The organism is Pseudarthrobacter humi (assembly GCF_024294965.1).
Taxonomy (GTDB): domain Bacteria; phylum Actinomycetota; class Actinomycetes; order Actinomycetales; family Micrococcaceae; genus Arthrobacter; species Arthrobacter humi.
Genome location: NZ_JANCLV010000015.1, coordinates 1 through 57,030, shown reverse-complemented (window position 1 = coordinate 57,030; position 57,030 = coordinate 1). Strand labels below are relative to the sequence as shown.

Below are 57,030 nucleotides of genomic sequence, written 5' to 3'. Positions count from 1 at the left end.
TGTGTCCTGGCGGACGGCGGAACACCTGTGGTGGGCAAGGCGTTCCACTTCCGCTCGGACGTCAAGAACGTAGAGAGCCTGAGGTCCGCGGCGATCGATGTGGTGTCGCTGGCCAACAACCATGTGCTGGATTACGGGATTGACGCGCTTCGGGAGATGTTGCCGGCCCTCGATCAGCAAGGGATCCTCAGGGCCGGGGCTGGGATGGACGCTGAAGCTGCCCGGCGGCCGGCGGTCCGGCGGGTGGGCCCAACTGCGGTCGGCTTCATTGCCTTTACCGACAACGAGCCGGGCTGGGAGGCGACCGCCCGGTCACCCGGGATCTACTACGTACCTGTGGATGCTGGTGACCATCGGGTGACGGATCTGCTGGAACTGGTCCGGCGGACGAAGGGGCGCGTCCAGCTGCTGATCGTTTCGGCACACTGGGGCCCCAACTGGGGGGCCGCTGTCCCGACCGCGCATCAGAGTCTGGCGCGGGCGCTGATAAATGCAGGGGCCGACGTCGTGTTCGGGCATTCGGCCCATATTTTCCGCGGCGTCGAAATCTACAGGGACCGGCCCATTATCTATAGCGCCGGCGACTTCGTGGATGACTACGCCGTGGATCCGACAGAACGCAACGATCAGTCATTCATCTTCCTCTTGGAAACCCGCAAGCTACGCCTGCATCCGACGACAATCACCGATTTCCAGACCCGGCTGGCACGTCGGAGCGCGCGGAAAATTGCCGAGCGGATGCAGCGGCTGAGCGAGCAGCTCGGCACGCGGAGCGTCTGGATCGAGGGCGAGAACGTGCTGGAAATCCCGATCGACTCGATCCGAGAAGGCTCAACGGGCGCGAGGACACGGAGGTAGATGCACTCTAAGAAGCCGCAGCACCGTCGAGCGGACGACGGCGGGACCTCCCGCCGTCGTCCGCTCGGTGGTTGAGCTTATCGAAACCTGCCGCTCGCCTACGCCGCGGCGGAGGCGGGAACCTTCAGCGGCTCCACCTTGCCCAGGACGAACAGGTAGTTCGCCGCTCCGGCCAGCGACACCAGTCCGATGACCGCGAGCGGCGCCACGTAGGATCCCGTCTGGTCCACCAGGACACCGATCAGGACCGGCGTGAAGATGCCTGCCAGGTTGGAGGCGAAGTTCTGGAGCCCGCCGATGGATCCGACGTGGCGGGAGCTCGGGGCAACGTCCGCGGGGAGCGACCAGATGCCGGTGGCGGCGACGGTGAGGCTGGAGTAGGCCACCGACAGGAGGGCAAGTGCCATCCATGCCTCGGGGACCACGGCGGCGAACATGATGATCGAACCGCCGATCAGACCGCCGGCGATGGCGGTCTTGCGGACCCGTGTGACCGAGACCCCGCGCTGGACGGCCCGGTCGGCAACGTAGCCGGCCAGCCAGCCGAATGCCACCGCGCAGATGCCCGGGATGGCACCGAAGAGGCCGAGCTTGAGCAGGTCGAAGCCGCGTTCCTTCACGAGGTAACTCGGGAAGAACGTGATGAAGAAATAGATGGCGCTGTTCAGGCAGAAGAAGCCGAACATCATGCTGAGGATGGTGCGGTATTTGAAGAGTGAGCGCCAGGGGAGCTTGGCGGCGTCGGCGTCGTCGTTCGCTTCGCTCCGGGCACCGCCTCCCCGGATGTAGGCCCGCTCCTCGTCATTGGCCGTCGGGTGATCCTCCGGGCTGCGGTAGACCTTCCACCACACAACAGCCCAGATCAGGCCGGCCACACCGATGATGATAAAGACCGCGTGCCAGGACGTGAAGGCGACGATCAACGTGACGATCGGCAGGGCGATGACCGCACCTACACGGGAGCCTGAATCCCAGATGCTGGTGGCAAAGGCCCGTTCGCGGACCGGGAACCAGGTGGCCACCACCTTGGCGGCGGTGCTGGGGGCCGGACTTTCGCCCACACCGAGCAGGAACCGTGCGGCGAACAGCGACCAGAAATTCTGCGCAAAGGCGGTGACCATGGTGAAGACGGACCACCAAACCGCTGCCAGCGTGAAGGACTTCCGCGGCCCAACCTTGTCCACGTACCACCCGGCGGCCAGCTGGCAGAAGTCGTACGCCCAGAAGAAGGCGGCGAAAATGAGGCCCTGCTGGGTGGCCGAGAGCTCAAAATCCTTACCCATGAACGGCAGGGCAACGCTGAGGCTGGAGCGGTCAAGGTAGTTAATGCTGAGCCCCACGAACGCGAGCCAGATGATCACCCAGCGCTTGCGGGTCATGGTGCGGGGAGCCTTGGAGGAAAGATCGGGGGAAGAACTGGGGGCGAGCCTGCTGCCTAGGACAGTCATACCGTCTCCTTTGACGTAAACGTGGCTTTCGGGTGCCTGGACACCGGGGAAGACGCCGAGGATTCCGGCGCAAGATCATGTAGGAATCTGAATAATCATATGGTTAATGTGATCCAGAGCAACTTCTGGACGAAAACGCCCCACCCCGCCCGCCCCCGCCCGTGGAATATGATTCCCACAGCGACTCCACCAACCAGCACAAAGAGGTAACCGCGTGCCCCCACGTCAATCATCCGATGCATCCAAAGGCAAGGCAGCCGTCAGTGACGTCTACGGCGCCATGCGGGCCTCCATCCTCAAGGGCGATATTGAACCCGGCGCACGGATCAATATTGATGCGGTCTCCCGCAGCCTGGGAGTTTCACAGACCCCGGTCCGCGAAGTGCTGCAACGGCTGGAGGGCGACAACCTGGTGGTCTACAGCCCCGGCCGAGGATACAGCACCACACCCCTGCTGGACCTGCCCGCGCTGCGGTCGCTCTTTGAGTTCCGGCTGCTGGTGGAACCGTGGGCCGCGCGGTCCGCGGCCGTGGACCGCCTCGCCAACCCGGCTGCGGCCCTGGAGAAGGAACTGTCAGCCATCCGCAACTCCCTGAAGACCACCAGCGGCGACGCCCGCCAGGACCTTGTGGCCCATGACACCCGCTTCCATGACACCATCCTGCTGGCAGCGGGGAACCCGGTAGTCCAGCACGCCTTCGCCCAAACCCATTGCCACCTGCACACCTTCCGCCTCTACCCGGCAGACATCGACGGCGCCATCACCATCGCCGAGCACGCCACCGTGCGGGAGGCCATCGCGGCCTGCCAGCCCGACCGCGCCGAGGAGGCCATGGCCGAGCACATCAGGAATTCCTTCGCCCGGTTCGCCCAGGCCTTCGAAGGCAAGGCGGACCTCGCACCACTGGAGAGCGACGGGCCACCAAAACGGCATATCGTCACCTGAAATCGAAGCTCCGGCCTGCTGGCCGGGGCTTCTTTTTTCTCCGGCACTTGATCTGGTTCGCCATTCCTATATGATTATGAGAATTCATATAGGAATCGTGTCCACGAAGTGAATTGACCAGAGAGAAGAAACCCATGACCTCCATCATTTCCATCCACACCCAGGACGTGCGGTTCCCCACGTCCCTGGAGCTCGACGGTTCCGACGCGGTCAATGTTGACCCTGACTACTCCGCCGCGTACGTCGTCATCCGCACCGACGCGGGCGACGAAGGCCACGGCTTTGTGTTCACGTGCGGCCGCGGCAACGAAATCCTCACGCACGCCATTGACGCCTACGCCGGCCTGCTCCTGGGCCGGGACATCGATGAACTGATCTACGACCTCGGTGGCGCATCGAAGCGGCTCATCCACGATTCCCAGCTGCGCTGGCTCGGCCCGGAGAAGGGCGTCACGCAGATGGCGGCCGGCGCCCTCGTCAGCGCACTCTGGGACATCCGGGCACGGCGCGAGAACAAGCCGCTGTGGCTCCTGCTCAGCGAGATGCCCGCCGAGGAAATCGTCGACGTCGTCGATTTCACCCACATCCGCGACGCGCTCAGTCCCCAGCAGGCAGTGGACATCCTGCGCGCCGGCGAAGACGGCAAGGCCGCCCGGATCGCCGCCCTGAAGGTGGACGGCTACCCCGCCTACACCACCTCGCCGGGCTGGCTGGGCTACAGCGACGAGAAGCTCGTCCGCCTGAGCAAGGAAGCCGCCGCGGACGGCTTCTCCATGATCAAGCTGAAGGTGGGCGGCGACATCAATGACGACCGCCGCCGCATGGCGCTGGCCCGAAAGGCCGTGGGCGACCTCCCCATCGCCATCGACGCCAACCAGCGCTGGGAAGTCTCCGAGGCCATCGAGTGGGTCAACCAGCTCTCCGAGTTCAACCCCTACTGGATCGAAGAACCCACCAGCACGGACGACATCCTGGGCCACGCGGAGATCCGGAAGGGCGTTGCCCCTGTCCGTGTCGCCACGGGCGAGGCCGTCGCCAGCCGCATCGTGTTCAAGCAGCTGCTCCAGGCCGGTTCCATCGACGTCCTCCAGCTGGATGCCACCCGCGTGGGCGGCGTCAACGAGAACATCGCCAACCTCCTGCTCGCTGCCCGCTTCAACGTACCGGTCTGCCCGCACGCCGGCGGCGTGGGGCTGTGCGAACTCGTCCAGCACTTCTCGTTCTTCGACTACGCGGCCATCACCGGCAGCCAGGACGGCCGGATGATCGAGTACGTTGACCACCTGCACGAGCACTTCGCCGAGCCGGTCCGCATCGTCAACGGCCGCTACGCCGCCCCGGAACTCCCGGGCACCGGCGCCGAAATGCTCAGCGCCGCGCGGGCCCGCTGGGAGTTCCCCGCCGGGGCCGGATGGCTCGAAGTGGGCGACCGCGCCGCGGTGACAGGCGGCTCGGTGACGGGCGCCTCCGTGACCGGAGCCGGTGCGCACCGATGACCACCACTGTTGATGACCTCAACGCGAGTGTTGACGCCGCCCACGCCGCCTTCGAAAAGGGCCGCGCCGCGGACCCCGGCACCCGCGCGGCCTGGCTGGAGGCGATAGCAGCAGCACTGGAAAACGACGCCGATGCGCTGGTGGAGACCGCTGTCCAGGAAACCCACCTGGGCGAGCCGCGGCTCCGGGGCGAGCTCAAGCGCACGGTCTTCCAGCTCAGGCTCTTCGCCACGGAGGTCCGCGACGGCGAGCACTTCGACGCCACCATCGATCATGCGAACGCGGACTGGGGCATGGGCCCGCGGCCGGACCTGCGCCGGCTCAACGTGCCCATCGGCGTCGTGGGCGTCTTCGGGGCCTCCAACTTCCCCTTCGCCTTCAGCGTGATGGGCGGCGACAGCGCCTCGGCACTGGCCGCCGGGTGCGCGGTGGTACACAAGGCGCATGACGGGCACCGGAACCTCGCGCTCCGCACCGCCGAGATTGTCATCGCTGCGCTGGATGCCGCCGGAGCACCTTCCGGGCTGTTCTCCCTCGTCACGGGACGGGCCGCTGCGGAGGCCCTGGTGGACCATCCTGCAGTGAAGGCCATCGGGTTCACGGGGTCGACGGCGGGTGGCCGGGCACTGTTCAACCGTGCCGCCGCCCGGCCCGAACCGATTCCCTTCTTCGGCGAACTGGGCGGCATCAACGCCGTGTTCGTCACCGAGAACGCCTGGGCGGTGCGGCGCGACGAAATCCTCAGCGGATACGCCGCTTCATTCACGATGGGAATGGGCCAGTTCTGCACCAAGCCGGGGCTGCTGTTTGTACCGGTCGGAGAGGCCGACGGCGTCCGGCAGGTTCTGAACGCCGCACTGGCGGACTTTGCGGCAGCACGGCTGCTGAGCCCGCGGTTGCACGAGGGCTACCGGCAGTCCGTGCAGGATCTGCGGGGCACTACCGGCGTGGAGGTTCTTGTGGAAGGAGACTTCGACGAGGCACCGGCGCCAACCGTGCTCCACACGACGTCCGCGGCTGTCCACAGTGATCCGTCAATCCTGCGGCAGGAAATGTTCGGGCCCGCCAGCCTGGTGGTGGAGTACGGCGACGAATCGGAACTCCTGGAACTCACCGGACTGCTGGAGGGACAGCTGACCACCACGCTCCAGGCGGAGCCGGAGGATGACGTGTCAGAACTGGCCGCGCGGCTGTCGGACATCAGCGGCCGGGTCCTCTGGAACGGCTGGCCCACGGGGGTCACGGTCAGCTACGCCCAGCACCACGGCGGACCGTACCCCGCCACAACATCGGCCACCACCTCCGTGGGAACGGCCGCGATCCGGCGCTTCCTCCGGCCTGTGGCCTACCAGTCGTTCCCGGAGGGTCGCCTGCCCGAACCTCTGCAGGACGCCAATCCCTGGCGCGTCCCGCAGCGGGTGGATGGGGCGTGGCAGCGGCCCACCCTTCAGGGACAGACCGCAGTCCAGACTGCAGGAAACGAGGTCCGGCCATGAGCGCGGCACTGGACCTCGGCGGGGCCTCGGTACTCCCGGACGACGCGGCGCGGGCACTCCTGATCGGCCGGGTCTGGGACGTCGAAACCGGCGGACCACGCGTGGTCGCCGTCCAGGAGCAGGACGTCTTCGACCTCCAGCATCTGGCCGAAACCGTCTCCGAGCTCCTGGAACGGCCGGATCTCGTGGCGGCCGTCCGCGCCGCCATGACGCTGCCCCGGTGGAAGACCAGCGAGATCATCCACGCGTCGCTGACGCAGGACGCGGCCCGTCCGCATTTCCTGGCGCCCGTGGATCTCCAGGTCATCAAGGCCTGCGGCGTGACGTTTGTGGACAGCATGATCGAACGGGTCATCGAGGAGCGCTGCGGCGGCGACGCCAGCCGCGCGGCCGAGATGCGGGAACTGGTGGGCCGTGCCCTCGGCGGCAGCATCAGCTCCATCCGGCCCGGCTCCCCCGCGGCTGCCGAAGCCAAGAAGGTGCTTATCGCCGAAGGGCTCTGGTCGCAGTACCTGGAGGTGGGGATCGGGCCTGACCCGGAGGTCTTCACGAAGGCCCCGGTGCTCTCCTCGGTGGGGCTGGGCGCGGGGGTCGGAATCCCTGCGTTCTCCTCCTGGAACAACCCGGAACCGGAACTGGTGCTCATTGCCACCTCGGCCGGCACAGTGGTGGGCGCAACCCTGGGCAACGACGTGAACCTCCGCGACGTGGAGGGCAGGAGTGCCCTGCTGCTGGGGAAGGCGAAGGACAACAACGCCTCCAGCGCCCTGGGTCCATTGATCCGGTTGTTCGACGACGGTTTCACCCTGGAGACGCTGCGCCAGGAGGAAATCCTGCTCCGCGTCGAAGGCGAGGACGGCTACTCGCTGGAGGGACGCAATTCCGTGTCCCGGATCAGCCGTCCGTTCGAGGAGCTCGTCGCCGCGACGGTTGGGAAGCACCACCAGTACCCGGACGGCTTTGCCCTGTTCACCGGCACGCTGTTCGCGCCGACACAGGACAGGGACCATCCGGGACAGGGGTTCACCCACCACCTGGGCGACACCGTGACCATCCGCAGCCGCCACCTCGGCGCCCTCGTGAACGTCGTCGGGGCGGCGGAGGAGCTGCCGGCATGGTCGTTTGGCCTGCGGCAGCTGTTCGGCTACCTTCAGGCCCAACGCGAAGTCCGCGCATCAAGCCGTAAGGAATATGCCTCATGAAGTTCGCCCAGATTGGCGCCCCGGGCGCCGAACAGCCCGTCCTGCTCCACGGGGACCGGCACTACTCGCTCCAGAGCATCACACCGGCCATCAACGGTGACTTTCTGTCCAACGGTGGCCCCGCGGCTGCCGCCGCCGCACTGGCCGCAGGCACACTGCCGGAGGTCACCTCCGACGTCGTACGCTACGGCGCCCCCGTGGTGCGCCCGTCCGCCGTCGTCTGCGTTGGCCTGAACTATGCCGCCCATGCAGCGGAATCGGGCGCCCGGCCGCCTGAGCATCCGGTCATCTTCCTCAAGACACCGAATACGGTGAGCGGGCCGGACGATGCCGTGGCGATCCCCCGGGGATCGACCAAGACTGACTGGGAGGTGGAGCTCGGGATCATCATCGGCACACGCGCCTCCTACCTGGACTCTCCCGAAGCCGCCCGGGACCACATCGGCGGGTTTGTGGTGGTGGACGATCTCTCCGAGCGCGACTTCCAGCTGAACGTTTCCGGCGGCCAGTGGTCCAAGGGCAAGAGCTCACCGGGGTTCTGCCCCACGGGTCCCTACCTGGTCACCCCCGACGAGGTCGACGCCGGCAATCTGCGGCTGCGCAGCTGGGTCAACGGCGAAATCCGCCAGGATTCCTCCACGGCGGACATGATTTTCGACGCCGAGACCATCGTCTGGAACCTGAGCCAGTACATGGTCCTCGAGCCCGGCGACCTCATCTGCACCGGCACCCCCGAGGGAGTCGCGCTGTCCGGGCGGTTCCCGTACCTGAAGGCCGGCGACGTTGTGGAAATCGAAATTGACGGGCTGGGGCGGCAGCGCCATGAATTCATCGCATGAACGGAGACCCGGCCATGGAGTTTGAAGGCATCCGTGCCATCGTCACCGGCGGGGCATCCGGCATCGGAGCCGCCGTCACGGCGCATCTGACCCGGCGCGGGGCGAAGGTGGCGGTGCTGGATCTGAATCCCGAGGCAGCATCCGAAGCGGCGCTGTCGATCCGATGCGACGTGGCCGATGACGCTTCGGTGCGTGCCGCCGTCGAACGCGTTGCCCGCGAATTCGGCGGGATCGACGTTGTGGTCAACAACGCAGGCATTGGAGCCCAGGGCACCGTTGCGGACAACGACGACGCCGAGTGGCAGCGCGTTCTGGACGTCAACGTGATCGGCGCGGTGCGGGTGAGCCGTGCCGCCTTGCCCCATCTCCGGCAGTCCCCCGCCGCCGCGATCGTCAACACGTCCTCCATCGCCGCCACGGCCGGGCTGCCCGCCCGCGCACTCTACGCGGCCACCAAGGGCGCCATCCGGGCGCTGACGCTCAGCATGGCGGCCGATCACGTCCGTGAAGGCATCCGGGTCAACTGCGTCAATCCGGGCACGGCTGACACGCCCTGGATCAACCGGCTGCTGAGCCAGGCGGATGACCCGGTCGCGGAACGCGCGGCGCTGGAGGCCCGGCAGCCGCACGGCCGGCTGGTCACGCCGGAGGAGGTTGCAGCGGCGGTGGCGTACCTGGCCAGTCCGCTGGCCGGTTCGACGACGGGCACTGAACTGGCGGTCGACGGCGGCATGCAGGCCGTGCGCCTGCGTCCCGTGGAGTAACGTCCCGCCGGGGTAGCGTCCCGGCGAAGCAAGAAGCTGCGAGGCGCCGTCGTGTCCTGATGTATCGGGGCACGGCGGCGCCTTTGGCGTTTCAGGAGGGAGGCCCGGTCCCCTTCCGGCGAGCGCACGCAAGCGGTTTTCAGGAGGGTCTTGACCTGCGTCACATCCCCTATATGATAGTGCGTATTCCTATATGATCTTCGACGGCGAACGACCGGGCTCCCCCGGACTCCGTCACCCCCGCATTCGATCCGCATCCGATCCGCATCAACAATCTCCAGGAGAGCACCATGTTCAAAGCAACACCGAAGTTGCTTCTTGTTCCGGCTATCGCGTTGGCCCTCACGCTGGGAGGCTGCTCCTCCGGCGGCGCCTCAGCCGGTGCTGGGAGCACAGCAGGAGCCGTGGCGGACAGCCACCTCACACAGATCCTCAAGACAAAGACCATCAAGATCGCCGTCAGTGCCGACTCTCCGGGGTACGGCGTGATGACGTCATCCGGTGAGCACGAGGGTTTCGACATTGATGTCGCGAACGCGCTCGGCGCCTCGCTGGGAGCAAAGATTGAGTTCGTCACGGCCACGAACGAAAGCCGCATCCCGCTGCTGCAGACCGACAAGGCGGACGCCGTCATTGCCACCTTCACGGCATCGGATGCGCGCGCCCAGGTGGTGGATATGTCCGAGCCGTACGCCGCCAGCTCCACGGTCTTTATGGTGCCCGTGGGAAGCCCGATCGCCAGCTACGCGGATCTCGACGGGAAATCCGTGGCCACGTCGCGCGGAAGTGTGGGCGAGCAGATCCTCAAGGCCACCTTCCCGAACGCCAAGATCGCCGGCTTCAACACCACGGCCGATTCCATCCAGGCCCTCAAGAGCGGCAAGGTGGACGCGCTGATTGAAAACAACGCCATCATCGGCGGGCTCGTGAAGAGCGAGCCGTCCGCATTCCAGGTGCTCAAGGGCGACCCGATCAAGCCGGCGCTGTTCTCCATCGGCGTCAAGCAGGGCGACCAGACGTGGGTTAACTACATCAACAACTTCATCCGGAACTACACCATCTCCGGACAGAACGAGGCCTCCCTGCAGAAGTGGTTCGGGCTGGAACTTCCGCCCTTCCTCGCCCACTAACAGTATTCGGACGCACTCTCCGGTGTGGGTGGAGGACAGGCAGTCATTCACCCACACCGCCGTTCACGGATAGGACCCTTTGCTCATGGCTTTATATTTCGGAGACCTTCTCCCGTTCAGCTCGCTATTGCTTGAGGGGCTCTGGACAGCTCTGTACATCACGCTCGTGGCCATGGTGGCGGGAAGCGCACTCGGCGTCTTCCTGTACCTGGGGAAGGTCGGGCCCGGAAAAGCAGTCAGCATCTTCTGCACGTGCTACATCGAGGCCATCCGCAACACGCCTCTGCTGGTGCAGCTGTACCTGATCTACTTTGCCCTTCCCGCGCTGGGCATCAACCTCGAGCCCATCTGGGCCGCCGTCATTGGCCTGACCCTTAACAACGCGGCATACACGGCGGAAATTTACCGGGCCGGCTTCGAATCGGTGCCCCACGGCCTGCGTGAGGCCGGCAAGGCGCTGGGCATGAAGAACGCCCAGATCGTGCGCTACATCGTCCTGCTGCCGGCCACCCGGAACGTTTTCCCTGCACTGACCAACCAGCTGATTCTGCTGTTCCTGGCTTCGTCGATTGGATCCATCATCTCGCTTCCTGAACTGACCAACGCGATCATGAGCGTCAGCAACACCACGTACCGGACCATCGAGGTGCTCGCAGTGGGCGGGCTGCTCTACCTCGGCGTATCCGCCCTGCTGTCCCTGGCCTCGAAACGGGCCGAAACGACGCTGTTCCGGTGGGCGGTGGGCGCACGTGTTTAGGGCCTTTGATTGGCAGGACCTCATTCCGCTGGCCAAGGGGGCCTGGCTGACCATTCAGCTCTGCGCCATGTCCGGCATCCTCGGAATCATCTTCGGACTGATCCTCGGCATTGCCAGAACGTCCCCCAGCAGGATCGCCCGTTGGATCAGCACCATCTACATCAGCTGCGTCCGCGGCATCCCGATCCTGGTCATCATCTTCTTCATCTTCTTCGGGATCCCGCTGCTGTTTCCCGGCCTGGAACTGGACAAGTTCGCCTCGGCCGTCATCGCGCTGACCTGCTTCGCCGCCGCCTATGTGGCAGAAATCGTGCGGGGCAGCATCGAAGCCGTGCCCCGGGGACAAAGTGAGGCTGCAGATGCCCTCGGGCTCAACTACTGGGCGAAGCTCCGGTATGTGGTCATGCCGCAGGCCAGGAAGATCATGGTGCCGCCCGGCGTCGGCTTCATCATTGGCCTGGTGAAGGATTCCTCCCTGGTGACGGTGACCGGGCTGGTGGAGCTGACGCACGCGGGCAACATCGTCACTAACCTCACCGGCGACCCCATCATGACGTTCCTGACCGTCGCCGCCATGTACTTCGTCATTTGCTACAGCATCTCCCTACTGGGGCGCCTGTACGAGAAACGGACCGGCATCCAGGTGGACCCCCTCAAACTTCCCGAGCCCGCGAGCGTTTAGATCGGAATATGACTGTGATTTTTGTTGAGAATTTGAATAAGAAGTTCGGCCCCAACCATGTCCTCAAAGGCGTTGACTGCCACATCCGTGAGCGTGAGGTGGTGTGCGTCATCGGCCCCTCGGGTTCAGGCAAGAGCACGTTCCTGAGGTGCATGAACGGCCTGGAATCGATCACGTCCGGCAGCATCGTGATCAACAAGCACCGGTTGGACGATTCGAAGACGAACATCAACCTGGTCCGGCAGGAAGCGGGAATGGTCTTCCAGCATTTCAACCTGTTCCCGCACCTGAAGGTCATCGACAACGTGATGCTGGCCCCGCTCAAGGTGGCCAAGGTCAACAGGGACGAAGCCCGCGCCAAGGCCGAAATGCTGCTGGCAAAGGTAGGTCTGGCCGAAAAGACGGAGGCCTTCCCCGGGAGCCTGTCCGGCGGTCAGATGCAGCGCGTGGCCATAGCCCGCGCGCTGGCCATGGATCCAAAAATCATGCTCTTTGACGAGCCCACCTCAGCCCTGGACCCGGAAATTGTCGGCGAGGTGCTGACCGTCATGAAGGACCTGGCCCATGAGGGCATGACCATGGTGGTGGTCACGCACGAAATGGGCTTCGCCCGGGAAGTCGCTGACCGCGTGCTTTTTATGGACCAGGGACTGATCGTCGAGGAAGGCTCCCCCGATGAGATCTTCTCCTCGCCGCGGAACGCCAGGACTCAGGGGTTCCTCAGCAAGGTTCTGTAACCGGAGCACGCAGTGAGCGGACGACGGCGGGAGGTCCCGCCGTCGTCCGTTCGCGCACGGACGCCCACCCGTAGAACGGGACACCGGATGCCCGATCGAATGTCGCAGAAGTCGTAAAGATCGGCCATACTGGCGCCATGAGCGGCGCAGCCAGAAAACCCGACCGGATCCTTATCGTTCTCATCTGCGCCGTAGGACTACTGGTGGTCGTCGCGCTCGCCGTCGTCTTCTCACGAGGCGAGCCCAAACCCCTGGACGAGAACAGCCCGGCGGGAGTTGTCCAGCGGTACAGCACAGCGGTAATCGACGGCGACACCCCCACCGCCGGTTCTTACCTGACCGAAGCGGCCCGGGCGAAGTGCGGCGGTTACTTTGAAGGTGGGCCCCGGCCCGCCAGGGTCATCCTGATCTCTACCACTGAGCGTGGTGCATCAGCCACGGTGAAAGTCTCCATCGTGCACTCAACCCAAGGAGGCCTGTTCGGCCCGTCTGAGTATGAGATGGAGGAGACTTTCTCGTTGGTGAAGGTCGACGGCAGATGGATGCTGGACCAGGTGCCTTTCCCGCTGATGTCCTGCGCTGGAATGCCGGCGAAACCATGACTTCCCAGGTAGGGGCACCAGTCCAGACGCCGGGCCTGGCCCAGGTGGCCCTGCGACGCCTGATCCTGTACGCACTGCTGTTCGCCCTCGTGGTGATCGCGGCGTCCGGCCTGAGCGGGTTGCTGGAGCGCCTTTTTACGTCCGGGGCAGTGCTGGCACCCACCGACGTAGCCGGGCTCGCCCTCGCCCTCGCCTTCACCCTGATCGGGGGACCGCTCGCCTTGCTCCTGTGGTGGTTTGTATGGAGAAGGCTCGATGACGAGGCGGAGCGCACCGCGGTCGGATGGGGCCTTTACATCACCGGCATGTACGCGGTTTCGCTCATTGTCTCGACCACGGCGCTGCTGGGGCTGGCGGCGTCTTTGATCGGCGGACCCGAACGTCAGTGGGCTTCGCCGCTTTCCAACGGCCTGGTCTGGGCCGTCATTTGGGTATGGCATCGCTGGATGTGGAAGCACCCGGTCAAGCCTTCAACTCATCTGGAAGACATCCGGAACCTCATCGGGACCGTATTTGGCCTGCTGGTGGGCGCCATCGCAGGCATCTTGGCCCTGGGCGGCTTGCTCGACGTCGCAATCCGGGGCACCACACTGCTTACCGTGGCCGTTGAACCGTGGTGGCATTCCGTGCTCCGGGCACTGGTGTGGGCAGTCGGCGGAAGCATCGTGTGGTGGTGGCACTGGTTCCGCGAGGGCGGGCAACGCCTTCAGACACGCCTTGCCGACGTGACCATAATCGGCGTCGGAATCTTCGCGGCGGGGATCACGGCGCTGGGCGGAAGCGGAGTGGTCCTGTTTGTGCTCCTGAGGGTGGCCTTCGACAGGGAAAGTCCAATGGGCGAGTTGCTGGACCCCATGGCCTCCGCCATCGCGGCGGCATTCATTGGTTCGGTGGTGTGGCGCTATCACCGCACCGTTTCGGTCCATCGCTCCGGTGCGACCAGGAGGGCAAGTCTCCTGGTGACGTCAGCAGTGGCCCTCGCAACGGGTGCCTCCGGCATAGGCGTAGTTGTCAATTCATTGTTGGCCGCGGCAGTATCACCGCTGGCAGGAGGTTCCGCGCGGACCGTTCTCCTGGGCGGCGTCAGTTCCCTGCTGGTGGGTGGTCCGGCCTGGTGGCTGGCGTGGAAGCCGACGAGGCAACCGCAGACCGCCGAGGCCATCCCGCACGGAAGGCGCGTCTACCTCATTGCATTTTTCGGGATCAGCGCGGTGGTGGCGCTTATTGCGCTCCTCGTCATTGGATACCGTCTTTTCGAGTTTCTTCTCGGAGATGTATCGGGGGGCAGCCTTATTGACCGCATCCGCGCACCTCTTGGGCTTCTGGTGGCGGCGGGCCTCGTCGCCGGTTACCACTTCGCCCTGTGGCGGCATGACCGTGTTCTTATCGCGGCCGCCGAACCCGCCAGGAGGCGGACCGTTGACCGGGTCACCCTGGTCACAGGATCCGATCCGGAGGCGCTGGCGAAGGGCATCGCCGAAGTCACGGGCGGCGCCAAAGTCACCGTATGGCTGCGGACCGACGACGGCGCGACAACCCAACCAGCTGCAGGCACCTTTCCCACGCCCGGGGACAGCCTCGGGCAGATAGCCAAGGCCCTGGAAGGCATCACCGCCCGGCACGTGCTGGTGGTTCGGGGGCCTGGTACCCGCCTTGACGTTATTCCCGTGGATACCGGATACCGGATACCCGAAGGCTAACGAGCACCCTCTGAGGTGTCTCGAGCACACAGTCAACCAGGTCCGGGAATTCGTACGGAAGTACCGGATGAAACCGGGTGGAGCTGACCGAGACCGCCGCGGACCTGGCCCCAGGCCTGAAGGAGCCACGCCGCCCTTAGCGCGGCGCAGCCGGAGCGGTCGCCAGTTCGCGACGATACTGCCAAACTGAGCCAATGAACGAGGCCCTCCCACCGTCCCGCAGGCCAGGCATCCGAGCTGCGATGTTTGTTGATTTCGACAATGTCTTCACCGGCCTGCAGGCACTGGATCCTGTCGCGGCGAAGCGCTTTGCCGAAGACCCGAAGCACTGGGCCGACGCGTTGTCAGCGGGCGGTTCCGGCGAGGATGCCCGCAGGTTCCTGATCCGCAACTGCTACCTGAATCCGGTGGTGTACTCGAAGTACCGGACCTACTGGACCCGCGCCGGCTTCCGCGTGATCGACTGTCCGTCGCTGACGCAGCGGGGCAAGAGCAGCACGGACATCAATCTGGTGCTTGATGCCATGGACGCGCTGTCCGGCAACGTTGGCATCGAAGAGTTCTTCATCGCCTCGGCCGATGCCGATTTCACGTCCCTGATCCAGCGGTTCCGGGCCGCTGACCGGATGACCACGGTCATCGCGGCCGGCGCGGTGGCCTTCGCGTACCGGGAGATGGCGGACCATGTGGTGGAATCCCACGACTTCGTCGCCATCCTCAACGGCTCAACGGTGGAGCCGGTACATGCGGTGGCGGCCGGGAAGCAGCAGACCGTCCCCGCCGCCGCGAAGGCGAAGGCCAAGTCCGCCTCGCCCGCCATCCGTGAGGTCCTTGAGTTTGTCCGCGCCGCTCCCGGACCGGTAAACGGCGCGATGGTGGCCCACCGGGCGCTCACGGCAGAGCCATCCCTGAAGACGGACTGGGGCGGCTGGGGAAAGTTTGGGACGTGGGTGTCCCAGATCGGCCAGGGCGTCGAATATTCCCCGGCACAAGGTGGCTGGGTCTGGGACGCGAAGCGCTTCTCGAGCGAGGACCTGCCTGCGCCCGCGGACCTGCAGCCGGGCATCGAGGAACAGGTCACCAGGGTGACGGACGTGCCGGCCCTTTCCGCAGCCCAGTTCCGGCAGATGTTCCAGTCCATGGCAGCCAGGCTTCGTGAGCACCCGCTCAACCGCACCGAACTGTCCCGGCAGGTGAGGGACGACTGCGTCAACGCGGACCAGCCGGTCTCCCGCAACGCCGTGAGCTTTGTCCTTCAGGGCCTGGCCTACGTCAATTTCCCGCTCACCGACGAGGCGACGGCCGAAGGCCTCGCGGCAGCCTGGACCGCAAACGTCGAGGAACTCTGCCGCGTGGCTCTGCTGGAGTTCGACGCCGCCGAGAAGCTCGCCGTCCGGCGCTGGGCGAGCGGCGGACTGCTGGACAACTGAACGACGGGAGAAACGGACGACGGCGGGGCCCCGCCGTCGTCCGTCTTGCGCTGGGTGCCCGAGCCCATGGAACACCGCCGTCGTCCGCTTTAGTTTGACGGCTGTCGGCGACGTTGCAGCCGGCGTGATTGACCGTGTCCACGACCGTCGCTTGTCAGTAAACTGGGACGCATGACCGAGCACGAACCGGCCCCGGCCGGCGTCGCAGCGGCTGCGGGCCCGGCCGATGCCGACGCCATCGATACGTCCCTACGCACTCCGGCGCAGCGGTCCCGCACGTTCGCCGGGATCCTGGTGAACACCGCCCTCGCCAACATCACCACCAGCTACCTGTGGTTCGCCCTGACGTTCTGGGTGTACCTGGAGACGCGGAACGTGATCGCCACCGGGGTGATCGGCGGCGCCTACATGCTGCTGATCGCCCTTTCCAGCATCAGCTTCGGCACGTTCGTGGACCGCTACCGCAAGCTGACAGTGATGCGCTTCGCCGCCTCTTTCACGCTGGTGATGTTCATCCTGGCCGGGGTCATGTTCCTGCTGACACCCGCCGCCGGCCTGCTGGACCTGACGCAGCCGTGGTTCTGGATCTTTGCCATGATCATCCTGGTCGGTGCGGTGGTGGAGAACATGCGCAACGTCGCCCTCTCCACCACAGTCACCATCCTCATCGAGCCCGACCGCCGGGCCAATGCCAACGGCATGGTGGGCATGGTGCAGGGGCTGGCGTTCATTGTCACCTCGGTGCTCTCCGGCCTGTCGGTGGGGCTGCTGGGCATGGGCTGGACGTTGGTCGTCGCCCTGGTGCTCACGGCGCTGGCGTTAGCGCACCTGCTCACGCTGCGCATGCCAGAGGAGGTGCAGGTGGCCGCCACGGACGCCCACGGCGCCTTCGACCTGCGGGGATCCATTGCCGCTGTCCTGGCCATTGCCGGACTTTTCGCGCTGATCCTGTTCTCCACGTTCAACAACTTCATCGGCGGCGTCTACATGGCGCTGATGGACCCGTACGGCCTGGAGATGTTCCCGGTGGAGGTCTGGGGAGCCGTCTTCGCGTTCGGCTCCACCGGGTTCATCATTGGCGGTGCGCTGATCGGCAAGTTCGGGCTCGGGGCCAACCCGTTGTGCACCATGCTCATCGCGGTGGTGGTAATGGGTTTCCTGGGCGCGGCATTCACGGTGCGGGAATGGCCCTGGCTCTACATCGCCGGCATCTGGCTGTACCTGGTCCTGATACCTTTCGTGGAGGCCGCCGAACAGACAGTCATCCAGCAGGTGGTGCCCCTGCCCCGGCAAGGGCGGGTGTTCGGCTTCGCAATGGCGTTCGAGTCCGCGGCGGCGCCGATCACCGCCTTCCTCATTGCACCGATCGCCCAGTTCTGGATCATCCCCTACGCCCGGTCCACCGAGGGCGCCGCCCAGCTGGCTCCGCTGCTCGGCGAGGGCGTCTCCCGCGGCATCGCCCTTGTGTTCCTGGTGGCCGGGATCATCATGATCGTGGCCGCGTTGCTGGCCTTCCTGACGCCGGTCTACCGCCGGGTCTCAGCGACGTATGCGCAGGCGGCGCAAGAGGCCCGTGAGACGGCGACATCGCCACCCGTGGACGAGTAGGGACGTACAGAAACCGGACGACGGCGGGACCTCCGCCGTCGTGCGCTTTCCTACGTTGCCGCTTCCGCCTCCGCCAGCCTGATCATGCGGAGCTCGCCGGCCACCGCTCGGGACGGCCAATAGTCATTCGCCAGTTCCCTGGCATGGCCCTGATCCGCTGCCGGGAAGATTTTCCCGAGCAGCTCCGCCGAATAGAGCAGCGCGGTCAGTGCGGTGGTACGCGGATCGGAGGTTCCACCCCTGAGCGCGGCCTCGACCTGCTTGAGCAACGCCGCCTCCGGAGCGTGGTCCTTCTCCGGGTACCGTGTGGTCCTGAACAGGCCAAGGTGCCGTTCGCCCACGTGGTCCACGATGCCCAGCGCCGCCATCCCCTCATAGACACGGCGCAGCTCGGCGCGGCTCTCCAGCATCGATACCCACCGCTTGGGAGTGTGCGGGCGCGACGTATCCCGGATGAGTTCCAGCTGGTGCCGGAAGTCCGTTTGCGGGGTGGCGCCGGTAGCCCTGACATGATTCCCCTGCAGCTCGATGGCGCCGATCAGGTCCAGCTCGGCCAGGATCGCCCCGGCCAAAGCGGCCTTGAGCACAACATGCGGAACGGCGGGCTCGCCGTCCTTGTCGTTGGTTGCCAGCAGGAGCAGGGCCTGGGGAATGTTCAGCTCTTCCGCCGTGGGCATTTCAGCGTTCATACGATCAGGGTGGACCCGACCGGGCGCCCACCACAACGGTCATTCGCTGGCACCAACACTCAACGCGGGGTCACTTACTGCCCAATAACGGGCGGCACTTATCGGGCAGTAAGTGACCCCGCGTTGGCCGTAAGCGTTGGAGAGCCAGCAAGCGTAGCGTCGTTTGGAGAAACGGCGGTGCCGGCAACCGTAAGACTTACAGGTAAACGGCACCCTTGCTGGGTTCTTGGAGGTGGCCACGGTGGCTGGCCATCCGCGTGGTCTTTTCGTGCAGGATGCCCGCATCCTCTCGGGCTGGAGTCTGACCGTTGATGGCCAGCCGCTTGAACCTTTGGCGGCGGAGACGAAGGAGCCTGGCATTCGTCCATCCCGACGTAGACGGATTGTCGCCCCGGGACCTGCGCCGGCAGGAATGGGTGGCGAAGATTCCGGTACGCCAGATGGGAAACCGGTCCATCAAACGGACCCTGCGGCGCAGCTACGACGATCTAGGCGCCCTTCGGAGCCCCACGACAACGCAATTGTCGCAGCCGGACTCCTCCGCTATGCCAGCGGCGATCCGTTGGGCCTCGGCCACGAAAGATCACCGCCGAACGGAAGCGCGGCGCGACCGCGATTGGGCAGCATCACAGGTTTGCGGCTTCTTGCTCCGCGAGCCGGATCATACGAAGTTCGTCCTCCACCGCGCGGGACGGCCAATAGTCCTTCGACAGCTCAGTTGCCCGGGTCAGATCTGCCGCCGGGAAGAGCTTGCCCAGCATTCCGGCCGCCTGAAGCAGGGCGATCAGCACTATGGTCCTGGCATCGGGCGCCTTCGAATCAGGCTTGGCATCAGTCGCCCCGGCAGCTGGCTTCGCGGCCTCGGACGCCCCCGCACCAGACGCAGCATCACTGGCGCCCGCATCAGAGCCGGCATCGGTCGCCGTGGTACCCGTCGCCGTCGTATCCGGCGGCTCAAGTTCGGAGGGCGGGCCGCTGAGGGCGGCCTGGATCTTTTCCAGGAGCGCCGCCTCCGGAGCATGGTCCTTCTCCGGGTACCGCACGGCCCGGAACCGGCCCAGGTGCTTTTCGCCGACATGTTCCACGATGCCCAGTGACGCCATGCCCTCGTAGACACGCTGCACCACGGCGCGGCCTTCCAGCATGCCCACCCACCACTTGGGAGTGTGGGGCCGGGATTTGCCACGGATGACTTCCAGCTCGCGCTGGAAGTCTGTTTGCGGGGCGTCGCCGGTGGCCCTGACGCGCTTCCCCTGCAGCTCGATCGCACCGATCAGGTCCAGCTCGGCCAGGATTGCCCCTGCCACAGTGGTTCTGAGTGCGAACACCGGCACTTCGGGTTTGCCGTTCGTGTCGTTCGTTGCCAGCAGGAGGAAGGCCTGGGGAAGGTTCAGCTCCGCCGCCTTCGGTGTTTCAGCGTCCATACGAACATGGTGGCCCTGTTGGGCGCCCACCACAATGAGGATTTACAAGCGGACGACGGCGGGACGTCCCGCCGTCGTCCTTCTACGTTTGGTGCCGCTTACGAGGCCAGCGTGAATGTCCCCCACCCGGTTCTGTCGTAGAAGTCCAGGTGACGCTTGGCGAGGAGCCGCATCCTGCCAGTCTACGTTGGGCTGAAGGCGGCTCCTCCCCGGATCCAGGTCCGCCCTGAGGCGCGAACTCGCAGGTCCGGCGATTTCGGCGGGCTCAGCGTTCGAAGATGGCCGTGATCATCCCGCGCCCCAGGGAGTGTGCGGACAGCTTCGATTCCAGCTTGGCGGGGCTGAATCCGGCGTCCAGCCCGAGGTGTTCCACATCCAGGGCGTAGACCGTGAAAACATACCGGTGCGGGCCGTGTCCGGGTGGCGGTGCGGCGCCCACGTAGCCGTGGAAACCGGCGTCGTTCTTCAACTGGATCGCGCCGGACGGAAGCTGGCGCACGCCTTCGGCACCGGCTCCGGCGGGCAGCGACGTGACGCCTGCGGGGATGTCCAGCATGGCCCAGTGCCAGAATCCGCCACTGCCCGGGGCGTCCGGATCGAACGTTGTCACGGCGTAACTCATGGTGCCAGCCGGCGCGCCGCCCCAGCTCAGTTGAGGCGATTCGTCCCTGCCGCCGGCACGCATCTTGCCGCTGCGCTGTGCGGGCGGCAGGGTCTGGCCATCCTGGATGGACTCGCTGCTGAGGTGCAGGAAGGGGGAACCGTGGCGGGTATGGGAATCGTGGGGAGACATCTGTTGCCTTTCAGTTGCTGGCGGAGTCGGCATTCCTGAACTCTTCGCCGGCGTGGGCCGCGGCCGGATCAACCGCACGACGGCGCCGCGTCGTAGCTGCGGTATCCGGAGTGGTCGCGTTCGGGCTCGGCGAGCAGGCCGGTCTGGTGATAGTGCCGGACTGGCACCGTCACGCCGGCACAGGGGGCCAGTTGGCTGATTGTGAGCATGGGCTCCAGACCGCCTCAACCGGCGACGCCGCGGACCGCCTCGGCGATCGCGCGGAAGTCCTTGCGGAGGATCGCGCCGTGATTGCTCGCGACTTTGGCGTGAATCGTGATGTGCGGGTTGCGTTCGGCCACCGGATGGGGGCTTTCTCATGCTCATCGCTGGTGTCGGCGTAGCGCTTGGCCTGTGGCAGGCCGTGCAAATGATCCACACCCCGGGCTTGTGGTCCCTGACGCATCAGGCACGGTCAACGTGCCGGGCTCACGAATGTGTGTAGATTCTGCATCCACTCCGCTACCTCCCTTGGTGTGCAGAGGAGTAGTAAGCAACAACGACATTAGTGCAGAGGAGTATTGAAAAACTAGTGCTCAACACCCGCCTGCACAACCGCGAAAACAGGCGGCCCGCAGTGCAGGCGAGTATGGAAAATGACACAGGTGCTGTCCCAGTGGGCGGCTGAGGCTGGGCAGGGTCACCTCGTTCCAGCGCATCGCCGATCTGGAGGCCATCTCCGCGGCCAGGACCGTCGAAGCCCCGGGGGTGAGCAGGGAGGCCGCCCAGCCATGGTTGCCGACAATCCAGTGGCTGTTGAAACAAGCGGCTTTGGCGTCGTGGACCCACACATCCAGCTCCCCGACGAATTGTCGCGTCCCGTGGGTCCAGCCCGTGCTCTCCAAGTCGTTCCATCCGACGAAAATTCAGCCGACGCGCCAGCGCCGCCGGCGATGGAAGTAAGCCTCGTGGCGGTCGTTTCCCCGGACACTGAACAACGGAAGCAGCCACGGGGTGATGACAAATTCCGCGACCTGACAACCGAATACATGGTCAAGCAGGATTTCGCGGACTACGGCGTAAGAATTGACAAGCAGCTGATTGCCTTCATCGAGGTCAAGCGGGTGAGCCAGAAACTTAATGAGCGGCACCTTCGCCAGGTCCAAATGTATGCGGTCAGAGCTGTGGAAGCACCGCGCGGCAACGTCGCCGGATGCGCTGCTGGACGTCATCCTGTCCGACTCGGTGCTGGACATCATCCGCAAGGAAATCAAGCGGAATACCGGGATCACCACAACGGTCCAGACGCTGGCGACAGTGATCCGGACAGAGATCGTTGACCCTAAGCTTCGAAACAAGTAGAGCGGACGACGGCGGGACCTCCCGCCATCGTCCGCTCAAGGCCCAGGCGGACGTCCTCCGCGATACTTTTAGGAGTTTCAGCGGGGAAACCGTGTCAACTCAACGCTGTGGTGCTGTCGATTGCGGGGAAACCCCAGGCTGGGAATGACCGAGGAATCCATGTAGCAGCGACGCTGTTCCCTGCAGATGATCTTGCGCCGCCTTGAAGGCTGCCTCGTCGTCGCCCCGGAGTATGGCGTCCACGATTTCCTGGTGCTGCCGGTTGGAATGTTCCAGGTTGGGTTGGAGAAGAGGTATCCGGTCCAGCAGGTCACTTACCTTTGAGCGGACTTCCGCCACCGCGAGCGCAAGGCTTGGCGATCCGGCCACTTCTGCGATCGCCACATGGAATCTTGCGTCCTTCGGCCGGTACAGATTCGCAGGTGCACTGGCCACCTCGGCCAAAGTCCTTAACAGGTGACCACGCTGGGCAGGTGATAACGTCGCCCTGGCCGCCAAGGATGCGGCCGCCGGCTCGAGTACGCCGCGAAAGGTCAGGACGTCGTCTACCTCGGCCGGATCGAGTTCCGGGTAGGACCCCGAACCCGCAGTGGGCCGGCTGCACACGTACGTTCCTCCATAGCGGCCGCGCTGAACTTCAACGTATCCGGCCTTCTGCAGCTCGGCCAGGGCATCGCGCAGGGTGGCGCGCGATACGCCCAGCATCTCGGCAAGTTCCCGCTCGGCTGGCAGCTTGGTCCCGGCACCGAACAGACCGAGTTTGATGTTCTGGAGCAAACGTTCGATGGTCTCCTCGAAGGCGTTGCCGTGCCGGACCGGGCGGAGAATCGGGGCGGGGCTTCCGAGCAGTTCCTCTTGCATACCCTTATCCTAATCGGTCCAAAAACAGGCCTATGGCAGGGGGCCCACTGAAGCAGGAAAACCGCAGCACCGGCCGGAAGCACAGTTGAACCGAGGAAAAGTTGGCCGAGATCAAGAAACCCCTTGACCGCGCCCGTGATCTGCCACACACTGTAACGAGCTTATGGTCTTATTTCATACCAATAACCTTGGACGATGGGAACTAACAGTGGCATCCTCTGATTCAGCCCAGCTTACCGACGACAAGCGATATCTCCAGCACCGGCAACTGAAACGCGGGGCCGCGGGGTGGATCCTGCTTGCCGGACTCGGAGTTGCATATGTCATCTCCGGCGACTTCGCAGGGTGGAACCTCGGCCTCGCCCAAGGCGGCTGGGGCGGTCTCCTCATCGCATTTGTTCTCATGGGCGTCATGTACACCTGCATGGCTTTCGGACTCGCCGAGCTATCCTCGGCGCTTCCTGCCACGGGCGCCGGATATGGCTTCGCCCGCCGCGCACTCGGCCCCTTGGGCGGATTCGCCACCGGAATGGCCGTGCTCATTGAATACGCCGTTGCGCCGGCGGCGATAGCCATCTTCATTGGCGGCTATGTTGAAGCGCTGGGACTCTTTGGCCTGACCAACTCCTGGCCGGTGTATCTGGTGACCTACGCCGTTTTTGTGGGCATCCATCTCCGCGGGGTGGGAGAGGCTCTCAAGATGATCTTCGGCATCACCGCAGTCGCCGTCGTCGCCCTGGCCGCCGTCGTCGTGGGCCTGATCCCACATTTCAACGCCCAGAACCTCTTTGACATAGTCCCTGACGGCTCGCCCACCTCGAGCGCTTTTCTCCCGATGGGAATCAGCGGCGCCGTCGGTGCACTCGTGTATGGCATCTGGTTCTTCCTTGCAGTCGAAGGGGTTCCCCTGGCCGCTGAGGAGACGGCCAATCCGAAGAAGGACATGCCGCGGGGCATCATGGTCGCCGTTGTGATCCTGGTCGTCTTCGGGGCCCTGATGCTCGTTCTCGTTCCGGGCGCCGCAGGGTCAGCCGCAATGAGTGCATCCGATAACCCCCTCCCGGAGGCTCTGCGACTGGCGTACGGTGGCAACACTTTCCTGGCAGACTTCGTCAACTATGCTGGCCTCGCCGGGCTGGTAGCCAGCTTCTTCTCCATCATCTATGCCTATTCCCGCCAGCTCTTCGCGCTGTCCCGGGCAGGGTATCTTCCCAAATGGCTGTCCCTGACAGGCAAACGGCGGACCCCTTATTGGGCACTGATCGTCCCCGGCTCGATCGGCTTTTTGCTGGCGGCAATAACCGGTGACGGCGCACTCCTGATCAACATCGCCGTCTTTGGTGCAACAGTTTCCTATGTCCTCCTGAACCTCTCGCACATTGTGCTGAGGAGGAAGGAACCGGACCTGCCCCGCGGTTACCGGACACCCGGAGGGGTCGCCACCACCTCAATCGCGCTGGTCCTTGCTGCGGTCGCGGTCGTCGCAACATTTGTGGTCGACGTATTCGCCGCTTCCATAACAGCTGCAATCTTCGGCGCAGCGCTCCTCTACTACTGGTTCTACAGCCGGCACCGCATCGTTGCAGGCGCTCCCGAAGAGGAATTCGCGCAGTTGGCTGCAGCCGAGGCCGAACTCAAGAGCTGACACGAGTCCGGTCACGGTCCAAAATCTCTCTCATAAATACGATCAAAGTTACGGAAACCACATGACGAATCAAACAACCGGTACGTCCGCGCAGGGCCAGCTCACCATCGATGAGCTGCGCGACCTGGTCGCTTCGGGCGAGATCGACACCGTTGTCGTTGCCATCACCGACTCGATGGGACGCCTGCAGGGCAAACGCTGCGGGGCAAGGTCTTTCCTCGAAGACGTGCTGGGGCACGGGGCCGAAGGCTGCAACTACCTACTCAGCGTGGATGTGGAGATGAACACCATTGACGGGTACTCCATGTCCTCCTGGGCGAACGGGTATGGCGACATGGTGATGCGGCCCGACGTCGCCACCCTGCGCCGGGTGCCGTGGCTGGAAGGCACTGCCATGATCCAGTGCGATATCTTTTGGCTGGACGGCCGCCCCGTCTCCCAGTCCCCACGCCAGATCCTGCGCGCGCAGATCGAACGCCTGGAGGCCATGGGATACCGCGCCCATATTGGCACCGAGCTCGAATTCATCATGTTTGACGACAGCTACGAAGAAGCATGGGACAAGAAATACGAGGGACTCACACCCTCTACCCGCTACAACGTGGACTACTCGCTCCTGGCCACAGCAAGACTGGAACCTGTCATCCGAAGCATTCGAACGGGCATGGAAAAGGCAGGCCTGGTGGTCGAATCTTCCAAGGGCGAGTGCAACCTGGGCCAGCAGGAAATCACGTTCCGATACGCAGAAGCGCTTACTGCGTGCGACAACCACGTTTTCTACAAAAACGGGGCCAAGGAAATCGCCGCCCAGCAGGGCAAGAGCATTACGTTCATGGCGAAGTACAACGAACGTGAAGGCAGTTCCTGCCATATCCACTTCAGCTTGACTGACCTGGACGGCAATCCGGTCCTGGCCGGGGATGGCGAGCATGGCTTCAGCCCCGTCATGGAGCGCTTCATCGCAGGCCAACTCGCCGGACTGAAGGAGCTGGCCTACTTCGTCGCCCCGAACATCAATTCCTACAAACGCTTCGTCGAAGGCAGCTTCGCTCCCACAGCCATCGCCTGGGGGCTGGACAACCGCAGTTGTGCCCTGCGCATCGTCGGCCGCGGTCCCAGCCTTCGGGTGGAAAACCGCGTTGGAGGCGGGGACGTCAACCCTTATCTCGCAGCCGCCGCGCTTATCGCCTCCGCCATCCACGGTATCGAGAATGAGCTCCCCCTCGAACCGATCATGACCGGTAACGCCTACCAGTCCGAGGCAGATCGCATACCCGCCAACCTACGGGACTCCCGTGCCCTGCTGACCAACAGCGAGATTGCACGCAAATCCTTCGGCGATGAAGTTGTGGACCACTACGTCTTCGCAGCAGATGTCGAGCTGAAGGCTTTTGACAGTGCCGTAACGGACTGGGAGCGCAAGCGTGTCTTTGAACGGCTCTGATAGCTACCGCCCACGGATCGGGCTGACAACCTACTTTCAGCAGGCTTCCTGGGGCGTCTGGACAGCGGATGCGGCAGTTCTGCCGGGAACCTACGTCCAGGCGGTCGTCGCCGCCGGCGGCACTCCTATCCTGTTGCCGCCCGTCGGCACTGACCCCTCGGTTGTGGAGGTGCTGGACGGACTGATCATCTCCGGAGGCAGCGATGTGGGGCCGGAACAGTACGGGGCGCAGCCCCACCGGCTCACCCGCGCCCAACCGGCCAGGGACGTGCACGATATCGCCCTGACCAAGGCAGCTTTGGACGCCGAAGTCCCCCTTTTCGCCATCTGCCGGGGAGCCCAGATCCTCAATGTCGCCATGGGCGGGTCGCTGATTCAGCACATCCCCGATGTGAACCCGGAGGCGGACTATCAACCGGCGCCGGGCGTATACGGCAACGTGGAGTTCACGACGGCGCCGGGCAGCATCAGCCGGCATCTGCTGGGAGCATCGGCCAGCGCACCCTGTTACCACCACCAGGCCATGGACCGGATCGCTGACGGCCTTTCCGTCACGGCGGCGGCGGCCGACGGCACGGTGGAAGCCCTCGAAACGGCAACGGGCGGATGGGCACTAGGGGTCCAATTCCACCCGGAACAGAATCCCAACGATCTCCGGCTTTTCAACGGGTTCATTGAGGCTGCAACCAACTACCGCAAAAATCGAACGGAGAGCCCCGGCAATGTCCACCAGCACGTTTGACGTACTGAATCCGGCAACGGAAGAGGTCATCGAGACCATAACCCTTGCAACACATGCGGACACGGACCGGGCGATCGAGAAGGCCGTCCAGGCCTTCGAGACCTGGCGCCATGTTGCCCCTGCAGACCGGGCCCTCCTGCTGCGCAGGTTTGCCGCGGCAGTAGACGCCGACCTGGAAAATCTCGCCCAGCTGGAGGTACGCAACGCCGGGCACACCATCAGTAACGCCCGGTGGGAAGCAGGGAATGTCCGCGACGTCCTGACGTACTACTCCGCAGCCCCCGAACGGCACCTTGGCCAGCAGATTCCGGTAGCCGGAGGCGTCAACATCACCTTCAACGAACCCCTCGGGGTCGTGGGAGTGATCGTGCCGTGGAACTTCCCCATGCCCATTGCGGCCTGGGGTTTCGCCCCTGCGCTGGCCGCCGGCAACACCGTTGTCCTTAAACCGGCGGAGCTGACTCCCATGACCGCCATCCGGCTCGGACAGCTGGCTCTGGAAGCGGGGCTGCCCGAAGGGGTCCTGCAGATCATTCCGGGCAAGGGCTCTGTCGTCGGGGAACGATTCGTGACCCATCCTGCTGTGCGGAAGGTTGTCTTCACCGGTTCAACGGGCGTCGGTAAGCGGATCATGGCCGGCTGCGCTGAGCAGGTCAAGCCCGTGACCCTGGAGCTGGGCGGCAAGAGCGCCAACATCATCTTCGCGGATTCGGACCTCGACGCCGCTGCCGCAGCAGCACCCGGGGGCGCTTTTGATAACGCCGGACAGGACTGCTGCTCGCGCTCCAGAATCCTGGTCCAGGACAGCGTCTACGAGAAATTCCTCGAGCTCCTGGAACCAGTCGTGAAGGCCCTGAAGGTCGGCGACCCCAGCGACGAGGCTTCGTTCATGGGACCGCTGATTTCCGCAGCCCAACACCGCACAGTCTCCGGATTCGTCCCGGACGGCTCATCTGTGGCTTTCCAGGGATCAGCGCCGGACGGCAAGGGGTTTTGGTTCCCTCCCACCGTTCTTACGCCCGCCCGCGAGGACAGGGTCATGCATGAGGAGATCTTCGGCCCCGTCGTGGCAGTCGTTCCCTTTAAGGACGAAGCCGACGCACTCCGCCTGGCGAACGACTCGATCTACGGCCTGTCCGGATCCATCTGGACACGGGACATCGGTCAGGCGCTGAGGATGGCCCGGGGACTCGAGTCGGGAAACCTCTCAGTCAACTCCCACTCCTCGGTGCGCTACTCCACACCCTTTGGCGGATTCAAGCAGTCAGGACTCGGACGGGAACTCGGCCCGGACGCCCTGAACGCGTTCACCGAAACAAAAAACGTCTTCATCTCCACCAACCCATAACGTCCTCACCACAAAAGGAAGAAAAAATGATTGAAGTAATCTCCAACCGCCTCAAGGGACGCAGCGCTGTCATCACCGGCGGCGCCAGCGGGATCGGGCTCGCCACGGCCCGCCGGTTCGCCGCAGAAGGCGCCCATGTGGTCATCGCTGATTTGGACCCAACCGCTGGGCAGCGGGCTGCCGACGAAGTCGGCGGCCTCTACGTCAAGGTGGATGTCACCAGCGAAGAGGAAGTCAAGAACCTCTACGCCATCACCAATGAAACATACGGAAGCGTGGACATCAGCTTCAACAACGCCGGAATCTCGCCGGCAGACGATGCCTCGATCATCGATACGGGGATCGATGCGTGGCGCAGGGTCCAGGAAGTAAACCTGACCTCCGTTTTCTACTGCTGCAAATACGCCCTCCCCTACATGCAGGCACAGGGCAAGGGGTCCATTATCAACACGGCGTCGTTCGTTGCGGTCATGGGTGCTGCCACCTCGCAGATTTCCTACAGCGCCTCCAAGGGCGGAGTGCTGGCCATGAGCCGGGAACTCGGCGTCGAATTCGCCCGGCAGGGGATCCGGATCAACGCACTCTGCCCGGGACCCGTCAACACACCCCTGCTGAAGGAACTCTTCGCCAAGGATCCCGAGAAGGCAGCGCGACGCCTCGTTCACGTGCCCTTGGGCAGGTTCGCGGAACCGGAAGAACTGGCAGCAGCGGTCGCCTTCCTCGCCAGCGACGATTCATCCTTCATCACCGCCTCGACCTTCCTGGTTGACGGCGGCATTTCAGGCGCTTACGTAACACCCGAGTGACATGCGGGGCAGATCGGGGGCGTCGCAGATTACTTAGCGGACGACGGCGGGAGGCACCCGCCGTCGTCCGCCTGCGTTGGGTGCCACTCCCCTACAGCGCCGACCAGCCGCCGTCGGACGCGAGGATGGTGCCGTTGACTACTGAGGTATAGGGGTTTTCGCACATTCCTTGAACATAGGTATAGGGGATTTATTGCTCATTCTTTCGCTTCTGGTCTACGCTTTGGCATATCTGGCATTTACATTTAGGCATTTACATTTAGCCGTCGTTGTTTCTGGGTCGACGCTTGCTTAACCTAATCGAATACTTTAAGTCCCCAGTAGAAACAGCGATGAATATGAAAGCTACGTCCGCTGACATAGTAAAGTCCTTGTCCGCCCCAAGCGTCCCTACAAGTCTGCTCGGTAATTCCAGCGATCCGCCGAGGTCGGACAAGTCGCAGAGCAAGCTGTGGTGGAACGACGGGTCAAACAAAATCTTTAGGCTTAATAGGGGGCGGGCTTGATGTTCTGGCGTAAATGCGTGGCGGTCGCATCATCCCTTCTGGTTGGGTTCGCAATCATTACTCCGACAACGGCAAACGCCGCAACGACGATCTCGCCGACCATAGACACCTACGTACAGGCGGACAAGGCGACTACCAACTTTGGGGCTAGCGTCCGTTTGTCCACAGAGGGCCGTGCGAACATCTGGCGGAACACACTCCTACGGTTCACTGTTCCAGTTCCCGCTGGCGAACATGTTGTTTCGGCTAAACTGCGGGCATATTCGGAGGCATCCACAACTTCCACTGAGTTCGTGGATGTTTTCACTACGTCTGGCGGCTGGACCGAGAGGGGAGTTACCTGGAATAACGCACCAGCACGCGGGACGTGGCTGGGGAAGGCTGGCGGGTTCGCTACCGGCTCGTGGGTTGAATGGGATGTTACTAAGGGCGTTAGCGCAAAGGGTGGCGAGCAGAACTTCAAGCTGGAAAGCAACGCGCAGAAGTGGATCGGATTCAAGTCGAAGGAATCTTCGTCCGCCCTGCGTCCCAGGCTGGTCGTAACGACGGCGCCTGACACGGTAACACCTACCGAGGCGGCCGTAGTCCAGGGTTGGGGCACGCGTGTAACTGGCGACGAGTTCAATTACACAGGTGCGCCGGATGCCACGAAGTGGATTGTCTACAACAGCGCCGGGCACGCGGGCAACGGTGTCCGGAGTCCACAGCAGGTGACGGTGGATGGTTCCAAAATGGTCATGACTGGGACTCCGGACGGCACGACCGCTGGAATGGGAGCGAAGTTCGCAAACCAGAAGTACGGGCGGTGGGAAGTCCGTGCGGCCGGGTCCGGTGACAATGAGTACCATATGGTGTCCATCCTGTGGCCGGATAGTGAGAATTGGCCCTGTGACGGCGAAGTTGACTATGCGGAGACGACTGGTGACTGGAGCCTCATCACGTTCTTCCACCACTATGGATGTTCGAACTCGCAGACGTCGGCGTTCAGGGCTCTGGACGTTACCCAGTTCCACAACTACGCGGTTGACTGGTCTCCGAAGGGGATCGTCGGCTACGTCGATGGAGTGAAGTGGTTTGAGGACAACGACCCGGCGCACCAGCCTCCCGGTTCGATGCACCAGACGCTACAACTGGACTGGTTCCCAGACAGTACCGCTAACGGCGCTGGCGAGATGCGAGTGGATTGGGTTCGCGTGTATGCGGCTGCTGAAACGGCCTAGACCTACACAGAGTTCCCGGGAGGAGTGCATGGTGGCGGCCGTCGGGGTGCTGCGGCTGCCGTAGCACCCCGATTAAAGCAAGCGGACGACGGCGGGAGGTTCCCGCCGTCGTCCGCTGGAGTTTGCCGAAACTACTGTCTGTGGTGGTCGGCAGTGGCCACGCGGGCCTCGCGCGAATCCGTTTTGCTTGCCGGGAGGCCTGCGTATGTCCAGACGCAGGGCCGGCCGGAATCGCTCGGAATGAGCTGGCCCTCGTAGAGCTGAATGCTCGCTCCCGTGGGGCTCCGCCAGACGCCGGTCAGCTCGCAGTGTGTGCCGGTGGCCTGCTGGCGTGGCACCGACAGGTTGATGACGCGGCGGGCCCGCTTCTCGGCCACGGGAAGTCTCCGCTTCACGACGGCGCTCCCGCCGGTTCCCGGTAGGTGCTTTCCGGAACATCAGTGATGAACATGTGCCCGGGAGCGTGGCTGATGGCGAAGGAGGGCCTGGATGCCATCACTGCGCTCTGCGGTGTCACGCCGCAGGCCCAGAACACCGGCACCTCCCCTGGTCGGATCTCCACCGCATCCCCGAAGTCGGGGCGGTTGATGTCGGCAATGCCCAGGTCCTCCGGTGACCCGACGTGGACCGGGCTGCCGTGGACCTTCGGCACTTCCGACGTGACCCTGATGGCGGTTTCAACCAGCTCGGGCAGCATCGGACGCATGGAGACCACCAGGGGGCCGTGGATCCGTCCGGCAGGGGTGCACTCGACGTTCGTGCGGTACATGGGCACGTTGCGGCCGGTTTCGGTGTGCCGCAGCGGGATCCCTGCGCTGGCCAGCGCGGCCTCGAAGGTGAAGCTGCAGCCGATGAGGACGGCCACCATGTCGTCACGCCACACAGACGCGACGTCGGTGACCTCCTCGGCCAGTTCGCCGTCCACCCAGACGCGGTAGGCGGGGATATCGGTGCGGATATCGGAGCCGGGCGCCAGGGCGCTTTCATACTGTCCCGCCGGAATGATGTCGATGACGGGGCAGGCCTTGGGGTTCAGCCGGCAGAATTCGATGAATTCATCGGCGTAGTCGGCCGTCACCGCTATCAGGTTCGCCTGGGTGTAGCCGTCGCTCCAGCCGGAGGTGGGGGTGGCCAGGCCGTTGCGGAACTTCAGCCGTGCGTCGGCGGGGGTCAGGAGGGCGTGCGGCTGGCTCACTTGGACTCCACAAGTTCAGTCGGTGCCTGCCCGGCCTGCAGGTATTCCTCATCCTCGGCAACGTTGGAGTCGCGGCCCAGGGCCAGTCCCACCAGGGTGAGCAGGCAGGCGACGCTGAGGTAGATGGCCACCGGGACCCAGCTGTCATAGGTGCTCAGCAGGAGGGTGAACATAAACGGTGCGATGGCGCCGCCGATGATTCCGGCGAACGTGTAGGCCAGTGAGCTGCCGGTGGAGCGGAGCCGCGGCGAGAACTGCTCGACGACGAACGCTGCCTGGGGTCCGTACATAAACGAGTGGCAGAGCAGGCCCAGCACGATGCCCACGATCAGCATGACTGGGGACCGGCCTTCGAGGACGATGAAGAACAGGTAGGCCCAGACGGCGGCGCCAACTGCGGCGATTCCGTAGACCAGGCGGCGGTTGATGCGGTCGGAGATGGCGCCGGCGAGCGGCATGGTGAAGATCTGGAGGGCTGACCCGATCAGGACCGCGACGAGCACCTGGCCGCGGTCGAAGCCGAGCTCCTGGATGCCGTAGGTGAGCGTGAAGACGGTGCACATGGCGTACAGGACGTCCGGGCCGATGCGGCTGAGCATGGCGGCGATGAGGGGCCGGCGCTGGGTGGCCAGCACTTCGCGGATGGGGGCCTTGGGCTTGTCGCCCCGGGCCTCCATGGCCTTGAAGATGGGGGTGTCTTCGAGCTTGAGCCGGATCCAGAGGCCGAAGGCCACCAGCAGCGCGGAGATCAGGAAGGCGATGCGCCAGCCGAAGCTCAGGAAGTCTTCTTCGGAGAGGGTCAGGGTGAGGACGGCGAGTGCACCGTTGGCCATGAGGTTGCCGGCAGGCGGGCCGATCTGTGCGGCAGAGGCCCAGAATCCGCGCTTGTTCGGGTCGCCGAATTCGCTGGAGAGCAGCACCGCGCCGCCCCATTCGCCGCCGACGCCGACGCCCTGGGCGAAGCGGAGGAACACGAGGATGGCGGGGGCGATGACGCCGATGTTGTCATACGTGGGCAGCAGGCCGATGAGGAAGGTGGCCACGCCGATCAGCATCAGCGTAATGACCAGGATCTTCTTGCGGCCGATCTCGTCCCCGAGCCGACCGAAGATAATGCCGCCAACGGGACGGGAAATGTAACCCACGGCGTAGGTGGAGAAGGCCAGCAGGGTGCCCGTGACCGGGTCCGAGGCCGGGAAGAAGATGAGCGGGAAGACGATCGCAGCCGCCGCGGAGTAGACGGCGAAATCGTAAAACTCCAGCGCGGTTCCGGTCAGGCTGGCCGCGAATGCCTTGTACATGTCCTTGCGCGCCACCGGGGGCTTTGCGTCAACGGGGGCCATTGCTTGGGGAGTGGCCATGTTAATCCTCCATGAAGAGAGTTGATGTCATCCGTGTTCGGGATGGATGGTGCTGGTGCCTGTTTCTGTCCCCGCCTGCGGCGTTGCAGGGTGGGACATTTGGGCGGCTGGGCGGCTTGCCGTCAGGGTGGCTGCGGAAGTCGGAATTGCGGCGATCGTTGGATTGTTGAACAATCCTCTTGTTGAACAACCTACGCGACGCAGATCACACCGTCAAGGGGTTTATGGGTTAAACGCCAGCGGACGACGGCGGGAGACTCCCGGCGTCGTCCGCTTCCGTTTGGTGCCTACTGGCTGAAGGGGACCTTCTCCCAGCTCAGGACATCATCGCCGTCGCTGCTGTTGCCGGCAACGGTGAACCTGACGTAGTTGGTGGCGTTGGCGGATCCGTCCACGGTGATGCGCTGCAGGTCATCCGCGGCGGGCTGGCCGTAGACCTCCAGCCATGGTGAGCCTTCCGCCAGCGGCTGGTTCTCGGCAAAGACATGGCTGTCGCCGTTGATGAGATAGACCGGGCGGTCAACGCGGTTGGTCTCTTCAATGATGGCCGCGACGATCTCCCGGAACCCGGAGACCGCATCCGGGTTGGCAGTGGCCGCGGCGAGCAGCGACGGATCAAACATGTCGGCCTGCGTCATCAGCACCACGGCGCGGTCGTTGCGGCGCTCGGCGTCGCTGAACGTCTCGCGGATCTGGTCCAGGACGGCATCCGTCCGGTGCTCAACTTCGGCCAGCTGCTCGGGCGTGGGTGCGGTCTCGCCCAGGCCGCTCCACGGAAGCAGCGAGTTGTTGCTGCCCTGGACGTTCACCACGGAGAAGGCCACCCGGTTCTGGGTGAAGCGGACATTTTCCGGAAGCCCAAGCGTCTCCTGCGTCTTAACCGGCATGGTTGCGCCCAGAGTCTTGCCGGGCTCGTCGAAGAAGACCTCCCGCAGCTTGTCCAGCCGTTCCAGCGGGTTGTACGCGCCGTTGTTGGTGCGGTGGCAGTCCACCCACTCGTTGTCGCCCGGGGTGAAGACCAGCGGGTGCTCGAAGGTGTCGAACTGGGAACGGATGTTGGCGAAGTACTCGTCCGAGCACACCGAGGAGCCGTTCTTGATGTCGCCCACATGGGTGACGAACTTCAGTGCGCTGTCGGCGTTGATGTCCTGGATGCGGGACGGGAATTTGGCGATTTCGGCGGCGCCGTAGGGGATGTCGCCGATGACGCCAAAGGTGAACGCTTCGTTGCTGGAGGCGCTGTCAGCGGTGTTATTGGCTGCGATGGCGGGCTGGGACGCAAGGAGGCCGAGCGCCAGGACGGCCGCCGCCGCCGTCGTCGTTTTCATTGACTTTGAAGGCATGGTGGTGTTCCTGTCTCTGCTGGGTGGGGGCGGCTTTAGAGCGTGCGGGCGGCGAGGAACTGTTCCAGCGCCGCAAGGTCGTCGGTGTTGATGTGGTCCACGCCGGCGTCGAAGAGTTCGTTCCAGACAGCTTCGCGCGCGGCGCCGGGCTGGTCAGGGGTGGCCCAGAAGCGGACCCGGTAGCCCTTGGCGTGGGCGTCAGCCACGTACGCCTGGAGCTTGGTGCGTTCGGCCTCGGGCACGGGGCCCACGCCCTGCCAGGTGAAGAGCTTGGTCCAGTTGTTGCTGACCAACGGCATCAGCCCGGCGGGCATGCCGGAGGTGAGGTCGGCGGAGCGGCCGTCGTAGAAGCCGAACCTCTTGTCCTGTGCCTGCATCGTGGCCAAGGGACGGTTTCCGCTGATGACGGCGGTGACGGGCCCGGTTTTCGTGGTGCCGCTGCTGTAGCGGCTCATGATGTCGCGGTGCTCGGCGAGCTCCTGTTCGACGGCGGCGTAGGTGGCTTCGCCTTCGCTCTTGATGTCGATCAGGAGCTGCAGGCTGCCGTCCCAGTGGGGGTAAACGCTGTGTCCCTGGTTCCGCACCAGCTCGTCCAGGGGATCGAGGTAGAGGCTCTCGAGCGTTACTCCGGGCTTGGCGTCCTCAAGATCGTGGGCCACCAGAAGTTCGCCGTCCACCAGCCACACGTCGGCTTCGACGCTGGTGAAGCCGTGCTCCAGCGCATCGAACAGGGGACGGTCGTGCTCATAGTCGTTGTGGGCATGGGCTGCGGCCAGCGGCTGTCCGAGGACCACGGACGACGGCGCGTTGGCGGGATTTGCCGCCGGCGGGGCGGCGATTCCGGTCAGGGAGGTGAGGGCTACGAGGCCTGTGACGGCGCTTTTCAGGAACACGGGGTTCTCCTTGGTACAGCAGGGTCGGTTCATTTCCCAGGCGATGGGGGCGCTGGGCGGCGGTGCGTGAAAAGACTTCCTGCTGCCGGAGAACGGGCGTGGCGCCAACGGTTTCGGGACGGTGAACAGGAGGCGTCGGGTTGGCCGCGCCTCTGCAGAGGGTCACAGATTGGGCGAATGGCGCCTGTTTGGGCGACCGCGCGGATCAGCAGGCATAAGCTAATTGAAAGAACGTCTCTTCCAGCGCCGGGAGGTCATCGTGGACACTGAAACCGCCGAAGTGATCGATCATGATGTCACCACCATCACCTGCGTGTGCGGCAACACCGTCAGCAAGGACGGGTTGATCCAGGCGAACTCAGAAGGCGTCCCGGTCTTCAGCGGAGAGGGCAGCCCCGTCCCCGCGGAGCTGGCGGAATGGCCGGCGGATGGGGAGCTCTACACCCTGTGTCCCTCATGCGGCCGCGTGTACCGTGACTCGGTCATCGAGGAGACGGGGACCGCGCCCGTTGCTTTCCGGGTCGACGTCAGCGCCGGCCCCATGGCCGAGGCCATCCGGGTCCACTGGAACCTCAGCACCTAGGCCAGGCGGCGTCCTCAGGGGCCAGAACCTGGTGGAGCGGCAGACCTTCCGAACCTTTCATTGGACGGGGAGGGGCCGCATGATAGGCGCATGACTGAAATCGCATCAGCCGACGAATCCGCTGTTGCCAAGGCCCAGCGCGAGCTCGAAGCGGCCGGCGTCCGCACGGTGATCGGCACGGTGGTGAACGCTTCGGGCATCACGCTTGCCAAGAGCGTCCCGTTAGCCCGGCTCAAAGCCTTCCACCAATCCGGAATGGGTGCTGCCCCCGTCTGGCATGTCTTCACCATCGACGGCGGGATAGCGTTCACGGACAGCATCACCCCCGTTGGCGATATGCGCCTCAAGATCGATATCGGGGGACTCCGTATCCTCCAGGCTGGCCGTGCATGGGCGCCGGGCAGCCTTTTCGAACAGGACGGGGCTGCGTCTCCGGCCTGTGCCCGCGGCCTTCTGGCCGGTGTCGACGGCAGCCTCGGCGAGGCCGGATACCAGGCACTCGTGGGCCACGAGCTTGAATTCTTCCTCGTCGCCCCGGACGGTTCAGCACTGGAAAGCACACCCTGGGCTCCGTACGGGGCAACCGGCCTTCTGGACCGATCGGAATTCCTTGATGATCTGCTGTCGGTGCTGAACCATGCCGGCATTCCGATGGAGCAGATCCACGCCGAGTACGGCAGGAACCAGTTCGAGTTTTCGCTTCCCCCGGCATCGCCGGTTCAGGCAGCGGACACCGTGGTGGTTGCCAAGATCATCGTCGGCATCGTCGCCCGGGCCCACGGCATGCAGGCCTCGTTCTCCCCGCTGCCCTTTCCCGGCACCGTCGGAAACGGCGCCCACCAGCACTTTTCGCTCCACAGGAACGGCCTGCCGCTGTTCTCCGGCGGCAGCGGACCGCACGGCATCTGCCCCGAGGGAGGCGCGGCCATCGGCGGAATCATCGCAGGACTTCCCGATGTCCAGGGTCTCCTCACGGGATCAGTCTTGTCCGGAAGCCGGTTGGCACCCGGCACGTGGTCGGGCGCCTACTTATGCTGGGGCCTGGAAAACCGGGAGGCCTCAGTTCGTTTTCTGAACGAGGGCAACAGCAATCCGCATGGAGCCAACGTCGAGGTGAAAATCGTCGACCCGTCGGCCAACGTGTATCTGGCCTCCGCAGCCATCCTCGCGCTCGCCCTGGACGGCATCCGTACCGGGCGCAGGCTTCCAGCAGAGATCCCGGGTGACCCCGCACGGCTTTCGGAAGACGAGCGGCACCTGGCCAACGTCCGGCTTCTCCCGAACTCCCCCGCCGCCATCATCGACACGCTGGACACGTCACCCCTTGCACGCGGGCTCCTCGGGGACGCCATCGTCGACGCCACGGTGGCCGTCCGGCGCTACGAACAGCGGATCTCCGCGGACCTCTCGCCGGACGAGCTTGCCGAACGCTTTCGACTTGCCTGGTCGATCTGATGGCGGGCGGTTCGTTCCCCGACTTCGTCGAACAAGTCAGCCTCATTGATCACCACGTGCATGGCGCGTTCCACGCTGACGGTGATGAGGCACGCTTTCAGAACTCGCTCAACGAGGGGAACACCGAACCCCTGGCCACGCCCGAGGACACCTACAACACCCAAATCGGGCTCGCCATCCGGCGCTGGTGCAGCGGCATTCTGGATTTGCCGCGGCACACCTCACCGGCGGACTACTGGAGCCGGCGCTCCGAGCTGGGAGAACTCGAGGTGTGCCGCCGCATGACCCGCGCTGCCGGCGTGAGCGACTGGCTGATCGATACGGGCTTGGATGCCGCAGACTACCTCGGCACGGCGGGCATGGCCGATGTCTCCGCTGGGCGGACCCACGAGATCGTTCGGCTGGAACGGGTCGCCGAGTCGGTGCTCCGGGAGATCGCCAATCCTGCAGATTACGTCGACGCGTTCGGTCAGCGGCTTCACGAGCTCACCCGCAGCGCCGTGGGCGTCAAAACAGTTCTCGCCTACCGCGCCGGATTCGACCAGGATCTCAGCCGGCCTTCACGGGCTGCGGTTGTTGAAGCAGCCCGCCGCTGGCAGGAGAACGCGTGCGCCGGCATCCACCCAAAGCTCACCGATGTGACGCTCATTGCCCACGGGATCCACACGGCGGTGTCGAGGAAGCTTCCGCTGCAATTCCATGTGGGATTCGGTGACCGCGACCTGGACCTCCACAAAACCAATCCCCTGTACCTCTTGGATTTTCTGCGGTCCCCCGAAGTCCGGGACACACCCATCATGCTGCTGCACTGCTATCCGTTCGAGCGCGAGGCCGGCTATTTGGCCCACGCCTTTGAAAACGTCTACATCGATGTGGGCCTTGCCGTGAACTTCACCGGGTCACGGAGCCGGGCTCTGGTGGCCCGCTCATTCGAGCTGGCTCCCTTCACGAAAATCCTGTACTCCTCCGACGCGTTGGGCCCGGCCGAACTCCACTATCTCGGCGCGAGACTGTGGCGCAACGCAATCACCAAGGTAGTGGGCGGATGGATCGACGACGACGACTGTTCCGAGGCGGACGCCCGCAAGATCGTGCAGCTCGTCGCACAGGACAACGCCCGCCGCGTGTACGCGCTGCCGTCAGCACTTCACCGCGGCGCTACTGTGGATCGCTGAATCCGCTGCCCGCCCGTCGCGCAGGCTGGCCTGGCACTCTGCCGCGCGTACGGCGACGTCGCCATGAACGGCAAGGGTAATTGCCTCGACAACAGCGATTTGGCCGGTTGTGTCAGGGACACCGGGAAATTGCACCTGCGGCGCCTCAACTGCGGCCACCGGCGACTCGTGCGTGGACCGCATGCGAAGAATCGCGATGGCGGAAATGAGGCACCAGGCAACGTTCGTGACCACTGAGGGCCACGCTTCGTGGACCGCACCATTAATGATGAAGGCACATGCACCGACGAGGTTGGCCACCTGAAAGCGCTTGCCGGCCTTCAACCAACCCATGGAGACAGACAGGTATGCCGACAGGATCAATACTGCCCCTGACCAGCCTGCAATTTCCCACAGCAGTTCCATGATGTCCTTTCAGAGGTGATGCCCGGCTGCTTTAAGAGCAATTATCAGGACGCCGAACCTTTAGAGCAATTGCATTCCACTGAAGACATGGTTTAGAACTACTTAACATGGACATCGATCCGCGCAGGCTGCGCGTGCTTCTTGCTGTTGCCCGCACGGGCGGGGTGCTGGCTGCGGCTGACGAACTGGGAATCAGCCCGTCGGCCGTCTCACAGCAGCTCACCAAATTGGAAGACGAAACCGGGCATGCCTTGGTGGTGCGCACGCCCAAAGGCTCAGTTTTGACACCCGCCGGCCTGGCAGTAGCGGAAGCCGGCGAGGAGATTGAACGTGCTCTCAGCGTTGCCCGCGCCCGGATCGAAGGCGGGGCCACGGTGGCTGGTGTTGTGCGCGTGGGCGGATTCACCAGCTTTGTCCGGACGGTGGTGATCCCGCGCCTGCCCGAGTGGCGCACGCAGTACCCGCAATTGCAGATCCGGATCGTCGAGGATGGCTTTCCGGACCTGATGCGGCTGCTCCGCCAGCGCCAGCTCGACGCCGTGGTGGTCGAGCTCGATTCGACCACGGCCGAGCAGCGTTCGCTCTCCGCCGGAATGACCGAGGAGCCCTTGCTGGACGAGCCGTGGAAGCTGGTGGTCCCCTCGGGTGCCCTGCTCACCACCGAGAACATCGACCTGGCCCGGCTGCCCCTTCCGTGGCTCGGCGTCGACCCAACAGCCGCCAACGCTGCCGTGCTCGGCCGGCTCCGTCAGTCAACGGGCGCCCAGATGGAGAGTGCGCACCAGTACCAGGAAACACTGACCGCACTCGCACTCGTCGCCGCCGGCGAAGGAATTGCGATCGTGCCCACCCTGGCATTAAGCGGCATCGCCCACGACGGAGTGGACGTCCTGGACGTCCCCGGACTCGGAACCCGTCGCATCGTTCTGCGACGGTTCGACCGGCGGCGGTCACCCAGCACGCCAGTGGACACCGTCGCACGCCTGCTGCGGGAATCGGCTGCGGCGTTCGACACACGGTCGACATCCTGAGCCACCGCATGCCGGAAACTGGCAGAGCGGACGACGGCGGGGACCTCCCGCCGTCGTCCGCTCAGCATTGCTGCGGCAAGGGTCAGCTCTTGACGACCTCCAGCTCAATGACAGCCCAGGACAGCGCCGGCAGCGTGAGCCGGAGTTCGGAGCCGGTCGCCTTCGCGCCTTCCAGCGGCTTGAGCCCTACCTGGTTCTGACTGGTTTGGGTGTTGGCCGTGAAACGGTCCCCGCCTTCCGGAATTTCCAGGACCTCGGCACGGATAACGCGGCGGGCGTCGAAGCCGCGCAGGGCAACCTCGACGTCGGCCGCCTCTTCCAGGCCGCGGTTCGCGAAGAACAGTGCCACGCGGCCCGTTTCCTCGTTCCACGTGGCACTGACGTCCACCAGGTCGGTGCCGCCGAAGCGGGCATTTTCGTACTTGTCCGAGTCGACAGACAGGCGCAGGATCTGGCCTTTGGCCAGCTCCGCCATGCGGGCGAACGGGTGGAAGATGGTCTGCTTCCAGGCCGGCCCGTTCTCCTCCGAAAGGATCGGCGCGATGACGTTGACCAGCTGCGCCTGGTTGGCGATCTTGACGCGGTCGCCGTGGCGGAGCAGCGAGTTCAGCAGGGTCCCCACCACCACGGCGTCCGTGACGTTGTACTTGTCCTCGATGACACGGGGGTGCTCACGCCAGCCCGCCTTGGCAACGTTGTGCGGCTGGTCCTCGGTGTCCAGGCCGCGCTGGTACCAGACGTTCCACTCGTCGAAGGACAGGTTGATGTGCTTTTTGTGTTTGCCCTTGGCACGCACGGCGTCGGCGGTGGCGATCACGGACTCGATGAAGTAGTCAGTGTCCACAGCGGACGCGAGGAAGCTGCCGACGTCGCCCTCGTTTTCCTGGTAGTAGGCGTGGAGGGAGACGTAGTCCACCTCGTCGTAGGTGTGCGTCAGGACCGTCTGCTCCCAGTCGCCGAACGTGGGCATGGCGGAGCTGGAACTTCCGCAGGCCACCAGTTCGATGTCCGGGTCCACAAAGCGCATGGCCTTGGCGGCTTCCTGTGCCAGGCGGCCGTATTCCTCGGCGGTTTTGTGGCCGATCTGCCACGGCCCGTCCATCTCGTTGCCCAGGCACCAGAGCTTGATGTTGAACGGATCCTTGTGGCCGTTCTTGGCGCGGAGGTCGGACCAGTAGGTGCCGCCGGGGTGGTTGGCGTATTCCACGATCTCGCGGGCCGCGTCAACTCCCCTGGTGCCCAGGTTGATGGCTTCCATGATTTCCGTGCCGGCCTGGCGGGACCAGTCCACGAATTCGTGCAGGCCGAATGCGTTGGTTTCCACGGTGTGCCAAGCGCCGTCCAGCCGGCGGGGACGGTTCTCCCGCGGGCCGATGCCGTCTTCCCAGTTGTAGCCGGAGACGAAGTTGCCGCCGGGGTACCGGATGACGGTGGCACCGAGTTCCTTGACGAGCTTGAGCACGTCCTGGCGGAAGCCGTTCTCGTCGGCCTCCGGGTGGCCCGGTTCGTAGATGCCGGTGTAGACGCAGCGGCCCATGTGCTCCACAAAGGAGCCGAACAGGCGGCGGGGGACTTCGCCGATGGTGAAGTCGCGGTCGAGGGTGATCCGTGCGCGGGACATGAGCGGTATCTCCTTGGTTGTGGTTCAGGTCTTTTTGGTGGGTGGTAAGTAAGGTGCCGGATCAGGTTCCGGCGAGTCCCGTCGTCGCGACGCCCTTGATGATCTGGCGCTGGAAGAACAGGAAGACGAGGATCAGGGGCAGCGCCGCGAGGAGCGCGGAGGCCATGTTCTGCGCGTACTGGATGCCGTACGCGCTCTTGATGGTCTGCAGCCCCACCGGGAGGGTGAGGAGAGCGCCGTCGTTCGTTGCTATGAACGGCCACAGGAAGTTGTTCCAGGCACCGATGAACACGAAGATCGCGACGGCGGCCAGGATGGGCCGGGACAGCGGCAGGATGATCTGGGTGAAGATCCGCAGCCGGCTGGCGCCGTCCATCACGGCGGCTTCCTCGAGTTCGCGGGGAATCTGGTCGAAGAACTTCTTGAGCACAAACACCATGGCGGGGTGGATGACCTGCGGCAGGATGATGGCCCACGACGTATCGATCAGGTGCAGCGCCAGCATTTGGTAGAAGAGCGGGATGATGAGGACCGGCGGCGGGATGATGATCGAAGCGATGATCACCGTCATCAGCACCTTTTTGCCCTTGAAGTCGATCCGGGACAGTGCGTAGGCCACCAGCGCCGAGATCACCAGCGTGATCGCCGTGATGGCCGCCGAGGTGTAGAACGAGTTCCAGGTCCAGAGCGGGATGTTGCCGTCCTGGAACACCTTGACGAACGCTTCAGCGGTAAAGCCCGACGGCGGCATCCAGCTGACCTTGGGAGAGGCGGCGTCCGTCTCGGTTTTGAAAGCGGTGGCCGTGGCCCAGGCGAACGGAACCAGCCACAGTACGGCGATGAACGCCGCAACAACGAGCGCAGCGACCTTGCCTGCTGTCATCTTCGTGCGCGGGCGGCGGAGCCCTTCGCTGGTGCGTGGGGCGGGACGGGTGAGGGTAGGGGTTGCCATGGTTATGCACTCCTGCGGCGGGTGACGGCGAACTGCATGACCGAGATGAGCACGATCAGTCCGAAGAAAATGTAGGAGATGGCTGCGGAGTACCCCAGCCGGTAGCCGGTGAACCCGGTTTCAAAGATGTACTGCACCACCGGGCGGGTTGATCCTCCGGGCCCGCCGGCGGTCATCTGGTACACCTGATCGAAGATCTTCAGGGATGCGAGGATCTGCAGCAGGACGATCATGACCGTGGTGGGGGTCAGCTGCGGCAGGGTGATGGAGAAGAACTGCCGCCAGGCTCCGGCGCCGTCCAGGGACGCTGCCTCGTAGTGCTGGGCGGGGATGTTCTGCATCGCGGCCAGGTACAGCAGGAAGTTGAACCCCACGGTCCACCACAGCGTGGCGATGACGATCGCCCACATGGCCACGTTGGGATCGTTGAGCCAGGCGACTTTGGGGAGGCCCAGCTTGGAGAGGAAGTCATTGAACAGGCCCAGCTGCGGGTTGTACATCCACGTGAAGAACAGCGAGACCACGGTGGAGGCCAGCAGGTAAGGGGCAAAGTAGGACAGCCGCCACAGCCACTGCGCAGGGAGCCCGACGTTCAGCAGGGCCGCCATCACCAGGGCCACGAGGACCAGCGGGACAGTGCTGATGACGGTGAAGTACAGCGTGTTTCCCAGGGAGCGCCACATGTCGGCGTCGGCCAGTGCCTCGGCGTAGTTCGCGAAGCCGATCAGGCTGTCATTGGCGCCGGTAAGGGACTTGCCCGTCAGGCTCATGAAGAAGCCGTAAAGAATGGGCCACACCAGGAAGACCAGGAAGAAGGCCAGGAACGGGGCGGCGAATCCCCAGCCGCTCAGGTTGCTCCTGGTCCGGCTCCGCGAGGGTCGGCGCGTTGGTTGGGGTTGGATCCCCGGGGCTGTGTCCGGCTGGCCGGTGCTGCGCCGGGACGCTAGTGAAGAACTCATGAAGGACTCCTTTGTCGCTCGGTGCGGTTAGACCGGGTTGGGCCGGGAAAGAAGGGTGTTGGTGCGGCGCTCGAAGGCGTCCCAGCCTGCGGCCGCCTTGTCGCGGCCCAGGAACACGTTCTGGACGTTCTCCGCAAAGTAGGTCTGCCAGTCCGAGCCTGAGCCGCTGAACCAGGCTTCGGGATCGTAGGCGATGCTGTCTGCTGCGTTGGCATAGTGGATCTGCGGCGTGAGGTCGCGGTAGGCCTGCGACTGGACCACGGGCTGGTAGGCCGGAATGTGCCCGGCTTCCGCCCAGGAGATTGATCCTTTGAGGACGTCGCTGACGAACTTGTAGACGTCCCGCCGTTTCGCGTCATCCACGTTCAGCTGCCGCGGCAGGACGAACGAGTGCGAGTCCGCGTAGGCTGCCGGTGTTCCGTACAGGGTGGGAATGGTGGCGGCGTCCACCGGAAGTCCGGCTTTCTTGAGCGTGGGCAGTTCCCACACTCCGCTGAACAGCATTCCCGAGTCGCCGCGGGCGAACTCCGCGATGCCCGTGCTGATGTCGCCGGCCTTGGCGGCGATGGTGTCATCAAAGAGCGATGCCATGAATTCCAAGGACTCAATCGCGGCGTCGCGGTCCACTTTCATCGGCTGGCCGGGGATCAGTTCAATGTCCGCGCCGTGCTGCTTGTAGAGCGTGTAGAAAAGCCGCCACATCTGGGAGCCACTGCCGAGGTAACCGAAGGACAGGCCGTGGGCCTGGGTGACCTTCTGCATTTCCCGGGCCATGACCATGAATTCCTGCGGAGTAGTTACTTCCTGCAGCTGCCCGCTGGCGCCCAGGACGCCGGCCTTGCCGGCGATGTCCGTGTTGTAGAACATCACGAACGGATGCGAATCCAGCGCGATGGAGAACACCTTGCCGTTCTGCTGGCTCTTCTCCCAGATGCGCGGGGCAAAGTTGTCGCCGGTGACGCCGTGCTCGGCCAGCAGGTCCAGGTCCCAGGGGTCAATGAGCCCGCCCGGGGCGTAGCCGGGAACCCGGCTGGCATGCATGATGGCCACTTCCGGCGGCCGGCCGCCAGCCGATGCCATGGCCAGTTTGGTGTAGTACGGCGGGCCCCAGGCCAGGACCGTGGGGTGCACCTTGAAGCCGGGGTTCGCCTCGTTGGCTCGGCTGATCATCGCCTGCATCTTGATGCCATCACCGCCGGACAGCAGGTGCCAGAATCCGATGTCCCGAATGCTGGAGGCTTGGGCGTTTCCGCCGCAGCCGGTCAGGCCGCCTGCTACCAGGACGCTGCCTAAGGCCGCCGTCCCTGTCAATAACTGCCGTCGGGACACTTGCTTCCCGAAAAATTCAAACTGCTTCACCCGTCACTCCTTTGGATGGGTCCGCGGAAAGGTCACTTCTTGGTGCTCAAAACTCCGGTTCCGGTGCGTCCCGTCCCGGACCGAGGCCTTCAGGGGGTGACGCACGCCTCACATTACATCGATGTAATGGACAGGGCAAGAGAAAATTGTTAGCGCAAACAATCCGGTGGGCCGCTCTCGTTTCAGGCGCGGCTGCTGTCCCGCTCCACGATGGCGTAGTCCACGGAAACCACGCGCTGCTCGTGGCCCCTGTCCGCCATCCGCTCCGTGAGCAGGCGCAGGGCCTCGCTGGCAATGGCGCGCTTGTCGAACGAGACCGTAGTCAGCGACGGCACCGCGTAGCGGCCGTCAGCGATGTCATCAAAACCCGCCACCGCAATGTCCTCCGGGATGCGCAGGCCCCTCTTCCACAGCACACTCAGGGCGCCGATGGCCATGGAATCCGTGAAGCAGAACAGCGCCTCAGGCAGCGGATGGGATTCCAGGTAGGCAGTGAGCGCATCGGCAGCAGTCTGTGGCATCCACTTCTCGCAGGGAATCAGCAGCGACTCGTCCCGTTCGATGCCAAGGATCTCCAATGCCTCTTCGTAGCCCTGGGTTCGCTGTATCGCCGCAGCCGATCCCCTGCCCTGGGTGGTTCCCAGGACGGCGATCCGCCGGCGCCCGGGCTGCGCCAGGGCCAGAGTCATGTCACGTGCGGCGGCGAAGCTATCCACAAAGACACGGTCGGCGAGCTTCTGCGGGACCTCGCCGAGGAGGACCACGGGCGGAAGGGCAACGCCCACCTGGACGGCGCTCTCATCCAGCACCACAGGGTTGAGGATCAGTCCGTCGATCAGGTTGGAGCGGGCGCGCACCATGAGTTCGTGCTCGCGCTGGGGATCGGAGCCGGTTTCCTCGATCTGCACGATCCAGCCCTGCTCGTGCGCCACTTCCACGATGTGGTGGGCAATTTCTGCCGAGTACGGCGTGCCAAGATCGGGCAGGGCCAGCGCAATGACACCGGACCTTCCGTTGCGCAGTCCGCGGGCGGAGAGGTTGGGCACATAATCCAGCTCGAGAATGGCCTGCTCCACCTTGGTCCTGGTGGCTCCGCTGACCGGAATGATTCCGTTCATCACGTTCGAGACGGTCTTGGGTGAAACGCCGGCACGACGCGCGACGTCCTTGACTGTTGCGCGCACTGCTCCCCTTTCAAAGCCTGTTGGGCCAAAGCCTGCGGCCAGTGAATTGGCGCTGCGGATGACCTGCTGATGATGTTACCGCCCTCCTCGGCGGGAGGCGGCCGAAGCGTCTTGACAGGGCGATTGTTAGCGCTCTCAGTTGATTGAGCGAAACGTACCTCCATCCGAAAGCCGAGCACATGAAGAACTGGGCAGGAAACCTCCTCTACTCATCGGCGGACGCTTCACACAGGCTCGATTGCCACATTCCTTGCCCCCGGCGCCGCTACGGAGAAGATGTTCCTCGAGCAGGCACACCGGCAGCACCGTGACGTACGACCCCAACATCCGGCCCGCCCTGCTGGGAACCCAGGCAGAAGCACGCTCCCTCTTCGAGGACTTGGACACTATCGGCGCCGGGGATTCCTACATGTCAGCACTGATCTACGGGCCTGCTGGCCCGCAGGACTGACGGCCTGGCTCCATCAGTACTGGAAACCCTCGGTCGCACAGCCTCAGTTGCTGCGGCTCTCACTGTGCGCCGCCCCGGAGCCAACCCACCCTGGAAGAACTCCGTGACGTGCTCACCCCAGCAGGGCCTGACCAGCTGCCGCCACGGCTTTGACGACCTTGGTGGCTTAGGCCCACAAGCACGATAGGCAAACCGAGTGACAAGTGCTTCGGTGCGACCGGGCCTACGGAGGACCAAACGCACTCCTGGTCATATATTCCAGAGCGGGAAGTCAGCTAGTGCCAACGGCAGGGCTGTTGCGGTTCAGGCAACGAAAGTACTGGTAAGCGTGCATATTCGATTTCGAACTATTCGTGCCTTCTGAACAGCACTGTTGGAGCAGGCCTGCTCAAAGTTAGGGGGCCGAACGCGGCCTCGTGTGTAGCCGGACCCAGATTCAGAAAGCATCGCAAAGTCCTGCTCCGCCTCGTGTCCCATGGCGTACGGGTAAAGGCCACGGGGTTCGGGCGGGTCCAACTCGACGTCTCTTCCACTATCCGGGAGATCCACCAAGAAAACCCAGGAGCTCTAATGTTCGGAACCGACCTTCCCAGCACAAGAGCCCGTGTGCCATTCCAACCAGAGGACCTGGAACTCGTTGCGGACATCCTTGCCGACGACGCGAGTCTCGCCCTTCACGACAACGGGTCGCGCTTTTACGGCTTGGGTGCATAACTTCCCGTTTCCGGACCCTGTGGCATTCCTTTTGTGCAGTCAGTTTCTGAGCACTTGGGTGAAGAAACGGCGGTTGCGCCGTGTTGCCTGGGCCGAAGACCTCGACTGGTCGGCTGCTTCGGCAATGGAGCTGCTCAATTGCCGTTAGGCTATGGTCCGCCGAAGGTACGTATCAGCACTCCTCACTATGCGGAAGTCCGCTAACCCTTGGCGCGAAAGTAACAGCGGGGCTATCACGTCCCTCTCGCGGGCAGACTTGGTCCACCGTGAGCATGATTCGTTGACGCCTCCGCGAACGGCCGCTTGGAGTCCGAGTATGTTCATGCTGTCGGTGTCTCCTGCCTGGGCAAGTTTCAAGACTGCTTCAGATGCGGTGTCGCTGGTTACGGTCGCGGTGTCCGGACCGAATATCTGAAGTGAATGGGCTGCGACAGAGTTGCCCAGGACCGCAGCCTGCTGAAGCAGCAGTCGGGCTCTTGGTACGTCCCGTTCGGCGATGTGAAGCTCCGCGAGACCCATGAGTACGTCAGGGTTTCCGTATCCCGCGGCCTTCTCGCGGAAGTAGGAACGGCGCTGTATATCCGCTGTGAAGTGCTTTTTGGTAGGCCGCTTGGGCGCTTGTAGCGTCGCCTTGTCCTTGGAGGAGTAACCCCCAGTCCGACCGCGGCCAAGGGTGCATATTCAGCGTTACCACTGTCAACGGCCGCCCGGTATGCTCCGTTCGCCTCACCTTGATTTCCTTGTTTTTCCAGGAGCATCCCCATCATGACCCAAGCGGAAGGCGCATGATCTGGATGGCGACTGTCGATAGCATGCTCATGCGCACGACGGGCTCCATCCCAGTCGCCGGCCTCCATCAGCCTTATCCCGACGAGGACCGCGCCTCTTGGCGCGTATTCGTGGTGCCCGCTGTCCTTCGCAGTCTGAAACGCCCTCTTCGCCCCGGCGGGGTCACCGAGCTCCAGCCGCAGCGTCCCAAGGGAGACCGCGGCCCTTGGGGCGTGATCAAGATCGCCGCTGTCTACCATTTCCTGGAGCGTTGAGGCGGCTTCTGCGAATGGCTCGTTACGGTTCATCTGCGGCTCCGCTCGGGGCTCAGGCATCTTCACACTTCGCGGCATCGGGACCGTAGCTTCATAGTGATGGACGAACCCGCAGATGTCGCTAATACCGCCAGACACCGCAACTTTCTGACTCCGCCGATCCCCTAGGCAAACAGGCTTTCCATGGCAGTTCATTCCAAATGTTGGAACGAGAGACTCACGACCTTTTTGGCCATCTTATGGACGCGGCGCAGAGGACTGCTGACGACATCCACAAGGCTCCCCCCGGTCCAGCTGGAGCTGCCAGCAACCCTGCCCCGATCGGCAAAGCAACCTGTCCGAGGCGGTTGCCGAGCAGCCTCAGCGCCAGGGCGGCACCTCGCGCGTCCGGAGGAACCGCCTGAGTAATGAGTGTCATCGTGATTGGTTGTCCGAGTCCGAGGAAGAATCCAACGATGGCTAAGAGGACCGCCGCCACCACAGGATTCCCGAACAGCCACGGCAGGATCGCCAAGGTGATACCTGCCCCAACGAGGCTGGCAGTGATGAGTCCGGTTCTGCTCCACCGGGACAGCATTACGGGCAGGAGCAGACGGGACGTAATCGAGGCGGCCGCCCGGATGGCAAGAAGGACACCGATTCCGATGGGAGCAATCCCGGTTTCTTCTCCCAGTAGCGGAAGGAACGCAACAATAATGTCGGTCGTGGCCAGCAGTGCCAGGCTGGCGATCATATTGGTCTTCACCGTGGGGATACCCAGAAGGTGGGCCACGGGCTTCGATGCCGGGGCCTTCGCTGGAGCTGCCCCGGAGGTTTCCCGTGCACTTGCGCGTTCCTTCACCGATGCCCCGAGAGTGACCGGAATGGCCAGCACCGCTATTGCCCCCGCGAGTATCAGTGCCGCGTTTGCGTCCATGAGCCGGGCGGCGGCGGGCACGTTTCCTGCAGATCCCATGGCCAGACCTGCAACAAGTGGACCAACGAGCTGGCCAAGGGAGAATGCCGCGGTGAACCAGCCGAAGGCTGCGTCCATCCGGCTGAGCGGAACAAATCTTGCGATGGCGGATTGCCCGGCAATCGTGAAGCACAGGTGTCCAATACCCAGTACCGCGCTGGCGACACCAACGAGCAGCAGGGATGGGGCGGTGGACAGCAGGAACGGACCGGCCGCGAGCAAAAGCGCCCCAGCCAGGGTGATACCCTTCATCGACGTGCGGCGGTCTGACATTCGACCCAGCCAGAGGGCGATCGCCACCGGGACGAGGGCGAAGGAGGCAGAGGTCAGGCCGACTGCAACCGAATCGCCACCCAGGGCCAACACCTTATAAGAGATGAGTGGCCTTGCCAGATTGAGAGCGATCTGGCAAAGCACCGCCGATGCGATCAGCATCCATAACCACCGCCTGGACTTTCCCCCGCTCACCACTCCCCCTTTGGCTCTGTCAGGTCAGCCGATGCCAAGGGAAGGGACCCTGATGCGAAGTGCCTCACTGCCGGCACGGAACTTCTCGAAAGCAGTCCTTCACCGGAAGTCCGCGGTTGTATCTTTGGCAACTTCCAGGAGCGTTGCCTGGAAGGCCATTTCCGCGGCAGCGCGTACCCTGTCGTGCCGGTGAGCGAGGAGCACCCTTCGGGACGGGGCACTCGAACCCAGCGAAACGATGCTGACACCGGGATGCTTATTGACCACGGCGGTCCGCGGAGCGAGCGCTATGCCCAGGCCAACACTGACCATAGCCTGGGCCTCCTGGTAGTCGTTGGCCTGGAAAGCGATCCGTGGCGTGAATCCTGCCGCACGTGCGCTTCTTTGCAGTACTTCAACCACGGGATGGGCCTCACCGCGAACGATCCACTCTTCTGTGGCCAGGTCTGCCATGTCCACCTGCTTCCGGCGCGCCAGTCGGTGGTCCTTGCCGACAATGAGCGCTGTTGCGTCCTCGAAGACAGTCGTGAGGGCAAAGTCGCCCGGGTTGATCCGGTTCCATTCGTAGTCCCAGAGGAGAGACATTCCTACTTGGCCGTTTTCCAGCATTTCAACCAAGTCCTCGAAGCGGCTGCTGCGGACGTGCAGCTCGATCGCCGGATACTCCTTCTTGAACCTGCTGATCACAAGCGGGAGAAAGGATCCACCCAGGGTGGGGAAGGTCCCCATGGTGAGGCTGCCCCGGTGGAGTCCTGCGATTTCTGCCAGGTCTGCCTCTGCGGCAGCCATCTGACGCAGGATGCGACGCGTGTGCGCGGCGAGAACATGCCCGGCATCTGTGGGGACCATGCCACGGGTCTGCCGCTGAAGAAGAGGTTGTCCGATTTCAGCTTCCAGACGCCGCAGCTGCTGCGAAACTCCCGATGGGGAGTACACATGCTTGTCTGCGGCAGCGGTGATCGATCCAAGCTCGACCACATCCAGTAGCAATTCGAGCCTTCGAATGTTGAGCACAGCCGCGCCTCCTTTGAAGTATTTCTTATGCCCCCCTCATAATCTTATGCTCACGCTTCATCTATGGCGGAATTTAGCACTCAAATTCGCTCCCTGCGCGCTCAGCGACCTTGCGCGACCCTTCATAACGGCATTTTGCGGCTGAGTGATTGAAGTAAAGGTGCATGGATATGCAGTATTTGGCGCTTGTAATTCATCTGAGGTTCGGATCACACTTAGACCAGCCGGCAAGGCTTGCAGGCCCGATGAAGGGCCCAGGAAGGTGTGAAAGCAATCATGTTTAAGATCCCAGCAGCGTGGATGCGTGGCGGAACCAGCAAGTGTTGGGTGTTCGAGTGGGACAACCTGCAGGTTCCCGGAAAGAGCGTGGATGAAGTTCTTCTGCGTCTCTTCGGCAGCCCCGACAACCGTCAGATCGACGGCGTAGGCGGCGGAACGTCCACGACGAGCAAAGCGGTCATCCTGTCCCGCTCCCTCAGTGACGAGGCCGATGTCGACTACACGTTTGCGCAGGTGGCCATCGACGAGCAGCGGGTGGACTGGGGCAGTAACTGCGGGAACTGCTCGGCCGTCGTCGCGCCGTATGCCATTGAACGGGGCTGGGTGGCTCCCGGCCAAGAGAACACATCGGTCCGGACCCTGAACACCAACACTGATCAGCTCATTCTGCAGAAGGTTCAAACCCCGGACGGCAAGCTTCAGGACCCGGGCACTCAGATTATTCCCGGTGTTCCGTTCCCCGGGCTGTCAGTCGGCATGGGATTTCTGGACCCCGCCGGGAGAACCACCGGGAAACTGTTCCCTACCGGCGAACCGGTGGAGAAAGTGACATTCGATGGGCGGGAGGTGCAGGCGACTCTCATTGATGCCGGTGCTCCCCTGATTATTCTGGACGCTGAGTCCATTGGCCTCACCGGCAACGAGACGGCCGCGGATATCGACAGCCAGGCTGCGCTCCTTGTGCATCTGGACGATGTCCGCCGGGATGCCGCCGTGCGCATGGGCCTTGTAGCCACGCGCGCTGAGGCCGCGCGGGCGATACCGAAGCTGGCGCTGGTCGGCCGGGCGGCCCCGGGCGATGAAGCTGACCTCAACGTCCGAATGCTGTCGATGGGCAGGCTCCACCCGGCCTTGGCCATTACGGGAAGCGTAGCGCTGACCATGGCCGCGCAGCACCAGGGGACCGTGGTCAGAGATCTCCTCACAACTGATCCTTCCTCCGGGCTGATCATGCGCACTCCCGCCGGCCTCGTCCAGACCTGGGCGGAAACCAGCGACGGCGTGCCCGTTGTCGGAACCATCCGAAGCGCCCGCCGCATCGCGGACGCCGAACTGCTGCTTCCAGAGTCCTGGTAAGCGGAACACAAAATAACAGCCTGTCCTCCTATCGCCACCGGAGTGGTGTTGCATAGAGGTAGGCCCAACCTAAGGATTCCTCAATGACGAGCAACAAGTCATCCTTGGAGCCGCCCGGACTCTTCCCGGAAGGCACCGACGGGCAGACCGAGCCAAGCGAGCAGCCCGATCCGCCCAAGCACTCCCGGCGCACCATCCTTGCAGCCGTAGGCGCATTCGCACTGCTGGGTACCGCAACCACCGTCCTGGGTGGAAGCTTGTTGAACCCGCCCTCCAGCACCGAAGACGGTAATTTCAGCGGCGAAACCCTCGAATTCCTCATTCCACTGGCTTCAGGCGGTGGAACAGATACCTGGGCCCGGTTCATCGGCACTGAACTGACTAACTACGTCCCGGGCCGCCCCGGTTTTGCGCCCGTGAACGAAGCAGGCGGTGAAGGCATCCTGGGCACCAACAGGTTCGCCCGCTCAGCCAAGACCGACGGCACCGAAATCCTCGTCGGGACAGCATCGACCGTCGTTCCCTGGGTCCTGGGACGCTCGGCTGTGAAGTACTCCTTTGAAGACCTCAAGCCGGTCGTGGTTAATGGCACCGGCGGAGTGATTTATGCCCGGGCCGAAGCCGGGGTTGCGGGTATTCAGGACCTGATCAACCGGGACCAGCCGCTTGAGTTCGGTGGGATCAGCGCCACGGGCCTGGACATCACCACACTTGTCGCCTTCGACCTGCTGGAAGCAGACGTGACGAGCACCTTCGGGTTCGAAGGCCGGGGCCCCGTCAACCTGGCCCTTCAGCGCGGCGAGATCGACCTGGACTACCAAACGACCTCAGCCTACGGCTCAGCCGTCGCCGGCATCGTCAAGGAAGGCAAGGCCGTCGTCCTGATGTCCTTCGGCCAGCTGAACGAAGCCGGGGACGTCGTCCGCGATCCCAACTTCCCCGATGTGCCCACTGTCGCAGAAGCCTACGAAACGCTCCACGGCACGAAACCCTCAGGCGAAAAGTACGAGGCGTACAAGACCCTGCTCGGGCTCACCTACACGTACCAAAAGGGACTCTGGGTTCCACAGGAGACACCGGAGAAGGCCTACGAGCTGCTGCGCCAGTCCAGCGAAAAACTTGGCGCAGACACCGGGTTTCAGGAGAAAGCGTCCAAAGTGCTGGGCGGCTATCCGCTCGTCGCGGACCCCGGAGTGGCTGATCGCGTCCGGGACGCCTACAAAGTCAGCGGCTCCGTCCGGTCCTATGTCACAGGGCTGCTCTCGAGCAAATACAACATCCACGTTGAATAAGGACAATCATGCTTGACTCCGCAATGGCAGCGCTGGCATCCCTCGCTGACCCCTCCCTCCTCATCATGCTCCTGATCGGCACGGTCGCCGGTCTGATCATGGGCCTCATCCCAGGACTCGGCGGCACAGGAGCCGTTGCAATCCTGCTGCCCATCACCTTCGGCATGGAACCGCCCCAGGCCCTGGCGCTCCTCATCGGCGCCCTCGCCGTCGTCCACACCTCAGACACCGTCTCCGCCGTACTGCTCGGCGCCCCCGGTTCAGCATCAGCCAGCGTCACCATGCTCGACGGCTACGCCATGGCTAAAAAAGGGCAGGCAGCACGCGCCTTGACCCTGGCGTTCCTCTCCTCCATGGCAGGAGGCATCATCGGCGCGGTCGGTCTGACCCTGGCCATCCCGCTGGCCCGGCCTCTGGTCCTCTCCTTCGCCAGCCCCGAGCTCTTTATGTTGACCGTCCTCGGTGTATCTCTGGCGGCAGTCCTGTCACGGGGAAACATCATCAAGGGCGTCTCGGCAGGCCTCCTTGGCCTGATCCTCGGCATGGTCGGGACCTCACCGACGACAGCTGAGGAACGCTTCACCTTCGGCAGTCTGTTCCTCGGCGACGGCCTTTCACTCGTCGCCGTTGCCTTGGGCATCTTCGGCCTGGCCGAAATCGCATCCCGCGCCAGCCAGCGCCACGGCGAGAAGCAAACCATCACCCTCGGCGGCGGCTGGGGACAAGGCATCCGGGAATGGCTCACCCACTGGACCCAGGTCATCCGGGGAGCGCTCATCGGTATCTGGGCAGGCGTCCTGCCCGGCGTCGGCGCCACCGCCGGAACCTGGATGGCCTACGGCCAGGCCGTCGCAACCGCCAAAGACAAGCGCCAGTTCGGCAAGGGAGACCCCCGCGGTATTGTCGGCCCCGAAAGCGCCAACAACTCCGTGGAAGCCGGCGACCTGATCCCCACTCTCCTTTTCGGCATCCCCGGCGGCGTGCCCTCAGCGATGCTCCTGGGAATGCTCCTCACCTACGGCATCCAGCCCGGCCCTTCCATCATCACCGAACACCTCGACCTGATGTACCTGATCGTCTGGTCCTTCGCCATCGCCTCAATCCTTGGCGCGCTGCTCTGCTTCCTTAGCGTCAAACAGCTCGCAAAACTGACCAAGGTCCCCTTCGCCGTCCTGGCAGCAGGCCTCGTAGCCATCATGCTCCTGGGCTCATTCCAGGAAGGCGGCCAGCTCGGCGACCTCTGGATCATGATCATCCTGGGCGTCTTCGGCTGGCTGCTGAAATCGACAGGGTTCCCCCGGGCACCTTTCCTGATCGGTTTCGTCCTTGCCATTCCGTTGGAACGCTACTACTTCCTCACCGACAGCCTCTACGAAGGATTCGACTGGATGGCCCGCCCCGGCGTCATTGTCTTCCTGGCAATCCTGATCCTGCCGATGATCTGGGCATTCATCAAGTTCATCCGCGCCCGCCGACACACCAACCTTGACGATGGACACCGGGACGAACAGCCCGAGGACGACGAAGCACCGCTGAAGAATTCCACCTGGTCCCTCACAGCATCAGGCATCTTCTTCGTCGCCTTCGCCGCCGCCTTCATCTCGTCCGCTTCATTCTCACCGGAAGCCAGACTGGTCCCCCAACTGGTGAGCACGGGAGGTCTGATCTTCTCGGGCATCCTGCTCTTCATTGAGATCCGGAGAAGGCTTCGCGACAGAACCCCGAAGGCAGATGAGACCCTTGCTGAGGAGGCAGAGGGGATCCGAGGCACGCAGCCCGCGAAGGCAGGCTGGACCCTTGACGCAAAGTTCGCACTGAAGACCTTCCTTTGGATGACAGGATTTCTGGCTCTCACCGCCGCCTTCGGATACCTGATTGCAGTCACGATCTTCATCCCGGCTTTCCTCCTGATCGTTGCAAGGGCCCGACTCAAGGTCGCCATCATCTACACCGGCGTCCTGTATCTCGTGCTCCTGGCACTGCCCTCGCTGCTGCCGATTGACCTGCCGCAGGGCTGGCTTAACACCCTCATCTAGCACCGGACACCCCGCACATAGAATGCCATTGGAGAATCAAAAAATGACGGTACTCGTAGCCTACGCATCCGCTCCCGAGGGCAGGGAGGCGCTAACTGAGGGGATCAACGAAGCCCACCGGCGGAAGTCAGACCTGCTCATCGTGAATATCGGCCGTGGCCACCACGACCTGGACGCACAGGAACTGCAGGAGCTCGAAGGCCAGCTGACCGAGGCTGGTCTGGCCTTGACCATCGAATCCTCGATCCTGGGTGATCCGGGGGACGCGGTCATCCAAATTGCCCAGGACCGCAACGTCGAAGTGATTGTCATTGGACTGAGGCACCGGTCCATGGTGGGCAAGCTCATCCTGGGAAGCACCGTTCAGCGCATCCTGCTGGATGCGACGTGTCCCGTACTCGCAGTCCGGGCCGACAAACTCTGACCCGGCGCTACTGACTGCCGGACACATTGTCCGGCGCGTGCGCTGCCGTTCCCGCACTCCATCGCAACAGGTAGCCCGACGGACGGGCGCGAGGACAGCGCAGCACGCAACTGGAGGCAGGGTGACCAAACGGTCACCCTGCCCCTCCCATAACTACCCAGAAGAACTATTCGCCCGTTCGCCCTAACCACTCCAGATCAAGGACAACCGAGATGAACAGCCGCTCTCGCGTAACCAAGCCCCACACCGGATCTCCGAGGCCCGAACCCATTCCCAACTGGTCCACACTTTCCCGCGCCGACCAGGTAGAGATCCACAATCACGGACAAGTCATAACCTCAGGCCGCATCGACATGCTCGCCAGGGACGGCAGCGTCATCTGGTTACAGCAGGACGACGGAAAGGGCCGGGCGCTGTTCCTGCACAGCGACGGACTACGCGCGTACCGGCGACCAGTCAAGCAAAACTGAGCTGACAACAGTTGGGGTACACCCCAACTGGACGTCAGGCAGCTATTCAAAAACCGTCAGAATAGTGTCCAGAAGCTGTTTCCCGCACGACTCCAGCTGTCATTTTCCGAAGTCGTCTGCACGGAATTTCCGAAGTCCTCTGCACAAGTCTCGGTGGCGCCGCGCGATACGGAGTCCGAGGAGGATCGGTAGAAATCACGCTAAGTAGTCATGTGGCGTCGCCTGCGCGTTTGATCGCACGGTAGACAGTTGAGCGCGCTACCGCGAAGAGTTCGGCAAGTTCCACCGTGGTGTGCGTCCCTGCCCGGTGAACGGAGACCAGGTGGGCTTCCTGTTTTTTGGAAAGCTTGGGCTGTTTCCCCCGCAGACGGCCCTTCGCCTTGGCGACCGCCATGCCTTCCCGGGTCCGTGCCCGGATCAAGTCGGCTTCGAATTCGGCGACCATTGCCAGGACGTTGAAGAGAAGCCGGCCCACGGGATCGGTGGGGTCATGGACGGAACCGCCGATGCTCAGCTTGACTTCGCGGCGGGTGAGTTCGTCGACAATGTCCTTCGCGTCGCGCAGCGACCGGGCCAGGCGGTCGAGTTTGGTCACGACCAGGGTGTCTCCGTCACGGCAGGCGGCCAGCGCTTCCCTGAGTCCGGGCCGCGCCCGGTGTTAACGCCAACCGAAAATAGGGCCAATAGTGCCAATTGAAAACGGGGCCACGGGGTTGTGGTTCTATTGTGCCGTACTGGCGTCGGGTTGGTGTCTTTTGAGCCGGTAGCTGTTGCCTT

General features: G+C 63.9%; 52 protein-coding genes and 3 pseudogenes (1 of these 55 only partly in view). 33 read left to right on the top strand and 22 right to left on the bottom strand.

All coding sequences use genetic code 11. The features are described from left to right. Positions 1-858 carry the 3' portion of a CapA family protein gene (locus tag NFC73_RS17525; protein ID WP_254752257.1) on the top strand. 138 nt of this gene lie to the left of the window's left edge, so the window shows 858 of its 996 coding nt (coding positions 139-996); its start codon lies beyond the left edge, outside the window; it ends in the stop codon at positions 856-858. A 98-nt stretch (positions 859-956) separates the two neighbouring features. Here the strand turns inward: NFC73_RS17525 and NFC73_RS17520 are convergent, their stop codons facing one another. Further along, on the bottom strand, positions 957-2,306 hold the full coding sequence (locus NFC73_RS17520; protein WP_254752255.1) for an MFS transporter: 1,350 nt from the start codon (positions 2,304-2,306) through the stop codon (positions 957-959). A gap of 214 nt (positions 2,307-2,520) precedes the next feature. Here NFC73_RS17520 and NFC73_RS17515 point away from each other — a divergent pair, with 214 nt between their 5' ends. The 14 genes from NFC73_RS17515 (at position 2,521) to NFC73_RS17450 (ending at position 17,695) form a co-directional block, all read left to right on the top strand. Next, positions 2,521-3,252, top strand: coding sequence for a GntR family transcriptional regulator (locus NFC73_RS17515; RefSeq protein ID WP_254752253.1), 732 nt, complete (start codon positions 2,521-2,523; stop codon positions 3,250-3,252). Positions 3,253-3,386: 134 nt separating this feature from the next. Further along, positions 3,387-4,748, top strand: a complete 1,362-nt coding sequence (locus tag NFC73_RS17510; protein ID WP_254752251.1) for an enolase C-terminal domain-like protein — start codon at positions 3,387-3,389, stop codon at positions 4,746-4,748. Further along, entirely contained in the window at positions 4,745-6,244 is a 1,500-nt protein-coding gene (locus NFC73_RS17505; RefSeq protein ID WP_254752249.1) for an aldehyde dehydrogenase (NADP(+)), read from the top strand. The genes NFC73_RS17510 and NFC73_RS17505 overlap by 4 nt, the downstream gene beginning before the upstream one ends. Continuing rightward, complete coding sequence (locus NFC73_RS17500) at positions 6,241-7,446, top strand: fumarylacetoacetate hydrolase family protein (RefSeq protein ID WP_254752247.1); 1,206 nt, start codon at positions 6,241-6,243, stop codon at positions 7,444-7,446. The genes NFC73_RS17505 and NFC73_RS17500 overlap by 4 nt, the downstream gene beginning before the upstream one ends. Beyond that, positions 7,443-8,285, top strand: coding sequence for a fumarylacetoacetate hydrolase family protein (locus NFC73_RS17495; RefSeq protein ID WP_254752245.1), 843 nt, complete (start codon positions 7,443-7,445; stop codon positions 8,283-8,285). The genes NFC73_RS17500 and NFC73_RS17495 overlap by 4 nt, the downstream gene beginning before the upstream one ends. 14 nt (positions 8,286-8,299) lie before the next feature. After that, positions 8,300-9,049 carry an SDR family NAD(P)-dependent oxidoreductase gene (locus NFC73_RS17490; protein WP_254752364.1) on the top strand — a complete coding sequence of 250 codons (750 nt, stop codon included), beginning with the start codon at positions 8,300-8,302 and terminating at the stop codon, positions 9,047-9,049. 290 nt (positions 9,050-9,339) lie between these two features. After that, entirely contained in the window at positions 9,340-10,179 is an 840-nt protein-coding gene (locus tag NFC73_RS17485) for a transporter substrate-binding domain-containing protein (RefSeq protein WP_254752243.1), read from the top strand. Positions 10,180-10,264: 85 nt separating this feature from the next. Beyond that, entirely contained in the window at positions 10,265-10,936 is a 672-nt protein-coding gene (locus tag NFC73_RS17480; RefSeq protein WP_056340879.1) for an amino acid ABC transporter permease, read from the top strand. Next, positions 10,929-11,618, top strand: a complete 690-nt coding sequence (locus NFC73_RS17475) for an amino acid ABC transporter permease (protein WP_058931152.1) — start codon at positions 10,929-10,931, stop codon at positions 11,616-11,618. Before NFC73_RS17480 ends, NFC73_RS17475 begins: the two co-directional genes overlap by 8 nt. Before the next feature lie 8 nt (positions 11,619-11,626). Beyond that, positions 11,627-12,355, top strand: coding sequence for an amino acid ABC transporter ATP-binding protein (locus NFC73_RS17470; protein ID WP_256549057.1), 729 nt, complete (start codon positions 11,627-11,629; stop codon positions 12,353-12,355). A gap of 137 nt (positions 12,356-12,492) precedes the next feature. Beyond that, on the top strand, positions 12,493-12,957 hold the full coding sequence (locus tag NFC73_RS17465) for an LpqB family beta-propeller domain-containing protein (protein WP_254752241.1): 465 nt from the start codon (positions 12,493-12,495) through the stop codon (positions 12,955-12,957). Further along, a complete protein-coding gene (locus NFC73_RS17460) occupies positions 12,954-14,657 on the top strand; it encodes a DUF5671 domain-containing protein (RefSeq protein ID WP_254752239.1) in 1,704 nt (567 codons plus the stop codon). Before NFC73_RS17465 ends, NFC73_RS17460 begins: the two co-directional genes overlap by 4 nt. A 194-nt stretch (positions 14,658-14,851) precedes the next feature. Beyond that, positions 14,852-16,087, top strand: a complete 1,236-nt coding sequence (locus NFC73_RS17455) for an NYN domain-containing protein (protein WP_254752237.1) — start codon at positions 14,852-14,854, stop codon at positions 16,085-16,087. A gap of 171 nt (positions 16,088-16,258) precedes the next feature. Then, entirely contained in the window at positions 16,259-17,695 is a 1,437-nt protein-coding gene (locus tag NFC73_RS17450) for an MFS transporter (RefSeq protein WP_254752235.1), read from the top strand. 50 nt (positions 17,696-17,745) lie between these two features. On the opposite strand, the gene NFC73_RS17445 is transcribed toward NFC73_RS17450, so the two are convergent. Further along, positions 17,746-18,384, bottom strand: a complete 639-nt coding sequence (locus NFC73_RS17445; protein ID WP_254752233.1) for a GOLPH3/VPS74 family protein — start codon at positions 18,382-18,384, stop codon at positions 17,746-17,748. A gap of 232 nt (positions 18,385-18,616) precedes the next feature. On the opposite strand from NFC73_RS17445, the pseudogene NFC73_RS20790 reads away from it, so the two are divergent. Then, positions 18,617-18,685: pseudogene (locus NFC73_RS20790) on the top strand (hypothetical protein); the annotation flags it as partial. A gap of 325 nt (positions 18,686-19,010) precedes the next feature. Here the strand turns inward: NFC73_RS20790 and NFC73_RS17440 are convergent. The 4 genes from NFC73_RS17440 to NFC73_RS17425 all read right to left on the bottom strand — a co-directional run bounded on the left by NFC73_RS17440 (position 19,011) and on the right by NFC73_RS17425 (position 21,746). Next, entirely contained in the window at positions 19,011-19,808 is a 798-nt protein-coding gene (locus tag NFC73_RS17440; protein ID WP_254752231.1) for a GOLPH3/VPS74 family protein, read from the bottom strand. Positions 19,809-20,073: 265 nt separating this feature from the next. Continuing rightward, on the bottom strand, positions 20,074-20,601 hold the full coding sequence (locus NFC73_RS17435; protein WP_254752229.1) for a YbhB/YbcL family Raf kinase inhibitor-like protein: 528 nt from the start codon (positions 20,599-20,601) through the stop codon (positions 20,074-20,076). Between the two features lie 68 nt (positions 20,602-20,669). Then, positions 20,670-20,810 carry a MerR family DNA-binding transcriptional regulator gene (locus tag NFC73_RS17430; RefSeq protein ID WP_254752227.1) on the bottom strand — a complete coding sequence of 47 codons (141 nt, stop codon included), beginning with the start codon at positions 20,808-20,810 and terminating at the stop codon, positions 20,670-20,672. A 696-nt stretch (positions 20,811-21,506) separates the two neighbouring features. Then, the gene (locus NFC73_RS17425; protein ID WP_254752225.1) at positions 21,507-21,746 is read right to left on the bottom strand and encodes a hypothetical protein; all 240 of its coding nucleotides are present in this window, start codon (positions 21,744-21,746) and stop codon (positions 21,507-21,509) included. A gap of 4 nt (positions 21,747-21,750) precedes the next feature. Here NFC73_RS17425 and NFC73_RS17420 point away from each other — a divergent pair, with 4 nt between their 5' ends. Then, a complete protein-coding gene (locus NFC73_RS17420) occupies positions 21,751-21,942 on the top strand; it encodes a hypothetical protein (RefSeq protein WP_254752223.1) in 192 nt (63 codons plus the stop codon). 99 nt (positions 21,943-22,041) lie between these two features. Here NFC73_RS17420 and NFC73_RS17415 read toward each other — a convergent pair whose 3' ends face one another. Then, positions 22,042-22,803, bottom strand: coding sequence for a FadR/GntR family transcriptional regulator (locus tag NFC73_RS17415; RefSeq protein WP_254752221.1), 762 nt, complete (start codon positions 22,801-22,803; stop codon positions 22,042-22,044). A 208-nt stretch (positions 22,804-23,011) separates the two neighbouring features. On the opposite strand from NFC73_RS17415, the gene eat reads away from it, so the two are divergent. The 6 genes from eat (at position 23,012) to NFC73_RS17385 (ending at position 30,514) form a co-directional block, all read left to right on the top strand. Further along, the gene (gene eat / locus NFC73_RS17410) at positions 23,012-24,448 is read left to right on the top strand and encodes an ethanolamine permease (protein WP_254752219.1); all 1,437 of its coding nucleotides are present in this window, start codon (positions 23,012-23,014) and stop codon (positions 24,446-24,448) included. A 61-nt stretch (positions 24,449-24,509) separates the two neighbouring features. Then, complete coding sequence (locus NFC73_RS17405) at positions 24,510-25,892, top strand: glutamine synthetase family protein (protein ID WP_254752217.1); 1,383 nt, start codon at positions 24,510-24,512, stop codon at positions 25,890-25,892. Next, the gene (locus NFC73_RS17400; protein WP_254752215.1) at positions 25,873-26,634 is read left to right on the top strand and encodes a gamma-glutamyl-gamma-aminobutyrate hydrolase family protein; all 762 of its coding nucleotides are present in this window, start codon (positions 25,873-25,875) and stop codon (positions 26,632-26,634) included. The genes NFC73_RS17405 and NFC73_RS17400 overlap by 20 nt, the downstream gene beginning before the upstream one ends. Then, a complete protein-coding gene (locus NFC73_RS17395) occupies positions 26,615-27,982 on the top strand; it encodes an aldehyde dehydrogenase family protein (RefSeq protein WP_254752213.1) in 1,368 nt (455 codons plus the stop codon). The genes NFC73_RS17400 and NFC73_RS17395 overlap by 20 nt, the downstream gene beginning before the upstream one ends. 26 nt (positions 27,983-28,008) lie before the next feature. Next, positions 28,009-28,788, top strand: a complete 780-nt coding sequence (locus NFC73_RS17390) for a 3-oxoacyl-ACP reductase (protein WP_252611017.1) — start codon at positions 28,009-28,011, stop codon at positions 28,786-28,788. 523 nt (positions 28,789-29,311) lie between these two features. Further along, positions 29,312-30,514 (top strand): CBM96 family carbohydrate-binding protein, encoded by a 1,203-nt coding sequence (locus NFC73_RS17385; RefSeq protein ID WP_254752211.1) that lies wholly within the window; start codon positions 29,312-29,314, stop codon positions 30,512-30,514. A 131-nt stretch (positions 30,515-30,645) separates the two neighbouring features. Here the strand turns inward: NFC73_RS17385 and NFC73_RS17380 are convergent, their stop codons facing one another. The 5 genes from NFC73_RS17380 to NFC73_RS17360 form a co-directional block, all read right to left on the bottom strand. Continuing rightward, positions 30,646-30,909, bottom strand: a complete 264-nt coding sequence (locus tag NFC73_RS17380) for a hypothetical protein (RefSeq protein ID WP_254752209.1) — start codon at positions 30,907-30,909, stop codon at positions 30,646-30,648. Next, positions 30,906-31,709 carry a putative hydro-lyase gene (locus NFC73_RS17375; protein WP_254752207.1) on the bottom strand — a complete coding sequence of 268 codons (804 nt, stop codon included), beginning with the start codon at positions 31,707-31,709 and terminating at the stop codon, positions 30,906-30,908. Before NFC73_RS17375 ends, NFC73_RS17380 begins: the two co-directional genes overlap by 4 nt. Next, positions 31,706-33,070, bottom strand: coding sequence for an MFS transporter (locus NFC73_RS17370; protein ID WP_372494687.1), 1,365 nt, complete (start codon positions 33,068-33,070; stop codon positions 31,706-31,708). Before NFC73_RS17370 ends, NFC73_RS17375 begins: the two co-directional genes overlap by 4 nt. A 287-nt stretch (positions 33,071-33,357) precedes the next feature. After that, on the bottom strand, positions 33,358-34,413 hold the full coding sequence (locus tag NFC73_RS17365; RefSeq protein ID WP_254752205.1) for a metallophosphoesterase family protein: 1,056 nt from the start codon (positions 34,411-34,413) through the stop codon (positions 33,358-33,360). Positions 34,414-34,448: 35 nt separating this feature from the next. Then, complete coding sequence (locus NFC73_RS17360) at positions 34,449-35,306, bottom strand: phosphatidylinositol-specific phospholipase C/glycerophosphodiester phosphodiesterase family protein (RefSeq protein ID WP_254752203.1); 858 nt, start codon at positions 35,304-35,306, stop codon at positions 34,449-34,451. Positions 35,307-35,529: 223 nt separating this feature from the next. On the opposite strand from NFC73_RS17360, the gene NFC73_RS17355 reads away from it, so the two are divergent. The 3 genes from NFC73_RS17355 to NFC73_RS17345 all read left to right on the top strand — a co-directional run bounded on the left by NFC73_RS17355 (position 35,530) and on the right by NFC73_RS17345 (position 38,519). Beyond that, on the top strand, positions 35,530-35,889 hold the full coding sequence (locus tag NFC73_RS17355) for a hypothetical protein (RefSeq protein WP_254752201.1): 360 nt from the start codon (positions 35,530-35,532) through the stop codon (positions 35,887-35,889). Positions 35,890-35,979: 90 nt separating this feature from the next. After that, complete coding sequence (locus NFC73_RS17350) at positions 35,980-37,344, top strand: type I glutamate--ammonia ligase (protein ID WP_254752199.1); 1,365 nt, start codon at positions 35,980-35,982, stop codon at positions 37,342-37,344. Further along, positions 37,344-38,519 carry an amidohydrolase family protein gene (locus tag NFC73_RS17345; protein WP_254752197.1) on the top strand — a complete coding sequence of 392 codons (1,176 nt, stop codon included), beginning with the start codon at positions 37,344-37,346 and terminating at the stop codon, positions 38,517-38,519. Before NFC73_RS17350 ends, NFC73_RS17345 begins: the two co-directional genes overlap by 1 nt. Here the strand turns inward: NFC73_RS17345 and NFC73_RS17340 are convergent. Next, positions 38,484-38,924, bottom strand: a complete 441-nt coding sequence (locus NFC73_RS17340; protein ID WP_254752195.1) for a CBU_0592 family membrane protein — start codon at positions 38,922-38,924, stop codon at positions 38,484-38,486. The genes NFC73_RS17345 and NFC73_RS17340 overlap by 36 nt on opposite strands. A gap of 107 nt (positions 38,925-39,031) precedes the next feature. Here NFC73_RS17340 and NFC73_RS17335 point away from each other — a divergent pair, with 107 nt between their 5' ends. Further along, the gene (locus NFC73_RS17335; RefSeq protein WP_254752193.1) at positions 39,032-39,955 is read left to right on the top strand and encodes a LysR family transcriptional regulator; all 924 of its coding nucleotides are present in this window, start codon (positions 39,032-39,034) and stop codon (positions 39,953-39,955) included. An 82-nt stretch (positions 39,956-40,037) separates the two neighbouring features. Here the strand turns inward: NFC73_RS17335 and arfA are convergent, their stop codons facing one another. The 5 genes from arfA to NFC73_RS17310 all read right to left on the bottom strand — a co-directional run bounded on the left by arfA (position 40,038) and on the right by NFC73_RS17310 (position 46,030). Next, entirely contained in the window at positions 40,038-41,576 is a 1,539-nt protein-coding gene (gene arfA / locus NFC73_RS17330; RefSeq protein WP_254752191.1) for an arabinosylfuranosidase ArfA, read from the bottom strand. 61 nt (positions 41,577-41,637) lie between these two features. Next, on the bottom strand, positions 41,638-42,528 hold the full coding sequence (locus NFC73_RS17325) for a carbohydrate ABC transporter permease (protein ID WP_254752189.1): 891 nt from the start codon (positions 42,526-42,528) through the stop codon (positions 41,638-41,640). Positions 42,529-42,530: 2 nt separating this feature from the next. Beyond that, a complete protein-coding gene (locus NFC73_RS17320) occupies positions 42,531-43,487 on the bottom strand; it encodes a carbohydrate ABC transporter permease (protein ID WP_254752187.1) in 957 nt (318 codons plus the stop codon). A 27-nt stretch (positions 43,488-43,514) separates the two neighbouring features. After that, on the bottom strand, positions 43,515-44,846 hold the full coding sequence (locus tag NFC73_RS17315) for an extracellular solute-binding protein (RefSeq protein WP_254752185.1): 1,332 nt from the start codon (positions 44,844-44,846) through the stop codon (positions 43,515-43,517). A 182-nt stretch (positions 44,847-45,028) separates the two neighbouring features. Beyond that, a complete protein-coding gene (locus tag NFC73_RS17310; protein WP_254752183.1) occupies positions 45,029-46,030 on the bottom strand; it encodes a LacI family DNA-binding transcriptional regulator in 1,002 nt (333 codons plus the stop codon). 204 nt (positions 46,031-46,234) lie between these two features. Here NFC73_RS17310 and NFC73_RS17305 point away from each other — a divergent pair. Further along, a pseudogene (locus NFC73_RS17305) lies at positions 46,235-46,668 on the top strand (PfkB family carbohydrate kinase); the annotation flags it as partial. 910 nt (positions 46,669-47,578) lie between these two features. On the opposite strand, the gene NFC73_RS21055 reads toward NFC73_RS17305, so the two are convergent. Next, positions 47,579-48,052 carry a tetratricopeptide repeat protein gene (locus NFC73_RS21055; protein WP_372494688.1) on the bottom strand — a complete coding sequence of 158 codons (474 nt, stop codon included), beginning with the start codon at positions 48,050-48,052 and terminating at the stop codon, positions 47,579-47,581. Here NFC73_RS21055 and NFC73_RS17300 point away from each other — a divergent pair. Then, positions 47,990-48,238 carry a hypothetical protein gene (locus tag NFC73_RS17300; protein ID WP_254752181.1) on the top strand — a complete coding sequence of 83 codons (249 nt, stop codon included), beginning with the start codon at positions 47,990-47,992 and terminating at the stop codon, positions 48,236-48,238. The genes NFC73_RS21055 and NFC73_RS17300 overlap by 63 nt on opposite strands. A gap of 217 nt (positions 48,239-48,455) precedes the next feature. On the opposite strand, the gene NFC73_RS17295 is transcribed toward NFC73_RS17300, so the two are convergent. Then, positions 48,456-49,628 carry an MFS transporter gene (locus NFC73_RS17295; protein WP_254752179.1) on the bottom strand — a complete coding sequence of 391 codons (1,173 nt, stop codon included), beginning with the start codon at positions 49,626-49,628 and terminating at the stop codon, positions 48,456-48,458. Positions 49,629-49,760: 132 nt separating this feature from the next. Continuing rightward, entirely contained in the window at positions 49,761-50,675 is a 915-nt protein-coding gene (locus NFC73_RS17290; protein WP_254752177.1) for a LysR family transcriptional regulator, read from the bottom strand. A 276-nt stretch (positions 50,676-50,951) separates the two neighbouring features. Here NFC73_RS17290 and NFC73_RS17285 point away from each other — a divergent pair, with 276 nt between their 5' ends. From NFC73_RS17285 to NFC73_RS17270, 4 genes are all read left to right on the top strand, one after another. Then, entirely contained in the window at positions 50,952-52,031 is a 1,080-nt protein-coding gene (locus tag NFC73_RS17285; RefSeq protein WP_254752175.1) for a PrpF domain-containing protein, read from the top strand. An 83-nt stretch (positions 52,032-52,114) separates the two neighbouring features. Next, positions 52,115-53,323, top strand: coding sequence for a Bug family tripartite tricarboxylate transporter substrate binding protein (locus NFC73_RS17280; RefSeq protein WP_254752174.1), 1,209 nt, complete (start codon positions 52,115-52,117; stop codon positions 53,321-53,323). Positions 53,324-53,331: 8 nt separating this feature from the next. After that, a complete protein-coding gene (locus NFC73_RS17275) occupies positions 53,332-55,359 on the top strand; it encodes a tripartite tricarboxylate transporter permease (protein WP_254752172.1) in 2,028 nt (675 codons plus the stop codon). 43 nt (positions 55,360-55,402) lie between these two features. Next, complete coding sequence (locus NFC73_RS17270; protein WP_254752170.1) at positions 55,403-55,783, top strand: universal stress protein; 381 nt, start codon at positions 55,403-55,405, stop codon at positions 55,781-55,783. 678 nt (positions 55,784-56,461) lie between these two features. On the opposite strand, the pseudogene NFC73_RS17265 reads toward NFC73_RS17270, so the two are convergent. Then, a pseudogene (locus NFC73_RS17265) lies at positions 56,462-56,911 on the bottom strand (recombinase family protein); the annotation flags it as partial. Between the last annotated feature and the right edge of the window lie 119 nt (positions 56,912-57,030).

What these genes read in the sequence shown, in the direction of transcription:
- NFC73_RS17520 (WP_254752255.1), bottom strand. Translation starts at nt 2,306, where the DNA reads ATGACTGTCCTAGGCAGCAGGCTCGCCCCCAGTTCTTCCCCCGATCTT.
- NFC73_RS17510 (WP_254752251.1), top strand. Translation starts at nt 3,387, where the DNA reads ATGACCTCCATCATTTCCATCCACACCCAGGACGTGCGGTTCCCCACG.
- NFC73_RS17505 (WP_254752249.1), top strand. Translation starts at nt 4,745, where the DNA reads ATGACCACCACTGTTGATGACCTCAACGCGAGTGTTGACGCCGCCCAC.
- NFC73_RS17500 (WP_254752247.1), top strand. Translation starts at nt 6,241, where the DNA reads ATGAGCGCGGCACTGGACCTCGGCGGGGCCTCGGTACTCCCGGACGAC.
- NFC73_RS17495 (WP_254752245.1), top strand. Translation starts at nt 7,443, where the DNA reads ATGAAGTTCGCCCAGATTGGCGCCCCGGGCGCCGAACAGCCCGTCCTG.
- NFC73_RS17490 (WP_254752364.1), top strand. Translation starts at nt 8,300, where the DNA reads ATGGAGTTTGAAGGCATCCGTGCCATCGTCACCGGCGGGGCATCCGGC.
- NFC73_RS17485 (WP_254752243.1), top strand. Translation starts at nt 9,340, where the DNA reads ATGTTCAAAGCAACACCGAAGTTGCTTCTTGTTCCGGCTATCGCGTTG.
- NFC73_RS17480 (WP_056340879.1), top strand. Translation starts at nt 10,265, where the DNA reads ATGGCTTTATATTTCGGAGACCTTCTCCCGTTCAGCTCGCTATTGCTT.
- NFC73_RS17470 (WP_256549057.1), top strand. Translation starts at nt 11,627, where the DNA reads ATGACTGTGATTTTTGTTGAGAATTTGAATAAGAAGTTCGGCCCCAAC.
- NFC73_RS17465 (WP_254752241.1), top strand. Translation starts at nt 12,493, where the DNA reads ATGAGCGGCGCAGCCAGAAAACCCGACCGGATCCTTATCGTTCTCATC.
- NFC73_RS17460 (WP_254752239.1), top strand. Translation starts at nt 12,954, where the DNA reads ATGACTTCCCAGGTAGGGGCACCAGTCCAGACGCCGGGCCTGGCCCAG.
- NFC73_RS17455 (WP_254752237.1), top strand. Translation starts at nt 14,852, where the DNA reads ATGAACGAGGCCCTCCCACCGTCCCGCAGGCCAGGCATCCGAGCTGCG.
- NFC73_RS17450 (WP_254752235.1), top strand. Translation starts at nt 16,259, where the DNA reads ATGACCGAGCACGAACCGGCCCCGGCCGGCGTCGCAGCGGCTGCGGGC.
- NFC73_RS17445 (WP_254752233.1), bottom strand. Translation starts at nt 18,384, where the DNA reads ATGAACGCTGAAATGCCCACGGCGGAAGAGCTGAACATTCCCCAGGCC.
- NFC73_RS17440 (WP_254752231.1), bottom strand. Translation starts at nt 19,808, where the DNA reads ATGGACGCTGAAACACCGAAGGCGGCGGAGCTGAACCTTCCCCAGGCC.
- NFC73_RS17435 (WP_254752229.1), bottom strand. Translation starts at nt 20,601, where the DNA reads ATGTCTCCCCACGATTCCCATACCCGCCACGGTTCCCCCTTCCTGCAC.
- NFC73_RS17430 (WP_254752227.1), bottom strand. Translation starts at nt 20,810, where the DNA reads ATGCTCACAATCAGCCAACTGGCCCCCTGTGCCGGCGTGACGGTGCCA.
- NFC73_RS17420 (WP_254752223.1), top strand. Translation starts at nt 21,751, where the DNA reads ATGCGGTCAGAGCTGTGGAAGCACCGCGCGGCAACGTCGCCGGATGCG.
- NFC73_RS17415 (WP_254752221.1), bottom strand. Translation starts at nt 22,803, where the DNA reads ATGCAAGAGGAACTGCTCGGAAGCCCCGCCCCGATTCTCCGCCCGGTC.
- NFC73_RS17405 (WP_254752217.1), top strand. Translation starts at nt 24,510, where the DNA reads ATGACGAATCAAACAACCGGTACGTCCGCGCAGGGCCAGCTCACCATC.
- NFC73_RS17395 (WP_254752213.1), top strand. Translation starts at nt 26,615, where the DNA reads ATGTCCACCAGCACGTTTGACGTACTGAATCCGGCAACGGAAGAGGTC.
- NFC73_RS17390 (WP_252611017.1), top strand. Translation starts at nt 28,009, where the DNA reads ATGATTGAAGTAATCTCCAACCGCCTCAAGGGACGCAGCGCTGTCATC.
- NFC73_RS17370 (WP_372494687.1), bottom strand. Translation starts at nt 33,070, where the DNA reads ATGGCCACTCCCCAAGCAATGGCCCCCGTTGACGCAAAGCCCCCGGTG.
- NFC73_RS17365 (WP_254752205.1), bottom strand. Translation starts at nt 34,413, where the DNA reads ATGCCTTCAAAGTCAATGAAAACGACGACGGCGGCGGCGGCCGTCCTG.
- NFC73_RS17350 (WP_254752199.1), top strand. Translation starts at nt 35,980, where the DNA reads ATGACTGAAATCGCATCAGCCGACGAATCCGCTGTTGCCAAGGCCCAG.
- NFC73_RS17345 (WP_254752197.1), top strand. Translation starts at nt 37,344, where the DNA reads ATGGCGGGCGGTTCGTTCCCCGACTTCGTCGAACAAGTCAGCCTCATT.
- NFC73_RS17340 (WP_254752195.1), bottom strand. Translation starts at nt 38,924, where the DNA reads ATGGAACTGCTGTGGGAAATTGCAGGCTGGTCAGGGGCAGTATTGATC.
- NFC73_RS17335 (WP_254752193.1), top strand. Translation starts at nt 39,032, where the DNA reads ATGGACATCGATCCGCGCAGGCTGCGCGTGCTTCTTGCTGTTGCCCGC.
- arfA (WP_254752191.1), bottom strand. Translation starts at nt 41,576, where the DNA reads ATGTCCCGCGCACGGATCACCCTCGACCGCGACTTCACCATCGGCGAA.
- NFC73_RS17325 (WP_254752189.1), bottom strand. Translation starts at nt 42,528, where the DNA reads ATGGCAACCCCTACCCTCACCCGTCCCGCCCCACGCACCAGCGAAGGG.
- NFC73_RS17320 (WP_254752187.1), bottom strand. Translation starts at nt 43,487, where the DNA reads ATGAGTTCTTCACTAGCGTCCCGGCGCAGCACCGGCCAGCCGGACACA.
- NFC73_RS17300 (WP_254752181.1), top strand. Translation starts at nt 47,990, where the DNA reads ATGGCGACTGTCGATAGCATGCTCATGCGCACGACGGGCTCCATCCCA.
- NFC73_RS21055 (WP_372494688.1), bottom strand. Translation starts at nt 48,052, where the DNA reads ATGGAGGCCGGCGACTGGGATGGAGCCCGTCGTGCGCATGAGCATGCT.
- NFC73_RS17295 (WP_254752179.1), bottom strand. Translation starts at nt 49,628, where the DNA reads ATGCTGATCGCATCGGCGGTGCTTTGCCAGATCGCTCTCAATCTGGCA.
- NFC73_RS17285 (WP_254752175.1), top strand. Translation starts at nt 50,952, where the DNA reads ATGTTTAAGATCCCAGCAGCGTGGATGCGTGGCGGAACCAGCAAGTGT.
- NFC73_RS17280 (WP_254752174.1), top strand. Translation starts at nt 52,115, where the DNA reads ATGACGAGCAACAAGTCATCCTTGGAGCCGCCCGGACTCTTCCCGGAA.
- NFC73_RS17275 (WP_254752172.1), top strand. Translation starts at nt 53,332, where the DNA reads ATGCTTGACTCCGCAATGGCAGCGCTGGCATCCCTCGCTGACCCCTCC.
- NFC73_RS17270 (WP_254752170.1), top strand. Translation starts at nt 55,403, where the DNA reads ATGACGGTACTCGTAGCCTACGCATCCGCTCCCGAGGGCAGGGAGGCG.